Origin of the sequence: Nitrosomonas communis (assembly GCF_024102715.1) — a bacterium.
Classification (GTDB): domain Bacteria; phylum Pseudomonadota; class Gammaproteobacteria; order Burkholderiales; family Nitrosomonadaceae; genus Nitrosomonas; species Nitrosomonas communis_B.
Map to the genome: position 1 here is coordinate 1 of NZ_JAGFJM010000009.1, position 57671 is coordinate 57671.

54 protein-coding genes (1 of these 54 running past the window's edge) are annotated in these 57671 nt (G+C 45.7%); 25 read left to right on the plus strand and 29 right to left on the minus strand.

Annotated features, from left to right (window positions below; genetic code table 11):
• Positions 1–110: 110 nt before the first annotated feature.
• A complete protein-coding gene (locus J5I83_RS01310) occupies positions 111–281 on the minus strand; it encodes a hypothetical protein (protein ID WP_304052666.1) in 171 nt (56 codons plus the stop codon).
• Positions 282–324: 43 nt separating this feature from the next.
• Positions 325–1140, minus strand: coding sequence for an inositol monophosphatase family protein (locus tag J5I83_RS01315; protein WP_304052667.1), 816 nt, complete (start codon positions 1138–1140; stop codon positions 325–327).
• Positions 1141–1192: 52 nt separating this feature from the next.
• On the opposite strand from J5I83_RS01315, the gene J5I83_RS01320 reads away from it, so the two are divergent.
• The 3 genes from J5I83_RS01320 to J5I83_RS01330 all read left to right on the plus strand — a co-directional run bounded on the left by J5I83_RS01320 (position 1193) and on the right by J5I83_RS01330 (position 3076).
• Positions 1193–1918 carry an RNA methyltransferase gene (locus J5I83_RS01320; protein ID WP_304052669.1) on the plus strand — a complete coding sequence of 242 codons (726 nt, stop codon included), beginning with the start codon at positions 1193–1195 and terminating at the stop codon, positions 1916–1918.
• A gap of 101 nt (positions 1919–2019) precedes the next feature.
• On the plus strand, positions 2020–2145 hold the full coding sequence (locus J5I83_RS01325) for a hypothetical protein (protein WP_304052671.1): 126 nt from the start codon (positions 2020–2022) through the stop codon (positions 2143–2145).
• 187 nt (positions 2146–2332) lie between these two features.
• A complete protein-coding gene (locus J5I83_RS01330; protein ID WP_304052673.1) occupies positions 2333–3076 on the plus strand; it encodes a CADD family putative folate metabolism protein in 744 nt (247 codons plus the stop codon).
• Between the two features lie 67 nt (positions 3077–3143).
• Here J5I83_RS01330 and J5I83_RS01335 read toward each other — a convergent pair whose 3' ends face one another.
• On the minus strand, positions 3144–4058 hold the full coding sequence (locus J5I83_RS01335) for a LysR family transcriptional regulator (protein ID WP_304052675.1): 915 nt from the start codon (positions 4056–4058) through the stop codon (positions 3144–3146).
• Positions 4059–4161: 103 nt separating this feature from the next.
• Here J5I83_RS01335 and metE point away from each other — a divergent pair, with 103 nt between their 5' ends.
• Both metE and J5I83_RS01345 read left to right on the plus strand, forming a co-directional pair.
• Positions 4162–6435 (plus strand): 5-methyltetrahydropteroyltriglutamate--homocysteine S-methyltransferase, encoded by a 2274-nt coding sequence (gene metE / locus J5I83_RS01340; protein ID WP_304052770.1) that lies wholly within the window; start codon positions 4162–4164, stop codon positions 6433–6435.
• 341 nt (positions 6436–6776) lie between these two features.
• Positions 6777–7196: a YqaA family protein gene (locus tag J5I83_RS01345; RefSeq protein WP_304052677.1), complete on the plus strand. Its 420-nt coding sequence runs from the start codon at positions 6777–6779 to the stop codon at positions 7194–7196.
• A 44-nt stretch (positions 7197–7240) separates the two neighbouring features.
• Here J5I83_RS01345 and grxD read toward each other — a convergent pair whose 3' ends face one another.
• The 5 genes from grxD to J5I83_RS01370 form a co-directional block, all read right to left on the minus strand.
• Complete coding sequence (gene grxD, locus J5I83_RS01350; RefSeq protein ID WP_304052679.1) at positions 7241–7549, minus strand: Grx4 family monothiol glutaredoxin; 309 nt, start codon at positions 7547–7549, stop codon at positions 7241–7243.
• A gap of 177 nt (positions 7550–7726) precedes the next feature.
• Positions 7727–8572, minus strand: coding sequence for a peptide chain release factor N(5)-glutamine methyltransferase (gene prmC / locus J5I83_RS01355; RefSeq protein ID WP_304052681.1), 846 nt, complete (start codon positions 8570–8572; stop codon positions 7727–7729).
• 40 nt (positions 8573–8612) lie between these two features.
• A complete protein-coding gene (gene prfA, locus J5I83_RS01360; RefSeq protein WP_304052683.1) occupies positions 8613–9692 on the minus strand; it encodes a peptide chain release factor 1 in 1080 nt (359 codons plus the stop codon).
• Entirely contained in the window at positions 9689–10942 is a 1254-nt protein-coding gene (gene hemA / locus J5I83_RS01365) for a glutamyl-tRNA reductase (RefSeq protein WP_304052685.1), read from the minus strand. The genes prfA and hemA overlap by 4 nt, the downstream gene beginning before the upstream one ends.
• A gap of 126 nt (positions 10943–11068) precedes the next feature.
• Positions 11069–11560, minus strand: coding sequence for a CreA family protein (locus J5I83_RS01370; RefSeq protein WP_304052687.1), 492 nt, complete (start codon positions 11558–11560; stop codon positions 11069–11071).
• Between the two features lie 899 nt (positions 11561–12459).
• Here J5I83_RS01370 and J5I83_RS01375 point away from each other — a divergent pair.
• From J5I83_RS01375 to mgtE, 5 genes are all read left to right on the plus strand, one after another.
• Positions 12460–14316 (plus strand): ribonuclease catalytic domain-containing protein, encoded by a 1857-nt coding sequence (locus J5I83_RS01375; protein ID WP_304052689.1) that lies wholly within the window; start codon positions 12460–12462, stop codon positions 14314–14316.
• A 206-nt stretch (positions 14317–14522) separates the two neighbouring features.
• Entirely contained in the window at positions 14523–15434 is a 912-nt protein-coding gene (locus J5I83_RS01380) for a TonB family protein (protein WP_304052771.1), read from the plus strand.
• Between the two features lie 81 nt (positions 15435–15515).
• Entirely contained in the window at positions 15516–16331 is an 816-nt protein-coding gene (aroE, locus tag J5I83_RS01385; RefSeq protein ID WP_304052690.1) for a shikimate dehydrogenase, read from the plus strand.
• A 93-nt stretch (positions 16332–16424) separates the two neighbouring features.
• On the plus strand, positions 16425–17123 hold the full coding sequence (gene mtgA, locus J5I83_RS01390; RefSeq protein ID WP_304052691.1) for a monofunctional biosynthetic peptidoglycan transglycosylase: 699 nt from the start codon (positions 16425–16427) through the stop codon (positions 17121–17123).
• Positions 17124–17436: 313 nt separating this feature from the next.
• On the plus strand, positions 17437–18879 hold the full coding sequence (gene mgtE, locus J5I83_RS01395; protein ID WP_304052692.1) for a magnesium transporter: 1443 nt from the start codon (positions 17437–17439) through the stop codon (positions 18877–18879).
• A 294-nt stretch (positions 18880–19173) separates the two neighbouring features.
• Here mgtE and J5I83_RS01400 read toward each other — a convergent pair whose 3' ends face one another.
• The 5 genes from J5I83_RS01400 to J5I83_RS01420 all read right to left on the minus strand — a co-directional run bounded on the left by J5I83_RS01400 (position 19174) and on the right by J5I83_RS01420 (position 26548).
• On the minus strand, positions 19174–22356 hold the full coding sequence (locus J5I83_RS01400) for a CusA/CzcA family heavy metal efflux RND transporter (RefSeq protein ID WP_304052694.1): 3183 nt from the start codon (positions 22354–22356) through the stop codon (positions 19174–19176).
• A gap of 32 nt (positions 22357–22388) precedes the next feature.
• Positions 22389–23921 carry an efflux RND transporter periplasmic adaptor subunit gene (locus J5I83_RS01405; protein ID WP_304052696.1) on the minus strand — a complete coding sequence of 511 codons (1533 nt, stop codon included), beginning with the start codon at positions 23919–23921 and terminating at the stop codon, positions 22389–22391.
• 3 nt (positions 23922–23924) lie between these two features.
• Positions 23925–25178, minus strand: a complete 1254-nt coding sequence (locus tag J5I83_RS01410; protein WP_304052697.1) for a TolC family protein — start codon at positions 25176–25178, stop codon at positions 23925–23927.
• 304 nt (positions 25179–25482) lie between these two features.
• Positions 25483–25815 carry a hypothetical protein gene (locus J5I83_RS01415; RefSeq protein WP_304052698.1) on the minus strand — a complete coding sequence of 111 codons (333 nt, stop codon included), beginning with the start codon at positions 25813–25815 and terminating at the stop codon, positions 25483–25485.
• A 136-nt stretch (positions 25816–25951) separates the two neighbouring features.
• Complete coding sequence (locus J5I83_RS01420) at positions 25952–26548, minus strand: Maf family nucleotide pyrophosphatase (protein WP_304052699.1); 597 nt, start codon at positions 26546–26548, stop codon at positions 25952–25954.
• 63 nt (positions 26549–26611) lie between these two features.
• Between J5I83_RS01420 and J5I83_RS01425 the strand changes: the two genes are divergently transcribed.
• The 10 genes from J5I83_RS01425 to J5I83_RS01470 all read left to right on the plus strand — a co-directional run bounded on the left by J5I83_RS01425 (position 26612) and on the right by J5I83_RS01470 (position 36532).
• On the plus strand, positions 26612–27121 hold the full coding sequence (locus J5I83_RS01425; RefSeq protein ID WP_304052701.1) for a DUF177 domain-containing protein: 510 nt from the start codon (positions 26612–26614) through the stop codon (positions 27119–27121).
• Between the two features lie 33 nt (positions 27122–27154).
• Entirely contained in the window at positions 27155–27337 is a 183-nt protein-coding gene (gene rpmF, locus J5I83_RS01430; RefSeq protein ID WP_090542364.1) for a 50S ribosomal protein L32, read from the plus strand.
• A gap of 81 nt (positions 27338–27418) precedes the next feature.
• Positions 27419–28465 (plus strand): phosphate acyltransferase PlsX, encoded by a 1047-nt coding sequence (gene plsX / locus J5I83_RS01435; RefSeq protein WP_304052704.1) that lies wholly within the window; start codon positions 27419–27421, stop codon positions 28463–28465.
• 3 nt (positions 28466–28468) lie between these two features.
• Positions 28469–29425: a beta-ketoacyl-ACP synthase III gene (locus J5I83_RS01440; protein WP_304052705.1), complete on the plus strand. Its 957-nt coding sequence runs from the start codon at positions 28469–28471 to the stop codon at positions 29423–29425.
• Between the two features lie 3 nt (positions 29426–29428).
• Positions 29429–30367: an ACP S-malonyltransferase gene (gene fabD, locus J5I83_RS01445; protein WP_304052707.1), complete on the plus strand. Its 939-nt coding sequence runs from the start codon at positions 29429–29431 to the stop codon at positions 30365–30367.
• Positions 30368–30400: 33 nt separating this feature from the next.
• Positions 30401–31141, plus strand: coding sequence for a 3-oxoacyl-ACP reductase FabG (gene fabG, locus J5I83_RS01450; protein ID WP_304052708.1), 741 nt, complete (start codon positions 30401–30403; stop codon positions 31139–31141).
• A gap of 187 nt (positions 31142–31328) precedes the next feature.
• Entirely contained in the window at positions 31329–31574 is a 246-nt protein-coding gene (gene acpP / locus J5I83_RS01455; RefSeq protein WP_046849580.1) for an acyl carrier protein, read from the plus strand.
• Between the two features lie 24 nt (positions 31575–31598).
• A complete protein-coding gene (gene fabF, locus J5I83_RS01460; protein ID WP_304052712.1) occupies positions 31599–32840 on the plus strand; it encodes a beta-ketoacyl-ACP synthase II in 1242 nt (413 codons plus the stop codon).
• A 15-nt stretch (positions 32841–32855) separates the two neighbouring features.
• On the plus strand, positions 32856–33866 hold the full coding sequence (gene mltG / locus J5I83_RS01465; RefSeq protein WP_304052714.1) for an endolytic transglycosylase MltG: 1011 nt from the start codon (positions 32856–32858) through the stop codon (positions 33864–33866).
• Between the two features lie 50 nt (positions 33867–33916).
• Positions 33917–36532 (plus strand): glycosyltransferase family 39 protein, encoded by a 2616-nt coding sequence (locus tag J5I83_RS01470; protein ID WP_304052716.1) that lies wholly within the window; start codon positions 33917–33919, stop codon positions 36530–36532.
• A 56-nt stretch (positions 36533–36588) separates the two neighbouring features.
• Here the strand turns inward: J5I83_RS01470 and J5I83_RS01475 are convergent, their stop codons facing one another.
• The 6 genes from J5I83_RS01475 to J5I83_RS01500 form a co-directional block, all read right to left on the minus strand.
• Complete coding sequence (locus J5I83_RS01475) at positions 36589–37383, minus strand: ZIP family metal transporter (protein ID WP_304052717.1); 795 nt, start codon at positions 37381–37383, stop codon at positions 36589–36591.
• 242 nt (positions 37384–37625) lie between these two features.
• Positions 37626–38372 carry a peptidoglycan editing factor PgeF gene (pgeF, locus tag J5I83_RS01480; RefSeq protein ID WP_304052718.1) on the minus strand — a complete coding sequence of 249 codons (747 nt, stop codon included), beginning with the start codon at positions 38370–38372 and terminating at the stop codon, positions 37626–37628.
• An 85-nt stretch (positions 38373–38457) separates the two neighbouring features.
• Positions 38458–39645: an aminotransferase class I/II-fold pyridoxal phosphate-dependent enzyme gene (locus J5I83_RS01485; protein ID WP_304052720.1), complete on the minus strand. Its 1188-nt coding sequence runs from the start codon at positions 39643–39645 to the stop codon at positions 38458–38460.
• Entirely contained in the window at positions 39642–39899 is a 258-nt protein-coding gene (locus J5I83_RS01490) for an acyl carrier protein (protein ID WP_304052721.1), read from the minus strand. Before J5I83_RS01490 ends, J5I83_RS01485 begins: the two co-directional genes overlap by 4 nt.
• A 15-nt stretch (positions 39900–39914) precedes the next feature.
• The gene (locus J5I83_RS01495) at positions 39915–40835 is read right to left on the minus strand and encodes an NAD(P)-dependent oxidoreductase (protein ID WP_304052722.1); all 921 of its coding nucleotides are present in this window, start codon (positions 40833–40835) and stop codon (positions 39915–39917) included.
• 6 nt (positions 40836–40841) lie between these two features.
• Positions 40842–42635 (minus strand): fatty acyl-AMP ligase, encoded by a 1794-nt coding sequence (locus J5I83_RS01500; RefSeq protein WP_304052724.1) that lies wholly within the window; start codon positions 42633–42635, stop codon positions 40842–40844.
• 663 nt (positions 42636–43298) lie between these two features.
• Between J5I83_RS01500 and J5I83_RS01505 the strand changes: the two genes are divergently transcribed.
• The gene (locus J5I83_RS01505) at positions 43299–43751 is read left to right on the plus strand and encodes a hydrogenase maturation protease (RefSeq protein ID WP_304052727.1); all 453 of its coding nucleotides are present in this window, start codon (positions 43299–43301) and stop codon (positions 43749–43751) included.
• A gap of 338 nt (positions 43752–44089) precedes the next feature.
• On the opposite strand, the gene J5I83_RS01510 is transcribed toward J5I83_RS01505, so the two are convergent.
• The 4 genes from J5I83_RS01510 to J5I83_RS01525 all read right to left on the minus strand — a co-directional run bounded on the left by J5I83_RS01510 (position 44090) and on the right by J5I83_RS01525 (position 46588).
• A complete protein-coding gene (locus J5I83_RS01510) occupies positions 44090–44752 on the minus strand; it encodes an HAD family hydrolase (protein ID WP_304052729.1) in 663 nt (220 codons plus the stop codon).
• Positions 44749–45429 (minus strand): DnaA regulatory inactivator Hda, encoded by a 681-nt coding sequence (hda, locus tag J5I83_RS01515; RefSeq protein WP_304052731.1) that lies wholly within the window; start codon positions 45427–45429, stop codon positions 44749–44751. Before hda ends, J5I83_RS01510 begins: the two co-directional genes overlap by 4 nt.
• Positions 45430–45502: 73 nt before the next feature.
• On the minus strand, positions 45503–46009 hold the full coding sequence (locus J5I83_RS01520; protein WP_304052733.1) for an Hsp20/alpha crystallin family protein: 507 nt from the start codon (positions 46007–46009) through the stop codon (positions 45503–45505).
• Between the two features lie 63 nt (positions 46010–46072).
• Positions 46073–46588 (minus strand): BCAM0308 family protein, encoded by a 516-nt coding sequence (locus J5I83_RS01525; protein ID WP_304052735.1) that lies wholly within the window; start codon positions 46586–46588, stop codon positions 46073–46075.
• A 239-nt stretch (positions 46589–46827) separates the two neighbouring features.
• Between J5I83_RS01525 and J5I83_RS01530 the strand changes: the two genes are divergently transcribed.
• Positions 46828–47454, plus strand: a complete 627-nt coding sequence (locus tag J5I83_RS01530; RefSeq protein WP_304052737.1) for a phosphoribosyltransferase — start codon at positions 46828–46830, stop codon at positions 47452–47454.
• Here the strand turns inward: J5I83_RS01530 and J5I83_RS01535 are convergent, their stop codons facing one another.
• The 5 genes from J5I83_RS01535 to J5I83_RS01555 form a co-directional block, all read right to left on the minus strand.
• Positions 47455–48093 carry a dienelactone hydrolase family protein gene (locus J5I83_RS01535; RefSeq protein ID WP_304052738.1) on the minus strand — a complete coding sequence of 213 codons (639 nt, stop codon included), beginning with the start codon at positions 48091–48093 and terminating at the stop codon, positions 47455–47457.
• The gene (gene amrS / locus J5I83_RS01540) at positions 48090–49187 is read right to left on the minus strand and encodes an AmmeMemoRadiSam system radical SAM enzyme (protein WP_304052741.1); all 1098 of its coding nucleotides are present in this window, start codon (positions 49185–49187) and stop codon (positions 48090–48092) included. The genes J5I83_RS01535 and amrS overlap by 4 nt, the downstream gene beginning before the upstream one ends.
• Positions 49171–49758, minus strand: a complete 588-nt coding sequence (gene amrA / locus J5I83_RS01545; RefSeq protein WP_304052742.1) for an AmmeMemoRadiSam system protein A — start codon at positions 49756–49758, stop codon at positions 49171–49173. Before amrA ends, amrS begins: the two co-directional genes overlap by 17 nt.
• Positions 49748–50569, minus strand: a complete 822-nt coding sequence (amrB, locus tag J5I83_RS01550) for an AmmeMemoRadiSam system protein B (protein WP_304052744.1) — start codon at positions 50567–50569, stop codon at positions 49748–49750. Before amrB ends, amrA begins: the two co-directional genes overlap by 11 nt.
• A 170-nt stretch (positions 50570–50739) precedes the next feature.
• The gene (locus tag J5I83_RS01555) at positions 50740–51798 is read right to left on the minus strand and encodes an AI-2E family transporter (RefSeq protein WP_304052745.1); all 1059 of its coding nucleotides are present in this window, start codon (positions 51796–51798) and stop codon (positions 50740–50742) included.
• A 62-nt stretch (positions 51799–51860) separates the two neighbouring features.
• Between J5I83_RS01555 and purM the strand changes: the two genes are divergently transcribed.
• The 3 genes from purM to J5I83_RS01570 all read left to right on the plus strand — a co-directional run bounded on the left by purM (position 51861) and on the right by J5I83_RS01570 (position 54970).
• Positions 51861–52919, plus strand: coding sequence for a phosphoribosylformylglycinamidine cyclo-ligase (gene purM / locus J5I83_RS01560; protein ID WP_304052746.1), 1059 nt, complete (start codon positions 51861–51863; stop codon positions 52917–52919).
• Between the two features lie 13 nt (positions 52920–52932).
• A complete protein-coding gene (gene purN, locus J5I83_RS01565) occupies positions 52933–53571 on the plus strand; it encodes a phosphoribosylglycinamide formyltransferase (protein ID WP_304052748.1) in 639 nt (212 codons plus the stop codon).
• 142 nt (positions 53572–53713) lie between these two features.
• Positions 53714–54970 (plus strand): RsmB/NOP family class I SAM-dependent RNA methyltransferase, encoded by a 1257-nt coding sequence (locus tag J5I83_RS01570; protein WP_304052749.1) that lies wholly within the window; start codon positions 53714–53716, stop codon positions 54968–54970.
• A 54-nt stretch (positions 54971–55024) separates the two neighbouring features.
• Here J5I83_RS01570 and J5I83_RS01575 read toward each other — a convergent pair whose 3' ends face one another.
• Positions 55025–57671, minus strand: partial view of an EAL domain-containing protein gene (locus tag J5I83_RS01575; protein ID WP_304052751.1) — the 3' portion only. 269 nt of this gene lie beyond the right edge of the window; 2647 of the gene's 2916 nt are visible here — the last part of the coding sequence; the start codon falls outside the window, past its right edge; it ends in the stop codon at positions 55025–55027.

A 57671-nucleotide genomic window follows, 5' to 3' on the forward strand; every position in this document is an offset into this window, starting at 1 on the left:
CCGGTTTGTTACGGGTCTGCTTGGGATTGGGATTCTTCACCCAGCGCGTCACGCTGGCAATTCCCACGCAAAAATGCGCTGCCGCCTGCGCAATGGTAAGTCCTTCCTTCTTACGAACAGACAAAACTTTGCAGCGGCAACCGACCATGCACGATGATGCGCCCCTTGGTCAGCAGAAATTCTTCCCGCACCTGGCTCGCGACATCCCATCCTGCCTGTTGCAAGGTAGGGGTGATGAATTTGGTGCAAATATTGCGTTCAGAGAGCTGCTTTTTGTTCATGGCTCAACTCTCTTGCTTCTTTTCACTGCTATGATGCAGTGGATTAGCGGTTAGCTGCGACCAGCTGAGGCGTTAAGTGCGGCGCGATAATTTGCAGCAGTTGCACGAAAATCTTGGGATTGCCTGCGACAATTTGCCCGCTCTTCAAGTAATTTTCGTTGCCTTCCAGATCGCTGACCATGCCGCCTGCTTCGAGAATAAGCAGGCAACCTGCGGCGATATCCCAGGGAGACAAACCGATCTCCCAGAAACCGTCATAGCGCCCGGCGGCGACATATGCCAGATCGAGTGCAGCAGAACCAGGACGGCGGATGCCAGCCGTTTTGGGGATGATATCTTTGAACATGGCCAGATAAGGTTCCAGGAAGGAAAGATCACGGAACGGAATACCTGTGCCGATCAGCGAATCAGCCAGCAGAGCGCGTTTGCTGACGCGGATGCGTTGATCGTTGAGATAGGCGCCACGGCCACGGCTGGCGGTAAACAATTCATTGCTGACCGGATCATACACCACTGCCTGCGACAGGATACCTCGATGCAATAACGCAATCGATACTGAATATTTAGGAAAACCATGCAGGAAATTGGTGGTGCCATCCAGTGGATCAATAATCCACTGGTATTCCGACTTTTTCGCGTCTCCGCGATCACCGCTTTCTTCTGCTAAAATCGAATGGGTAGGATAAGCATCCAGCAATACTTTGATGATGGCTTCTTCAGCCGCACCATCTACTTCACTGACGAAATCGCTGTGTGATTTGCGCGAAACTGTCAAAATATCGAGATTTCGTGAGGCCTGATTGATAATACTGCCAGCACGGCGCGCGGCTTTTACCGCGATGGTAAGCATTGGATGCATTTTATTTTTAAAACCAAGAAAGATAAAGAATTGAAAGAAGCGTAATTTTAATATGAATCGCCCCTCTCCGCTCGATAATGTCCGTATCGTACTAAGTCACACCAGCCACGCCGGCAATATCGGTGGTACTGCAAGAGCAATGAAAACGATGGGATTAAGCGCGCTGTACTTGGTCAATCCTAAATCCTTTCCGGACAATGAGGCGGATGTACGCGCCAGCAATGCGCGCGACATTCTCGAGCAGGCGTGTATAGTGACCAGCCTGGAAGAAGCGTTGCATGAGAGCGTGCTGGCGGTAGCGATGACCGCCCGCACGCGCGATCTCTCCCACCAGACGCTCGATGCCAGGCAAGCTGCCAGGGAACTCCTGGTGCATGCAGCACAGTCGCCAGTAGCGCTGGTTTTTGGCAGGGAAAGCTCTGGTCTGACCACAACTGAAATCAGCAAGTGTCAACTGACGGTGCATATTCCGGCCAATCCCGCTTATTCTTCGCTCAATCTGGCCGCTGCCGTACAAATCATGGCCTACGAGTTGCGCATGGCATTTACCGAAACAACTCCCCTGCCCTCACGGCAATCAGCATATCAGTTGGCCAGCTTCGATGAGATCGAGCTGTTTTACCGGCATCTGGAACAAGCTATGATTGCGAGTGAATTTCTTGATCCCAACCAGCCTAAGCGCCTGATGCAGCGCATACGCCGCATGTTTGCCCGCACTCAATTGGAAAAGGAAGAAGTCAACATATTACGCGGCATACTTAACGCCTTGCAAAAATAACAGGCACTGCAACATTTTCCAGGCGTTACTCTTGGCAAGAAACGCTTACACCGCTTATAAAATAACCATCATCGCTCTATTTCAGGAACAACGAATCCTCAGTGCATGATCTTAACGAAATCGCTATTATTCACGCCGTATTTTCCTCGCGCCGCAGCTTGTTGCAGTCAGTACGAACCCTGATTGACTATCTGGCACAGCGCTTTGCTGTACTGGTCGAAGACTAGCCTGGCAAGCAGATCGCACCAGATCAGTGCACTAACAGATCGTTTCACCGTTAGGGACATCAAGTTGAGATTGGCGCAGTACCACTGACAGCAAAAGTTTCGTTTGAATTGACTTAGCTCGGTTATTTAGCGATGATTGTGCCTGGTATTTCTTCATCCATCACTGATTAAAAGAAAAGGAACAACCATGACAGCGAATACAATTTTTAAACACAAAATCAATTCTATTATTAGCAACAAACACTTATTGAAACATCCCTTTTACATCGCGTGGACTGAAGGCAAACTGACCAAAGAGCAGTTGCGTCACTACGCAGAACAATATTTCTATAACGTACTGGCTGAGCCGACTTATCTGAGCGCCGTGCATTTCAACACACCGCACATTCATACCGAATCAAATAGTGGTGATATCAGTGTACGCCAGGAAGTACTCAAAAACCTGATCGACGAAGAACATGGCGACGGCAATCATCCAGCTTTATGGAAAGCGTTTGCATTTGCCTTGGGCGCAGACGACAAAAGCCTGGCCAATGCTCCTGCCCTGCCTGAAACAGAAAATCTGGTGTCGACATTCCGGGATATCTGCCTGAATCAACCTTTCTATGCCGGTCTCGCCGCGCTACACGCATTTGAGTCACAAGTCCCTGATATCGCTGCAGTCAAAATTGATGGACTGGCCAAATTCTATGGTATGAGCAATCCAAAAGATTACGAATTCTTCTCGGTGCACCAGAAAGCAGATATCTATCATTCACAAGCAGAATGGGCGATCATCGAACGATTTGCTGATACGCCAGAAAAACAGGCTCAAGTACTGGCAGCTACGGAGCGGGCCTGCGACGCATTGTGGAAATTCCTGGATGGCATTCATGAAACCTATTGCGCCAACCTGATCTGCGATCAAGAAGCCGCTGTCACTGTGCATTAATTAAATACAGAGGGATGGATAAATCATTTTATCCATCCACATCCGTCACCATCCATCCTTGTTGCCTTCATTTAAGCGGAACAATTCCATCTAACGTAGCAAAGCATTGATCCCGGCTCGTTGTCAGAAAATCCTGTAAATACGGGAGAGATGCAGTTTCTTTACGTGTCGACACGAACAAATCGCTCCACAAACCATTGGCACTGATGTGCCGGGCGATGACATAATCATGATCGACGTAACTCTTGATTCCCCAATTGGGCAACGCCGCGATGCCACGGCGGCTCGCCACCAACTGCAAAATGGCAACAGTCAGCTCGGCTGTCCGCCGTTGCCATACTATGCCCGCTGGCATCAGTACCTTGCTGATCAAATCGATACGCTCTTCGGGGACAGGGTAAGTGATCAGGGTCGCATTAGCAAAATCGGCTGCCTCCAGAAAGCGTTTTTTCGCGAACTCATGCCCGGGCGCGAGCACTGCCAGAATCTCGAAACGAAACAAAGGGTGATGCACGATATCCCGCTGCGGTTTGTTTTCTGATCCAATAACGATATCCGCTTCGCCCTGTTTGAGCAGGTTGATCGGATCAGCGTGAAATCCGGAAACCAGATCCAGCTCCACTTCCGGCCAATGTTCACGAAAAATGTCCATAATCGGCATCAGCCAGTCGAAACAGGTATGACATTCAAGGGCGATGCGCAAATTGCCTGCCATGCGTTGCGAGAATCGGGCGAGATCACGCTCAGCTGCCTGCACCTCCAGGATAACCTTTTCTGCTAGCAGGACAAGGCGTCTTCCCGCCTCAGTCAGTTGAATGGCATGCCCCTGCCGTTGTATCAACGGCAATTGATAATAATCCTGCAATGCTTTGATCTGATGGGAAAGCGCCGATTGGGTAAGGTGCACGCGCTTGGCGGCGAGCGATACGCTACCCGTTTCCTGGAGTGCGGTCAAAGTTCGGAGATGACGTAACTCAAGCATATATTAATTATTTTCATAATTATTGAAAAAACTTTCATTTGATTCATAGTTTAGCATGCCACACAATGATTGCTCTCTCAATACAATAAAACGAATAGCAATCATGGCTTTGACACATAATCTGGGGTTCCCGCGGATAGGCGCACGCCGGGAGCTAAAACAGGCACTGGAAGCATATTGGCGCCAAGACATCGATGTAAAACAGTTACAACATCAGGCAAAAGCCATTCGCGAACATCACTGGCTTGCGCAAAAGGAAATCGGCATTGATCTGATTCCCGTCGGCGATTTTGCACTGTACGATCATGTGCTCAACATGACCGCACTGCTTGGCGCAATACCCGAGCGTTTCCATTCAAATCAAAATGAAACCATACTCGATACGTATTTTGCCATGGCACGCGGTGCATCGCATCAGCCCGCAATGGAAATGACCAAGTGGTTTAATACCAACTACCACTACATTGTGCCGGAGTTCAACAAACGCAGCCAATTTCAGATAACTTCAGAGCAGTTGTTTGACGAAATCGCCGAAGCCCAGACACTGGGAATTACACCCAAGGTGGTGCTGATTGGACCATTGACCTACTTATTTCTGGGCAAGGAAACCGACGCAGATTTTAACCGCTTGGATTTACTACCCCGCTTGCTGCCTGTTTATCAAGAAATTCTGACTAGAGTCGCATCGCTTGGCGTGCAATGGGTACAAATGGATGAGCCATTTTTGGCATATGATCCGACGGAAATCTGGTTAGAGAAGTTGAGCGAGGCTTACACAACGCTGCAAGGAAGTGGCCCACGCGTGCTGCTGACAACCTATTTTGATGCCGTCGATAACCATGCGGCAAAGCTCAAAGCCTTGCCTGTTGCTGGCTTGCATCTCGATCTATGCCGCGCACCCGATCAGCTCAACGCCTTTCTGACCGATTACCCCGTTGATAAAGTGCTGTCACTCGGCATCATCGATGGACGCAACGTATGGCGCGCCGATCTCTCCCAGGCATTGGCAACCTTGACCCAAGCACAAGCTATTTTAGGAGAACGATTGTGGATCGCACCAAGCTGCTCGTTATTGCACTGCCCCGTCGATCTTGAGCTGGAAACCCGGTTGGATGATGAAATCAGAAACTGGCTAGCTTTCTCGGTACAAAAACTCAACGAAGTTGCATTGCTTGGGCGTGGCCTGAACCAGGGAGAAGCCTCCATCCAAGCAGCATTGGAAGAAGCTGCTCATGCCAGGCAGTCAAGGCAGCAGTCTAGCCGCATACATAATCCGGTCGTGCAAGAGCGATTGCGCAGACTAACCCAGCGCGATTGCCAGCGTAACCATCCGTTTGCGCAGCGGCAGTCTTTGCAACGGCAGCATTTTCAATTACCACTACTGCCAACCACCACCATTGGCTCGTTTCCGCAAACAACCGAGATTCGCAAAGCGCGAGCCGCTTTCAGAAAAGGACAGCTCAACCATTTGGACTATCTCAAAGCGATGCGTGCTGAAATTCAGAATGTCATCAAGCAACAGGAAGAAATCGGCCTCGACGTGCTGGTGCATGGCGAAGCCGAGCGCAACGATATGGTCGAGTATTTCGGAGAACAGCTATGGGGATACGTTTTTACCGAACATGGCTGGGTACAAAGCTACGGTTCACGTTGTGTCAAACCACCCATCCTCTATGGTGATATTTACCGCCCAGAAGCGATGACAGTCAACTGGATCGGTTATGCCCAAAGCCTGACCAGCAAACCGGTCAAAGGCATGCTGACCGGTCCCGTCACCATGCTGATGTGGTCATTCGTGCGCGATGACCAACCTTATGCAGAGACTGCATTGCAGCTAGCCCTTGCCATCCGCGATGAAGTAAAAGATTTGGAGCAGGCAGGAATTAGCATGATTCAGATCGATGAGCCTGCTTTCCGCGAGGGGCTTCCGCTGAAAAAATCAGCTTGGGCTGAATACCTGCAATGGGCGGTAAAGGCATTTCGCATTGCGAGTTCTGGCGTAAAAGATGAAACTCAGATTCATACTCATATGTGTTACTCGGAATTTAACGACATCTTGCCGGCAATTGCCGAAATGGACGCGGACGTCATTACCATTGAAACCTCGCGTTCACGCATGGAATTGCTGGATGCATTCGTACAGTTTGCTTATCCCAATGAAATCGGACCGGGTGTGTATGACATTCACTCTCCACGTGTCCCGGACACCAATGAGATGCTGGTATTGCTGGAAAAAGCGCTGCGCCACATCCAACCCCAGCAATTATGGATCAATCCAGACTGCGGCCTGAAAACACGAGGCTGGCCGGAAACACAAGCCGCATTGGAAAAAATGGTCAATGCCGCACGCATCCTGCGCGATAGGTTCGCTGTTTGATCTTCATCAGCGGCTGCCATATGCAGAGGGAAAAACATGCCGCAACTGACAACCCGCTGGGGCTTACACTCGACATGAATCAATAGCTGAAAACGAGTATTGATTGAACAAGCTTCTGAGTCGTTCTGCAGAAATAACAATGTTGCGACTCATTCCTCTTCAATCATCGAAATGAGCGAGCAGTCACTTTGCGTTAGGCATTATAATTTGCCTCTACTAGAATTAATGGTTTGGAAACCTACGAATCAATCTTCAAATAACTTTATTTATAAGCAACTTTATTATGCTCTCTGGTAAACTAGGGAGCATAAGCAAGTCATTATTCAATCTTCAGCATTATCATGGATGAACAATCAAGTCTGCTGGCGTTGTTTACCAGTAGTTTCCTGGCTGCTACTCTGCTTCCCGGCGGTTCGGAGGCGGTGCTTGTCGGTGTGCTCATGACTTATCCTGAGCTGTATGCAGCGGCCTTAGGCGTGGCAACAGTCGGCAACACGCTAGGAGGGTTGAGTTCTTATGTGATAGGTCGTCTTTTGCCAGATGAAAAAGCAATGCATAGCAAAATCGGCAGTAAATCCCGTGGACTGGAGTGGACGCGCCGTCATGGCGCGCCGATACTCTTTCTTTCTTGGTTACCCTTGATCGGTGATGTACTGTGTGTCGCTGCAGGCTGGCTACGCATCCATTGGCTTGGAGCTGTTATCTTCATTGCTGCAGGGAAATTTACACGCTACTGGGTCATTGCCAGCGCAATCAGTTAGCCCCCCTCTTAATCGCTGGGGGTAACTGACCATTATCTGCATTCTTATTTCTCTAATAATTTCTGCAGTTCTCCACTTTGATACATGTCAGTCATGATATCTGAGCCACCGATAAATTCACCGTTCACATAAAGCTGTGGAATAGTCGGCCAATTAGAATACTCTTTGATTCCCTGACGAATTTCCGGCTCAGCCAGCACATCAACCGTGAAAAAGTCTTGAACACCACATGCATTGAGTATCTTAACGGCATTGGCAGAAAACCCGCATTGCGGAAACTCGGGTGTACCTTTCATGTATAGCACTACCGAATGGGAATTGACTTGTTGCTCAATCAGTTCATTTACGTTCACGTCTTAATATCCTCCTTAAATGATTATCTTGAAAGTTAGTTCTGTTATTGGATAACGAAGCAACACTATGGTTCTCTTTCTTATCAGGAATTATTGCGGTATCTCACGATAGAGTCAGTGGTCTCGGAAAGACACTCCTTAGTCATATTCTAGCAGCTAGCTTGTTGCTAGCAGCAGTTAGCTTGTTGCTAGCGGACGATCATAATGTTGCCCACCGCTCACGCGTAATATTCCCGCCAAATCTAGGTGAGAAAAAATGTTAATGAAATTGGATTCTGCCAGCAATTGCTGGCAAATAGCGGCTTGATCGTAACCATGCTCCAGCAACAACTCACCTCCTGACACAAGAAATTGGGGAGCGTTTGCGATGATCTGGCGGATACATGCCAAGCCATCACCAACTGCTGTCAACGCCAGACGCGGCTCAAAGCGTAAATCACCCTGCTCCAGATGCGGATCTCCATCGGCCACATAAGGGGGATTGGAAACGATCAGATCGAATTTTTCCTGATCAAGTCCATCGAACCAGCTTCCTGCAAGCATCCGTACATTATCTACCTTCAGTTTTTCTGCATTCAACCGGGCGACTGCCAAGGCATCTGGTGAGAGATCGACTGCGGTAACATGCGCAAGCGGCCGGTGCTTCGCGATCGTGAGCGCGATTGCGCCACTTCCAGTACCCAAATCGAGAATGTTGCACGCTTGATTCACTGGAATGCGTGATAAGGCAAGCTCTACCAGTAATTCTGTTTCCGGTCGCGGAATCAGCACGGCAGGCGTGACTTTAAACGTCAAATCATAGAATTCGCGTTCACCGATAAGATAGGCGATCGGCTCCCCTGCAATCCGCCTTGCGACCAGTAACTGGAAAGAATCAGCTTGCTCGTGATTCAGTACAAAGTCTGAGTAAGCAGTAAGAAAGACGGTATTTATATTTAGCACATACTGCAGCAGCAAACGCGCCTCTATGTCATCTATCTGACAACGCGCGCCTTGCAGTGCACGTGCAATGGTAAGCTGCATATTGCACAACCACTATGAAGCGGTTATTCCCTTCTATTCGTCACTTTTCCATCAAGGATGCGAGTTGTTCTGCTTGATGTTCTGCCATTAGTGCCGAACAAAGCTCATCGATATCTCCATCCATGATTTGATCCATCTTGTACAGCGTGAGATTGATACGGTGATCTGTTACCCGTCCTTGTGGAAAGTTATAGGTGCGGATCCGCTCCGAGCGCTCTCCGGTTCCCACCAGTGATTTGCGTGTTGCCGCTTGTTCTGCCTGCTGCTCACGCATTTGCTTATCAAGAATCCGGGCAGCCAATACGCTCATTGCTTGTGCCTTGTTCTTATGTTGAGAACGGCCCTCCTGGCATTCGACCACGATGCCTGTTGGCAAATGGGTAATGCGTACAGCCGAATCCGTTTTATTGATATGCTGGCCACCTGCACCGGATGCTCGGAACGTATCGATTCTCAAATCAGCAGGATTCAGCTCAACCCCGGTAATTTCATCTGCCTCTGGAATAACTGCCACGGTACAGGTCGAAGTATGTACTCTTCCCTGGGTTTCTGTCACAGGCACCCGTTGCACGCGATGGCCACCCGATTCAAACTTGAGCCGGGAATAAGCACCATAGCCGATAATCCTGGCGATGATTTCCTTGTATCCACCTACATCAGACGGGCTTTGCGAAATGATCTCGACTTGCCAGCGCTGGCGCTCAGCGAAGCGCGTATACATACGAAACAGGTTCCCTGCAAACAAAGCAGATTCATCCCCTCCTGTGCCAGCACGGATCTCTAAAAAAATATTGCGCTCGTCACTAGGATCTTTGGGCAATAACTGCTTCAGTAGTTCGGTTTCAATTTTCTGAAGTTTTTCTTTCCCTGTCACAATTTCAGCATCAGCAAAATCACGCATTTGAGGATCTGCACTCATCTCGCGCGCGGTTTGAATATCCAGCTCGGTCTGATGATGGGCCTGATATAGCTCGACTACTGGTACAATCTCGGCACGCTCGCGCGTAAGTTTGCGATAATTATCCAGATCAGCCGTGATCTTCTCGCTACTTAATAGCTGATTCAATTCCTCCAGCCGCACACTCAAACGAGTGAGCCGGTCTGTAATACTTTTATTCATTGTGGGTAGTGTAGTTGATATAACCGATTGATCAGCTCGACCAGCTTATCCCGCTCATCATCGGCGGCATGATTCAGTATACTGGAAGGAAGGTGTAAAAATTTATTGGTCAGCCCATTACTGAGCAATTCGAGTATTTTCTCTGGATCTTCGCCTTTAGCCAACAGCTTCTGAGCACGCGCCAGCTCATGCCTGCGAAACCGGTCGGCCTGATCGCGTAATGCCCTGATGGTCGGAACCACTTCACGCGTTGCCAACCAACGCATAAAATCGATCACATTAGATTCAATAATGGTCTCAGCTTGCGCCACCGCACTGAGACGTGAATCCAGTCCCTCCTTAACGATATCCGCCAGATCATCCACATAATAAAGAAAAACATCGTCCAGCTCTGCAACTTCCAGCTCGACATCCCGGGGTACAGCCAGATCGACAATAAAAATAGGCCGATGTTTGCGGATCTTGATAGCGCGCTCCATCATTCCTTTACCCAGAATCGGCAGTGGGCTCGCGGTACAGGTAATCACAATATCGTGCAAGGCTAGTTGCTCGGGTAATTCACTGAGTGGAATAGGTCGCGCATTAAAGCGCCGCGATAAAACCTCGGCCCGTTCAACCGTGCGATTGGCAACCGTAATCCGTTTAGGACGCCTGGCAGCAAAGTGGCTGGCACAAAGCTCGATCATCTCTCCCGCACCAATAAACAGTACATTCTGTTCACTGATATCACCAAATATCCGTTCCGCCAGGCGAGCCGCCGCCGCCGCCATTGATACGGAGCATGCACCGATTTCAGTAGACGTCCGCACCTCCTTTGCTACAAAAAAAGTACGTTGAAACAGCTTATGCAGCAACAAACCTAGCGTACCTGCATTCTCCGCTGATTTGATCGCGTTTTTCATCTGACCGAGTATCTGTGGTTCGCCCAGCACCATGGAATCCAGTCCACTGGCAACCCGGAAAGCATGCTTAACTGCCTGCTCACGGGGTAATTGATAAAGAAAAGGATCTAACTCACGTGCAGGTAAGCGATGAAAATCTGTGAGCCAGTGAATAGCCGCATCAGGTTTTTCAGTGCTACAGTATATTTCGGTACGATTACAAGTTGAAACGATCGCTGCTTCTTTAACTGCATGATGTCCCACCAGATCATGCAAGGCATGTTCCATTGTATCTTCTGAAAATGTAACCTGCTCACGGATGCTGAGCGGCGCCGTATTATGATTGATACCAAAAGCAAATAGCTGCATGAGAGATGATCTTTAAATGGCTAAAAATCGGAAAAGCGTAATTATAGCGAAAGTTTAAGCACCATCAACGAAACGAATATACTTGTCATACATTACTCCTTCCTACCTAAGCTCGAAATAATCAGACTAACGCCACGACATAATCGGAATGGTTGAGATACTGTTTTTAGGCGATCCCTCAATGATTCTATCGCTATAGGCCAGATAAACCAGCACATTGCGTTTTGGGTCGTAAAAACGTACCACCTGCAATGTTTTAAAGAGTAATGAGGTACTTTTCTTGAATACCTCCTTGCCATCTCTCTGACCATTCTTTATATTTTCTGGCAGCTCTATCGGACCCACCTGACGACAGGCTATGGACGCATCAGCCGTGTCCTCAGCGACTCCTACCGTACCACTAATGCCACCTGTTTTTGCCCGGCTGAGATAGCAGGTAGCGCCAGCAATCTCCGGATCATCAAATGCTTCAATGACAATTTTATCATTAGCACCCAGTATCTTGAATTTGGTGGACACACTGCCGATCTGCTCAGCCGCTAAAGGCGAAGCAAACAGCAGTAGTAAAATAAATATAGAAAATCTGGTTTGTTTTAAAATAGTTAAGAGACAACTCATTGCACGACCCTCCATTTTCATCATGCTCTCATCACGACTCAGTTGAGCTTTTAATCCAACATCTACTTGCAGCATTAGATGACAGAAAGCAGTAAATGTTTAGTCATACCTATTGACAACCAATACAGCTGCATTGCTCACTCAAAGCATTGCCAAATTCACCTCTCCACTCCCGGGCAAGCTCAGACAAGAGTATCCATATGAATGGACAGGAATTTTAGCGCGCATCTCCTGACGATAAAAGTGTTTTGTGAAGTTAATCACTCTAATACGCAATATTATGAAAAATATCACTTTCTTATTCCACTGCAGAATTGATCCAGACTTGCGCTAGCTCAGCAATAAATCGAATAGCTCGAGCCAATTTGCTTATTTATTATAGATAAAGCAATAGAGCAGAAAAATAATCCGAACCTAAACTTTACAGCAAAGCATTTGTCTTGAGTAATGATAAAAAAAATATATCAATCTATGCTTATGTACGTGTACGCTCGTGCTGTAAGCAGAAAAACGAAGTGGCGCAAGGTAAGTAAACTATAATGAGCAAGGAATTGCCATTTAACACTACGGGATTGAATCTGAGCATATCATTCTAAAAACAAGGATTGCGTGTCATGCAGCACAACAAGGCAGGCGCAGTGCGTGCGTACTTTTTCTGATCTCTCAATCTTTATACTAGTCGCGCTGGATTTAGTCTTTTTTCTGTTTTGTATTGCTATTACAGCACGCAGAAACAAAGCGATTGCTCTGATATTTATAAAAAATTATATTTAATAATCATATTGTTAAACATGATAGCATGTATAATCAATTTAACTCGATTAATGAATGAAATTCTGGCGATCTTTGCGTCAAGGATTCTTGTCAAATTCCTCGATCTCGTCTGAAAGGATCATTCCGTGAACGTTTTTTATGAAGAATCTGGTATTTTTAAGGTTGGCGCTATTCTTGCTGACAATACGACTTCCTTGCAAGTAGAAGCATCGCACGGCAAGCGCTCTAAAATCAAGGCTTCATCGGTGCTATTACGGTTTGAAGCGCCGCCCTTGTACGAATTTATGCATCAGGCACAGCAAGTTGCCGCCAATCTGGATACTGATTTCCTCTGGGAATATTGCGCAAATAGCGAAGAATTCTCGAGCTATACTTTAGCCACCGATTACTTTGGGCACTCACCTAGCCCGGTCGAGGTGGCGGCAATCATGATCCTGCTGAACAGCGCCCCCATGTATTTCTACAGAAAAGGACAAGGGCGTTATAAAGCTGCTCCGGCTGAAGCATTACGAGCAGCACTTGCCAGTCAAGAAAAAAAACGGCTGGAAGCAGAGCAACAGGCTCGTTATAAGCAGCAGTTGAGCACCTACGTGCTACCTGAGGAATTCAGACCACGATTGGACGAGTTGCTATATAAACCAAACAAAAACACCATAGAATGGAAAGCGCTTGATTCCGTCTGCATTGCAACCAAGCTCAGCGTTCCCAAATTATTAGCAAAATGTGGCGCTATACCCTCTACACACGATTATCACTTTAATCAATTTCTGCGAGAGCATTTTCCTGAGGGAACCACCTTTAACCTACACGAGACGGATTGTGTATTTAACGATCCTGAAAATTTGCCGATAGCTAACGTGGCAGCATTTAGTATTGACGATGCCACCACTACTGAAATTGACGATGCTTTCTCAGTCACACCGCTTGCCCTGGGAAGCTTCCGTATTGGCATCCATATCGCTGTACCGGCCTTGGGTATTACGCCTGGCTCACTTTTAGATAAAGCTGCTGCAAAACGCCTTTCGACTGTCTATTTGCCTGGTAGAAAAATTACCATGCTTCCTGAGAAAACGATTCACTTCTATACTCTCAGCGAGACACGATTGTGTCCGGCAGTTTCACTCTATCTGGATGTAGCCGACGATTTTACTGTTACAACTTGCCAAAGCCGCTTAGAAAAAATCAAAATCGTCGCCAACTTGCGTCACGATACCTTGGAACAACAGTTCAATGAGGATACGCTGAGAAAAAATCTCACAAATTACTCTTTTGCCCATGAATTGTATTTACTGTGGAATTTTTCCCGCAAAATGGAAATACTGCGTGGCAAGGAAAATGACATCAACAATGAAAAAATTGATTATAACTTCGTCGTCGAGCAAGATCACATCACCATTCAGGAACGTCGGCGCGGTTCACCGATCGATAGAGTCGTCTCTGAATTAATGATTTATGCAAACACCGAATGGGGCAAGCAGCTTGCTGATGCTGGCGTTGCGGGAATTTATCGTAGCCAGAATGGGGGCAAAGTAAAAATGAGTCTTTCTCCAGCGCCCCATCAAGGCTTAGGTGTCGCGCAATATGCCTGGAGCACGTCGCCGATGCGCCGTTACGTAGACTTAATCAACCAGCGGCAGCTGATCGCATTACTGATGGATACAGCACCGCCTTATTCTAAAGACAGCGATGAATTGTTGATATCGATGCGGGATTTCGAACAGGTTTATAGCGTATATAGCGATTTCCAGCGCGCCATGGAACGCTATTGGTGTCTACGCTGGCTACTACAGGAAAACATTCAAATAACCAGCGCGCAAGTCATCAAAGAAAATTTGGTAAAGCTTGATCGCATCCCTTTGATCGTGCGCGTACCCTCATTACCAGATATTTTACCGGGCACACTTGTTAAGCTAGAAATATCCCAAATTGATTTAATTGAATGCACCTTGAACGCACGATTCCTTCATAAGGAACAAGCTTGAAAATATATTTTTCGATTATGAAATACACTTCATCAATCACCCATTGTTCCCCCTTCAGAATAAGTGAAAATGAAACTCCGCTAAAATTTGCAGCGAATATCTTAAATGTATCCAACTATCGGAATATTGCGCAGCAAGCGCTTATTTGATCTGGTTAAGTTTAGCTATCTGTTACTCGCGTTACGATGTTAAATTACAGCCTTACGATGCCACCTCCTTGGTCATCTTATCAGCCCAAACGTTTCTACATCGCAGTTCTGATCTCACTGCTCCTGCACGCCATCATCCTCTTGGGCGTCACTTTCAAGCTACCGGAACCTCCTTCCAAACATACCGCGAAATCACTGGAAGTTGTTCTGGTTAACAGCAAATCTGAGCAAAAACCCATCGATACCAATATATTGGCACAAACTAATCTGGAAGGAGGCGGTAACATTGATGATGACCGGCATGCTAAATCGCCGCTTCCGGTATTACCACAAACCAAACCATTAGTTGATCTTGCTCAAGCAACCCAAAAAACAAAACAACTGGAAGATGAAGTCAAGAAACTTATAACTGCCGCCAAAAGTAAACCACGCGTTGTCCAACCCGCTCCTCAACCAGAACAATCTGAAAACGGGCCCACATCGCCCAAACCTGCTGAGCCCGAACCTGCGTCTCCTTTAGATAGCACAGACTTATTACAACGCAGTCTTGAAATCGCTCGCTTGGAAGCTCAAATTGCCAAAGAATACGAAGAATATCAGAAGCGGCCCAAGCGCAGGTTTATCGGCGCACGCACAAAAGAATATCGTTTCGCTCGCTATGTGGAAGACTGGCGGCTCAAAGTCGAACGTATCGGCAATCTGAACTATCCGGAAGAAGCCAGAAAGCAGAAGCTTTATGGCAGTCTGCAGCTGACTGTTGGCATACGATCCGATGGTAGTCTTGAGTCCATCGGTATCGATCGTTCCTCAGGAACAAAGATTCTCGATGATGCAGCCATACGTATCGTCAGACTAGCGGCACAAAACGGTTTTGCGCCCTTTCCACCTGAGATAAGTCGTGACACGGATATTTTGCACATTACCCGTACCTGGGTATTTGCACGTTCAGAAAAATTGCTCAGCGAATAATCTCTAAATTACAGCAACTCATTGACTTGACCGCCATCCAGCGTTTTATTCTCCAACCTATTTTACAAACGAGCTTATCTTATGCCTGATTTTTATGCTGTGATTGGTAATCCGATACGCCATAGCAAATCGCCGATCATCCATATGGAATTTGCCCGGCAAACCCAGCAGGATATGCACTATGAGGCTATTCTAGCGCCACTGGATGGTTTCGAGGCGGCAGTTAGAACATTTCAGCAAAGTGGAGGCAAGGGAATGAATGTCACTCTCCCGTTCAAGCTGGATGCTTATGCAATTTCAACTCGCCTAACAGATCGGGCAACTGCCGCACAAGCAGTCAATACCCTTAAATTTGACGAAAACCATGGCATCCTTGGCGACAACACTGATGGCGCCGGATTGATTCGGGATATCGAGGTGAATCAAGGTGTTACCATTGTCGGTAAAAGTGTTCTATTAATGGGCGCAGGCGGCGCTGCCCGTGGTGCCATTTTACCGCTGCTGGAACGCAAACCATATCTGCTTGCCCTCGCCAACCGCACCAAAGAGAAAGCACAAGTGCTACAGAAGCAATTCTCTTCACACGGCAATATATTATCTGGTCATTATCAGGACATTGCTGGAAAGAACTTTGACATCGTTATCAATGCCACATCAGCGAGTCTTCATGGTGAACTGCCTTTTTTACCGACAGGTATTTTTAACAAAGCATCCCTTGCTTACGACATGATGTATGGCAAAGAACTGACGCCATTCTTAAAATTCGCCCGGCAACAGGGTGTGGATAATCTGATAGATGGCGTTGGCATGCTGGTCGAACAGGCTGCAGAATCTTTTTTCATATGGCGTGGCATCAGACCTGAAACGAGGAGAATCATTGAAATTTTGAAAAAATAGCCAATCACAAACCAAAAGTACTCCATCCATTAAGCTCAGAGTATCAGTCACTCAATTTATACTGCACACATGATCTAATTGCGCACGAGATACATGGCAAAATTACTCAAACGCTGGCCATGGCGGCTGTCGCTGCTCGCTAGCTGTGCTGCCCTGCTCTATCTAACATGGATACTTCTCCATATTGTTTACTGGAATACTTACAACCCACGTACCAGTGCGTTCATGCAGAGTCGTCTGGAAACTTTAAGGCAACTTCATGCTGACGCTACAGTACGCCATCAATGGGTAGCTTATGAGCATATCTCCCCCCATTTGAAACGGGCCATCATCGCTGCGGAAGACAGCCAGTTCATGAAGCATAATGGTTTCGATTTTCAAGCGATTCAACATGCGCTTGAGAAAAATATCAAGCAAGGCGAATGGGTTGCCGGTGGCTCAACCATCAGTCAGCAACTTGCAAAAAATTTGTTCCTGTCAGACCAGAAAACGGTTTGGCGTAAATTTGAAGAAATGATCATCACCATCATGCTCGAGCACATGATGCCCAAACGCCGGATACTGGAAATTTATCTTAACATGATCGAATGGGGCCATGATGTATTTGGTGCAGAAGCAGCAGCCCTTCATTACTTCGGCGTATCGGCCTCGGGCTTGTCTGCCAGGCAGGCAGCGTTTCTTGCCTCAATGATCCCTAACCCACGCTATTATGATCGAAACCGCAAGACACAGAAGTTACTGAAGAAAAGCAATATCATACTCAGCCGCATGCCTTTAGCCCAGATCCCATGAGATAGATCTCATCCAGCAGTCGATTTCCTGGAAGTTTATCGGACCTGGCACATCGCAACCTTGCCACTGCACTGTTAACGCTCTTCTATTCACATTCTTCTATTTCTGCTAGTTGGCTTAATAGGCCAGACTGGGTTAACATCCCCCCCTTTCTTTTGCTTTTGTTTCATGAATAACAAATCTGTAAAAACAGACGCTCATTCCTGTGATATAACAAAAAAGACAATATTTGAATCACTCTGTCTGGCAGCTGACAGGAGCTGATTTCCTGTTTGTTTATTATGACAACCCTTCTTCTACTGGATAATCTGCCATGAGTGAAGATAATAATCACCATGAAAATGAAGACTTGCAAAGTAAACTGGAGCGAATAATTTATTTGCTCCGCAAGTACAGGCTGGTAGAAGGATTGGTGCGTCTGCAAGATTCACCACGGCAAGAACTGGTCGAATCCGTTATCCAGAAACAAAATCTGGCGAGCATTCAGAATGTGCTCGAAAAGCTTCACCCAGCTGATATCGCACATATTCTGGAAACATTGCCACTGGAAGATCGCCTCTTCATATGGGGTCTGGTCAAGGCGGAAAATGATGGAGAGGTACTGCTTGAAGTATCCGATGCCGTGCGCGAAACGCTCATTGCTGATATGGGCAGCAGCGAATTGGTGGCAGCAGCCGAACAGCTTGATGCAGATGAAATTGCCGATCTGGCACCGGATTTACCCAGCGAAGTCATTGAGGACGTATTCCGGGCACTGCCTCTGGCAGAGCGAGAGCAGCTGCGCGCTGCCATGTCCTACCCAGAAGACTCCGTGGGTGCGCTCATGGATTTCGACGTCATTACGATACGAGAAAATGTCAGACTTGAGGTGGTATTGCGTTATTTACGGCGCTTGGGTGAATTACCAGACCATACCGATCAGCTGTTTGTCGTTGATCGCAATGAATATCTTAAGGGCGTGTTGCTGCTGAATCAGCTGTTAGTCACCGATCCTGAGGTCATGGTCAGCGATGCGATGACCAAAGAAATCGCTAAATTTCACCCTCATGACAAAGCACAACAAGTAACCCAGGCTTTTGAACGCTACGATCTTGTTTCTGCCTCAGTGGTTGATGTCGATGGCAAATTACTTGGACGAGTGACCGTTAACTCAGTCATAGATTTCATCCGGGAAAAAGCCGAAAGTGAAGCACTCAGCCAGGCTGGCTTGAGTGAAGAGGAGGATTTGTTTGCGCCAATCTGGAAAAGTGTCAGGAACCGATGGGCATGGCTTGCCATCAATCTGGTGACGGCTTTCATTGCCTCACGTGTCATTGGCTTGTTTGAGGATTCCATCGAAAAACTGGTTGCACTGGCTGCGCTCATGCCGATCGTAGCAGGAGTCGGCGGCAATTCTGGCAATCAAACGATCACCATGATTGTTCGCGCGATTGCACTCGGCCAGGTCAGTACCGACAGCACTCTCAAACTGATTGGCAAGGAAATTGGTGTCGGCCTGGTAAATGGCTTAGTATGGGGCAGCATCGTTGGCTTATTCACCTATCTCATTTATCAGAATATTTCGCTTGGCCTAGTCATGGCTTTGGCCATGGTGCTAAACCTGCTGCTGGCTGCGCTGGTGGGAGTGCTTATTCCATTGACACGTAAAAAATTGGGTCGCGACCCAGCCATTGGCTCCAGCGTCATGATCACTGCTGTCACCGATAGCGGTGGTTTCTTCATTTTTCTGGGGCTTGCCACGCTGTTTTTGTTATGAGCAATCCATAATCTTGTGCTTACATTTTCCGGGTTTCCACAAAGCTCCAATCGACTCTACGCCCTACGCCAGTTATTTTGTATTTTGGGAAAGTAAGAAATTACTTTATGAGATGCTCCAGTTCTTTGATTAAATTTAGGGTGCGCGTTGACTCGATATATTTTTTGAAACAGTTTATTACCCTTTCTTTCATATTTGTATGGATATCTAAATATTATCCATGTTATCTCCTTATACTTTAAGGTAATTGCTTAACTTAACTATCATTATATTAAACTCCTTTTGATCGACAAATCATAACTGTGTGGTAACTGGATCCATATCTGTCATTTTTGGCTGATAAATCCATTGATAAAGCACCGGCAGAACCAGTAACGTCAGCGCCGTGGAAGATAGAATACCGCCAATCACCACAGTGGCGAGTGGCCGTTGCACCTCTGCGCCGGTACCGGTGGCAAGTGCCATCGGCACAAAGCCAATTGCAGCCACCAGCGCGGTCATCAAGACGGGACGCAAGCGGGTAAGTGCGCCTTGCTGGACGGCATCGTTCAAGGCCAACCCCTGTTCACGTAAATTACGAATAAACGCCAGCATCACCAGACCATTCAATACTGCCACGCCGGACAGCGCAATAAAACCTACGCCCGCAGAAATGGACAACGGGATATCACGTAACCATAACGCCACCACACCTCCTGTCAATGCAAAGGGCACGCCCGTAAACATCAATAGTCCATCACGGAAATTGCCAAACATAGTATAGAGTAAGAGCAGAATCAAACCGAGTGCGACTGGAATCACGATTTGTAAGCGCTGCGCAGCGGAAATCATTTGCTCGAACTGTCCGCCCCATGTCAGCCAGTAACCACTGGGGATGCGTATTTTTTCAGCAATCAGCGTTTGCGCTTCGCTGACGAAAGAACCCAGATCACGTCCACGCACATTCGCGGTCACAACTACTCTCCGCTTGCCATTTTCACGGCTGACCTGATTGGGTCCCTGAGTAATTTGAAAATTAGCCACTTCACCCAGCGTGACATATGCAGGTGTAGCGGCCGTTTCAGGCATACTTTCCATCCCGACAATATTGACCACAGGCACACCAATCGGCAGACGCTTGAGTATTTCAATATCACCTCGTAAATGTTCAGGCAACCGCACTTGCAAATCAAAGCGGCGATCGCCTTCAAAAATAAGCCCAGCGCTGCGCCCGCCCATTGCAATCGCAACGACATCCTGCACGTCACTCACATTCAACCCAAACCGCGCCATCTTTGCCCGATCCATTTGGATGGAAAGCACGGGCAGGCCCGTGACTTGCTCAACCCTGACATCCGATGCGCCCGGCACAGTGCCTAGTAACGCTTCAATCTGCTCGCCCACCTCGAATAGCGTATCCATGTCATCACCGAATACTTTTACTGCAACATCCGCCCGCACGCCCGATATCAATTCGTTAAAACGCATTTGTATTGGCTGGGTAAATTCATAGTTGTTACCGGGTACTTTCAGAATCAATTCTTCCATTGCGGCAATTAATTCTGCTTTAGTGCGATAAGATCCGCTCCATTCTGCTTGCGGTTTAAGCATGATGAAAATATCTGCCACGCTTGGCGGCATGGGATCAGTGGCAATTTCGGCGGTTCCGATCTTGGAAAACACCTTGTCTACTTCAGGAAATGACTTGATGGTCTCTTCCAGTTCGTTTTGCATTTCAACTGCTGTCGTCAGGCTGGTACCAGGGATACGGATGGCATGCAGCGCAATATCCCCTTCATTCAGACTGGGGACAAATTCACTGCCTATGCGCGTTGTCAGCAAGCCTGAAAGGATCACAATAACCACAGCAATAGTGACCGTCAAGCCATGATTACGCATCGCTGCGATCAGCATGGGCTGATAAACACGCTTGGCCCAGATTACCATGGGACTCTCTTTTTCTGTCACTTTGCCGGAAAGGAAAAGTGCTACGGCCGCCGGCACAAAGGTGATGGAAAGAACCATTGCGCTAAGCAGCGCGGTCACGACGGTAAAAGCCATGGGATGAAACATTTTGCCTTCCACCCCCGTCAAGGCGAAAATAGGAAGATAAACAATGATGATAATTAGCTCACCATAAATCAGTACGCGGCGCGCTTCCTTGGTTGCATCAAACACCAGCTCAAGGCGTTCGGAAAGCGTTAGCGCCCGTCCCAGCCGGGCCTGCTCATGCGCTAAACGGCGAATACTATTCTCGACGATAACAATGGCCCCATCCACGATAATGCCAAAATCAAGCGCCCCCAAGCTCATTAGATTAGCACTGACATGATTGGTTACCATTCCACTAAAGGTAAACAGCATGGAAAGTGGAATAACCAGCGCAGCAATCAAGGCAGCACGCAGATTTCCCAGAAATAAAAGCAACACCACGATGACCAGTGCTGCACCTTCTAGCAGATTAGTAGCCACGGTGTGTATCGTTTTGTCTACCAAGGTAGTACGATCATAAACAGGCTTGGCTACAACGCCTTCTGGCAAGTTACGATTGATTTCAGTCAATTTCCTGGCGGCCGCCTCAGAAACGATGCGGCTATTCTCGCCAATCAGCATATGCACTGTACCTAGCACCACCTCCCGCCCGTTTTGGGTAGCAGCCCCTGTACGCAATTCCTTACCGATCAGAATATCCGCCACGTCCTTGACGCGTATCGGGATACCCTGGCGGGAGCCAAGCGTGATATTGCCAATTTCATCAAGATTGGCGACCTGCCCTGGTAAACGCACCAGATATTGCTCGCCGCTTTTTTCGATATAGCCGGCACCGACATTGAGATTATTACGCTCCAAAGCGGTGAGCACATCCTGAATCGTCAGGCCGTAAGCAATCAGCTTTTCGGGATAAGGCGTAACATGAAACTGCTTGACGTAGCCGCCAATTGAATTCACTTCGGTCACACCTTGCACCATGCGTAGCTGGGGCCGGATGATCCAGTCCTGGATTTCCCGCAAATCAGTGGCTGTATAGGCGGCGCCATCCGCTTTGCGGGCGCCTTTCTCGGCATCGACCGTCCACATGAAAATTTCCCCCAACCCAGTCGAAATAGGTCCCATCACGGGCTCTATTCCTGCCGGCAGCCTGCCTTTAGCTTCCTGAATACGCTGACTGACCAATTGGCGCGCAAAATAGATATCGGTTCCATCCTTGAAGATCACTGTCACTTGAGACAATCCGTAGCGGGACAGTGAGCGCGTATAATCAAGATGAGGCAGGCCGGCCATAATGGTTTCAACCGGAAAAGTGATGCGCTGCTCCACCTCAACCGGCGAATAACCCGCTGCTACCGTATTAATCTGCACCTGGACATTGGTAATATCGGGCACGGCATCAATCGGCAACTGCTGGTAGCTGTAAATACCTACCGTGGCCATCAGCAGCACTGCTGCCAGGACCAGGCCGCGATGATGAATGGAGAGATGTAAAATTCGTTCAAGCATGTTTAATCACTCCGCCTAGATGACTGCTCAAACTAGTGATCATGGGTTGCGCCAGCTTTACCCAGCTCAGCTTTGATGGCAAAACTGTTGCCGGTTGCATATTTTTCCCCGGCAGACAATCCCTTGAGCACTTCAACCATCGTGCCATCGCTGCGGCCAAGCTCCAGCGGACGCGCTTCGAAATAATTGCCATAGCGGCCAAATACAACTGACCAGTCACGAAATGTTTGAATTGCTTCTACCAACACAGCCACGGGCACTTGTATTTCTTCTGCCACCAGTTCGGCAGTCACAAACATGCCAGGCCGCCATCTCCCATCATGGTTATCCAGCTCGACACGCGCTGTCGCAGCACGCGTTGGCCCACCAATCAACGTCGTTACGTATGTGACGGTTCCCTCTCCTTCCACATCAAATGCAGTTGCTTTAATTGCTGCTTGCTGCCCTACTTTAACCACATTCAAATCTTTTGGATAAACCGTGATCGCTGCCCACACTGTCGACACATCGGCAATCGTAAAAATCGCTTTATCTTCTTTTACTGCTTCTCCTAGAACGATTGCTTTCGCAGTGATAATGCCTGGAATCGGCGCACGAATTTCATAACGGGAAAGATTTTTTCCCGAATGAGCAGACTCAGGACTTACCCCAAGCGCGAGCAACCGCTCGGATGCAAGCTCCAGCGCAATACTGGCTTCATCCCATTGCTGCTGTGCCGTTAGATATTCCTGCTTGGCAGTAATCTTTTCTTCCCATAATTGCTTTTCACGTTCATAGGTAGTTTGCGCCAGCGCTAATCGCTTGCGTGCAATGAGATATTGGCTGCGCAAATCTGCCAGCATGGGACTCTCGATAATCGCCAGGATCTCGCCTTTCTGCACATGCTGGCCATGATGGCGCTCAACCGCAATCACCATGCCTGGCATGCGCGGCACAACCTGCAAGATGGTGTGTTCATTAAAAATGATTTCACCAGGTAATCTGAGCGTTGGTTTAATGATTGCTGGGATAGCAGTAGCAATTTGAACCCCACTGCTTTTCAAGGTCTCGTCTGACATTTCTACGCGGGCCTCAACTTGGCTATAACCCCAGCGGAAAGTGCTGCCATTCCACTCCGCGACAATCGCCAGATCAAAAGAATGCGGTTCTTCTACTTCCTGATCGCCAATCAGATAATCGCTTTCGGGCGTAAAGCGGAATAACTGGGCGGGTGCGCCAAGCCGCGTCAATGTAATACCAACATTGGCTTCAGTGGGTGGAATCAATTTGCCTTTATGATAAAGATAAAGTCGAAATTGGGGCGCTACCCCTTTTTCAAAAATAGTCACCTCCACACTAAAATCATCTGCCGTAAAAAGCTTTCCTCCTCTTGGCCCTTGCGCCGGTTGATACCGATCACTCCCTCCTCGCTCCTGCAAAGCAGAATCAATGACAAATGGCGCCTCCTTATCACTTGCTACATCACGCACATCAGATGGACGATTTGCCGGCGTCAGGATGATTATGCCTACGATAATGCCGATGATAATGACAGTAATGATGGGCGCCCATCGTGTTTTCTCCATTGCCTACTCCTTATATTCCTGGTTGCCGTCAGATTGGCGTGTGCTGTTCATGCCAAGAAGACCATCGAGTGGCGCTGCAATTAAACGCTCGATTTCATTGATCAAGCGCTGATAATTAGCAAGCGCGCGCACGTACAAAACTCGGTTCTGAAACAAGGCGCGCTGCGCATCTAGCATTTCCAGGAAACTGAATCTGCCTAACTCATAACCTCTATTCGCCACTTCAAAAGCACTTCTAGCCCCCGGCAGCACCTCGTCATGCAATAACTTAATCTCATTCTGCGCTGCCAGTAATGACTGATAAGCACGCGTCAGCTCCGTTCTGAGCAGCAAATCTACTGTCATCTGCTCATCCTTAGCCTTGTTCAAACGCTGATAAGCTTCCTGCAGATTACCCTGATTTCGGTCGAATAATGGAATGGGTATGGATAAATTCACCACAGCAGTGGTATCTTCCGATATCAAGTAACGCCTTACCCCACCTCCCAGCGTCACATCAGGAATACGCCGCGACTTTTCAAGTTCGATCAATGCTGCACGATGCTCGACATTTTTTACTCCACGCTGCGCCAAGGGATTATTCAGAATGTGATGCTCAAGTACTTCAAATGCTGGTATCAAAACAGTTGCTTCAAGATCTCCCAGTACTTCGCCAAATTGTGGGATAGCACTGCCCCACAAAAGTGACAATTGCGTCCTGGCTGAAGCAAGATCCCGTCGTGCTTGTTCGAGTTCAATGGTTGCCGTTGAAAGCGCGACTCTGGAGCGCGTTTCTTCAATAGGTGGCGCTTTACCTGATTCAACTCGCTTATAAGCTGTATCCACCACTTTCCGGGTCAATTGTAAAGTTTCCTCTGCCACCCGCAACCGCTCTTGTCCTGCCAATACATCGATAAACGTATTGGCTGTTCTTGCAATCAGCTCTAGTCTTTTTACTTCATAACTTTTATCAGCCAGCTCCTGACCTAGTGAAGCAACATCCATGCGGGCACGACGCTTTCCGCCGAGCTCAATCAGCTGACTAATACGGAAAGTGGTAAAACGCTGCAGCGCCGGGTTAGAGGAATTAACATCTTCTGCCTCAACTGTAAAATCAGGATTTCTGAACTTGCTGGCCTGAAGTTTTGTTCCTTCAAAAGCGAGTATCTCCTTAGAAAAAGAAGCAAGTTCAGGATTGTTTTGCAACATAAGCGCCAACACATCGCGCAAGGTTAAATTGGCTTCCTTGCGAAGTAACAGCTGTGCTGACTGATTCATATTCAAATCTAGCGAATCAGAATTTGCCTCTGCCCGGAACGGGTAATAAAAAAATATCAGAAGCAGTATTAAGATTTGCATCTTATGCAGCAAACATGAACATAATAGCGCGCCCTGTGATTTAAATTTCATTGCATCCTCTGCAAAAGCATTAAATACTTATAGCTTGTGCTCATAATGATGAGCACATTACCAGCATTGTTGAATTAAGCTAAATCTACACCGCAAGAGATACTTACTTGCATAATGATGCGTATAACTACCGCCAAAAAAGTACTGCTACAAGTGTGACCTAACGATTCAACTATAAAGTGGCAGAAATGCTTCGAGGAGGACGAAATGGAGAATCTGGAATAGATTCAGGGATAATGTCAGAAACAAATACCATCAAAATTTCTGTTTCAGCAACCGAGGCCAATATCGACAACGATGCGTTCACAAAAAAAGGCTGATATTGCCCGGCTGCATGAAGACATAAATGCGTTGCCGCATCCAGCTCACCGCTATCACCCAGGGCATGATGCAAATCAAGATGCTTCTGTGGATCAGCAGTAAATAAGGCAGCATGATAGTGATGATCCAGTTCATGAGCGAAGACTTTGTCATTAAACGACCAACCTAATGTATTCGTGAGCATACTCACAAGAAAAATCAGAATGACAGAATTCGTAACTAATTGCTTATGCATACTTGCATTCCATCGCTGCTCATGACTTTTATTTGAGGTATAAATGATTAGGCTAATCGGTCTTCTGCTGACTGTAAAGAAAAAATTAAATAACTTCTACTCCTTCTGCCAGCAACATATCCACTAATGCGATAAGCGGCAATCCAATCAGAGCATTTGGATCATCACCCTTCATCTGTTCGATCAATGCAATTCCGAGTCCTTCAGATTTGGCACTTCCCGCACAATGATAAGGCTGCTCTTTGGACAAATAACGCTCGATTTGCTGATCGCTTATCTCGCGAAATTTAACAAAATAGGGAACAACACATTTTTGTAGCCGATGATTACGGCTATTTAATAAACATAGCGCTGTATGAAAAATAACCTCTTTACCTCGCATTAAACGTAATTGCTTGACTGCATTAGCATAATTCAGCGGTTTACCCAATTGAACACCTTCCAGCACAGCGACCTGATCTGCCGCGATGATGAGCGCATCGTTATAAATTGCGGCAATAGCACGTGCTTTTTCTTCCGCTAATCTAAGTGCGGTGGCTTCAGGTATTTCATCTTGCAAAGGCGCCTCATTAATAGCCGGATTTGCCGATTCAAAAGGAAGTTTTAGCCGCTGGAGAAGTTCGTGACGATATAACGAACTGGATCCCAAAATAAGTCTTGGGTGAACATACTGTGTTTTCAAAATGTTATAATGCTTATAATAGATTTTGACACTTAATTATAAAAAATATAGCATGTATCGGTTATGCGTAAACGTTTTATCATAAATTCTCTCAATTTTGTCCGCAATACCGGAGTACATCATGGTAAAATTCTGCCCGCTGAATTGGAACGTTTACGCGAATACTTGTCAGATCATGCTGGAGAGATCGCTTACTCGATAAGTGGTATTCTTGACGAAAAAGGTAGACCGGTACTTAAAATAATAATTACAGGAATGATCACGCTTTGCTGTCAACGTTGCCTTAGTAAGCTAGAACATACATTGGATGTGAAAACTCATTTGCTGATAGCAAGAACTCAAGACGAGTACTCATCTTATGATGAAGATAATTCAGTTGATGCCATTCTAGCATCTCCTGATATGGATGCACTAACACTTATTGAAGATGAGATCATTCTGAGCTTACCCATTTCTCCTCGTCATCTGGAAAATGAGTGCTCAATAAATAACATTACTATCAACACTTCAGAAGCAACAAAAGCAGTCGTTAAGAAACACCCCTTTGCTTCACTGAAGTCGTTGAAAAAATAAACATACTAAAGTTTAATTTGGAGTCAACATATTATGGCTGTTCAGCAAAATAAAAAATCCCCTTCCAAGCGTGGCATGCATCGTTCTCACGATTTTCTGACTAACCCACCTTTAGCCATAGAACCTACTACTGGAGAAGTACACTTACGTCACCATATTAGTCCGAATGGATACTATCGCGGCAAGAAAGTTATTAAAACTAAAAACGACGAATAGATTCTGTAGACATTTCTGATCTTGATTTTATCAAACACCACCCCCACAACTGTCATAGCGTCTTATTAAGAGTAATCCAAAGTGAACATCACTGTGGCGATTGATTGTATGGGCGGTGATCATGGCCCGCATGTTACAGTCCATTCAGCAGTGGAGTACTTGCTCCACGATCCGGAGGTAGACATTATTCTGGTTGGCATTCCTGATGCGATCGAGGCTGAGTTACGTGCCATTAACATGCCTCTTGGTCCACGAATAAGGCTATATGCTGCAAGTGAAGTCGTAGGTATGGATGAACCCCCGGCGCTAGCTTTGCGAAACAAAAAAGACTCATCCATGCGTGTCGCAATTAACCTGGTTAAAAGTGGTGAAGCGCAGGCGTGTATTAGCGCTGGCAATACAGGTGCATTATTAGCGACATCCCGATTTGTTCTAAAAACCATTCAGGGTATCGATAGACCAGCGCTTGCAGTTGTTTTGCCCACCATTACAGGACATACCTATATATTGGATTTAGGTGCAAACGTTAATTGTACTGCCGAACACTTGTTACAATTTGGTATGATGGGCGCCACGCTGGTTTCTTCTATTGAAAACAAGAAAGCTCCTAGCATTGGTTTACTAAATATAGGCGAAGAAGACATCAAAGGTAATGAAGTGGTCAAGCAAGCAGCAGAATTACTGCGAGACAGCGGGTTAAATTTCTACGGTAACATCGAAGGCGATGATATCTATAAAGGAACAACAGATGTCGTAGTTTGCGATGGCTTTGTTGGCAACGTTGCCTTAAAAACATCAGAAGGCGTGGCGCAAATGCTCGCTACTTTTTTACGCCAAGAATTTAAGCGCAATATATTTACAAGAGCCGCAGGGTTTGTAGCACTGCCTGTGATCAACGCTTTCAAACAGCGAGTTGATCATCGTCAGTATAATGGCGCCAGCCTGCTAGGGTTACGCGGCATTGTTATAAAAAGTCATGGATCTGCTGATAAGCATGCATTCTGCGCGGCCATCAAACGAGCTACTGAAGAGGTGCGTGGAGGGATGTTACGCCATATCAGTGAGCACATAGCAGAATTACAGCACAATATCAGAAAAAACAAATTAAATTCAGTCACTGCGGAATAAATAATGTATTCAAAAATCATTGGAACAGGCAGTTACTTGCCTGAGAAAATTCTGACTAATCATGATCTCGAGCGCATGGTGGATACCAGTGATGAATGGATACGTGCTCGTACTGGCATTATTCAACGTCATATTGCAGCTGAAGGGCAAATGGCTAGCGATCTCGCACTGGAAGCAAGCCGCAAGGCCATAGATGCAGCGGGTATTCAAGCGCAAGAAATTGATTTGATCGTTCTGGCTACGACAACGCCAGATATGATATTTCCGAGCACAGCTTGTATCTTGCAACATAAACTTGGCATCAGTGGTGGGCCGGCATTTGATGTACAAGCAGTATGCAGCGGCTTTATTTACGCCCTGGCTACGGCTGATATGTTTGTTAGTTCCGGCAAGTGCCGGAATGCGCTGGTTGTAGGAACCGAAGTATATTCACGCATCCTTGACTGGACCGACCGTAGCACCTGTGTTTTATTTGGTGACGGTGCTGGCGCAGTAGTGTTAACGCAAAGCAATCAGCCCGGAATACTCTCAAGTCATCTGCATGCCAATGGAAGTTATAACAATGTACTAGCAGCACCTGGCAATATCTGTGGTGGTAAGATACAAGGCTCACCCTTTATTACCATGGAAGGAAACACTGTATTCAAATTTGCAGTTAAAGTCTTAGAAGAAGCGGTATTCGAGGCTATCACAGCCAATCATTTACAAGCATCCGATATTGACTGGCTGATTCCTCATCAAGCTAACATCCGTATCATAAAATCTACCGCCAATAAAGTTGGCATTCCAATGGAAAAAGTGGTTGCGACTGTTGATCAGCATGGTAATACTTCTGCCGCCTCTGTGCCGTTAGCTTTGGACATCGCTGCACGCGATGGTCGGATTAAAACTGACCATTATGTTTTACTGGAAGGCGTAGGCGGTGGTTTTACTTGGGGGTCAGTGCTTCTGCGCTGGTGACATATGAAAACTGCATTTGTTTTTCCTGGACAGGGCTCACAATCCATCGGCATGATGAAGGGCTACGCAGATCTCCCATTGATGCGTGAAACATTTTCTGAAGCGGCTGATATCCTTAAACAAGATTTATGGACATTGGTCAATGAAGGTCCAGCAGAAGCTCTTAACTCAACCATCAATACGCAACCAATTATGTTGACAGCCGGGATTGCAGTTTACCGCGCATGGGAAAGTCTAGGAGGAAAAAAACCAGATTACTTGGCAGGCCACAGTCTAGGAGAATATACCGCGCTCGTGGCATCAGGAGCTTTAACTTTTTCGGATGCACTAAGGCTGGTGAGTTATCGCGCAAAAATCATGCAAGAGTGTGTTCCGGAAGGTGTGGGCGGTATGGCAGCGATTGTAGGATTAGATGATGATGAGATACGAGTAGTTTGCGCTGAGACCATGCGCAACTGTGAAGGAATGCTATTAGAGCCTGCCAATTTCAACTCACCCGGACAGGTAGTGATCGCCGGTCATAAAAATGCAATACAACAAGCAATGGAACTATCCAAAGCAAAAGGTGCGAAGTTAACAATATTGCTGCCAATGAGCATTCCGTCACATTGCTCGCTCATGAAGCCCGCAGCGGAGCAAATGCGTCAATTGCTTGAGAAAATATCATTTGCATCACCCACCATCCCCGTCTTGCATAATGTGGATGTTCAACAGCATCATGATGCTGCATCTCTTAGAGAAATATTGGCAAAGCAGCTATATAGCCCTGTACGATGGACTGAAACCGTTCGTACTTTTGCATCAACGGGAGTAGATCATGTCATCGAATGCGGACCTGGCAAAGTATTAGTCGGTTTGACAAAGCGTATCGATGGGAAATTAAAAAGTTTATCGCTAACAGACAGCAATGTTCTCAAACAGACAATCGATCTATTGAAATAAATTGCACCCAATATATTATCAAATGGAGAAATCATGTTAGGCACTCAAGTTGCTTTAGTTACAGGCGCCAGTCGAGGAATTGGACAAGCTATAGCCTCTGAACTGGGCAAACATGGCGCTATTGTAATTGGTACGTCAACAACGCTGAATGGCGCAGAAACTATCAATCAATACCTAAAAGAAGCCCAAATAAAAGGAATGGGCTTGGTAATGGATGTAAATAGCATAGAGCAGATTAATAACGCCATTGAAACTATCCGCAAAACATTTGGTGAAATTAGCATATTGGTCAATAATGCTGGAATCACGCGCGATAATCTATTGGCCAGGATGAAAGATGAAGAATGGGATGAAATCATCGACACTAACCTCAAATCGGTATTCTGGCTAAGTCGCGCAGTGCTGCGATCCATGATGAAAGCTCGTTCAGGACGCATTGTCAATATTTCGTCTGTTGTCGGGGTAACTGGTAATCCCGGACAAACAAATTATGCTGCAGCCAAAGCTGGTATGATCGGTTTCAGTAAATCATTAGCGCGTGAAGTAGGGAGTCGAAATATCACCATTAATTGCATTGCTCCTGGATTTATCGATACAGATATGACGCGATCTCTGACTGCTGAGCAGCAGCAAAATCTAATTCAGCATATTCCATTGGGAAGATTGGGGCGCCCGGCAGACATAGCGTCAGCGGTAGTCTTTCTGGCTTCTCCTGCAGCGAGTTATATTACAGGCACGACTTTGCACGTGAATGGTGGAATGTATATGGATTAATCGAATTTAATCATTTTTTGGAAAAAAAATTTCCAAAAAATGGTATTAATTCTTATGTCAAATGATTTTATTAATAAATGAGTTTTGTTAAAAATGACCTGAATGCAGTAAAGGTGTTAGTTTTGTTAGTTTAGGAAATTTGTTAAAATTGACTAGTTTTTCTCACGTAGAAAGGAAGGATGCATAGATGGAAAATACAGATATAGAGCAACGCATCAAAAAAATTGTAGCTGAACAATTAGGTGTAAATGAAGCAGATGTCAAAAATGAATCTTCTTTTGTTAATGATTTAGGTGCTGATTCGCTTGATACCGTAGAACTTGTCATGGCGCTGGAAGAGGAATTTGAATGCGAAATTCCTGACGAACAGGCCGAAAAAATTAATACTGTACAAGAAGCGATTGACTACGTTAATCAGCATACTTCTCACTAATTTCTTTATCTACTGGAGTTTTTTTTGTCCAAACGCAGGGTAGCTGTTACAGGGCTGGGCATAGTTTCACCTGTTGGAAACAATGTTTCTGATGCCTGGCAGAATATTGTTGCGGGGAAATCCGGCATTACTAAAATTACTCGCTTTGATGCTTCGCTTTTCTCTTCACAAATTGCAGGCGAAGTTAGAGACTTCGAAATAACGCAGTACATATCAGCCAAGGATGCACGACGAATGGATATTTTTATTCATTATGGTATGGCAGCGGGAATCCAAGCAATAAAAGATGCCGGAATTGAAGATCTAGCAGGGCTTGATCCAGAACGAATAGGCGTTAATATTGGTTCTGGTATCGGTGGCTTGCCCATGATTGAAGATACTGACACAGCTTATCATGCTGGCGGTCCGCGTAAAATCTCTCCGTTTTTTATACCCAGCACCATCATCAACATGATATCCGGTAATCTATCTATCATGTTCGGGTATAAAGGTCCTAATTTAGCGATTGTTACTGCATGCACCACTTCCACTCATACTATTGGCAGCTCTGCGCGCATGATCGAATATGGTGATGCAGATATTATGGTGTGCGGTGGTGCTGAATCATGCGTAACGCCGCTTGCAATTGGAGGGTTTTCTTCAGCTCGCGCCCTGTCAGTCAGGAATGATGATCCAGCTTCAGCCAGTCGCCCTTGGGATAAAGGGAGAGATGGATTTGTTTTAAGTGAAGGTGCGGGCATTCTAGTTTTAGAAGAAATGGAGCACGCCAAGCGACGTGGCGCAAAAATATATACGGAACTTGCCGGGTTCGGTATGAGCGCAGATGCCTATCACATGACTGCTCCGTGTGAAGATGGCGAAGGAGCTGCCCGCTGTATGTCAAATGCTCTTAAGGTTGCAAATGTCAACACTGATGAAGTCGACTATATCAATGCTCATGGTACATCAACTCCCTTAGGTGATATAGCGGAAACAATTGCAGTCAAACGATGCTTTGGTGATCATGCAAAAAAACTTGTTATCAATTCTACCAAATCAATGACAGGACATTTATTGGGTGCTGCTGGTGGAGTAGAAGCAATATTTTCAGTATTGTCTCTCTATCATCAAGTTGTACCACCTACTATCAATCTTTTCGAATCTGATCCAGAATGTGATTTGGATTATGTTCCTAATACCGCCAGGGATATGAAAATAAATTTAGCAATATCAAATTCCTTTGGATTTGGGGGAACAAACGGTACGTTGGTATTCCGTAAGATTTAGCGATATATTTGGCGTATGTGGGTACTAAAGTGCCTATCCCAGAAACTGAAGTTACTTTTTGCACTCACTTTCATAGGAATCGCTTTATTTCTTGGCTGGTTTTATTATCTTGTTAATACTGCAACCAAGTTACCATTTATCCCGCATGAATTTTCGATTGAATCCGGGAGCAACTTAAAGAATATTTCTAATCAATTAACTACTGATCATTTGCTCCCCAATGCATGGTCTTTCATCTTGCTAGCAAAAGTGCTTAATTATGAATCATCGATAAAAGCGGGTGAATATGTGCTGGTTGAGGATACTTCCCCATTACAATTACTGGAATATCTGGTTAAGGGTGACGCAAAACAAAATGAAATCCAGTTCATTGAAGGATGGACATTTTCTCAGCTCAGAAAGGCGTTAGATGAACACCCTGCAATTCGGCACGATACACTTAATCTTAGTGAGCAAGAGATCCTGCAACTAATCGGCGCCAGTGAATCAAAAGCAGAAGGTTTATTTTTTCCGGATACTTATTTTTTTGTAAAAAATAACAGCGATGTCAGCATACTAAAGCGTGCTTATCGCGCAATGCAACAACATCTAAAAGCAGCTTGGTCTTGTCGCAAAGAATCGCTTCCATTGAAATCAGAATATGAAGGTTTGATTCTAGCTTCGATCATTGAAAAAGAAACTGGTAATGAAAGTGACCGCGCTATTATTGCGGGTGTATTAATTAATCGGCTACGTTTGGATATGAAACTACAAGTTGATCCAACTGTTATCTATGGAATCGGTGACAAATTTGATGGAAATTTACGCAAACAAGATTTGCTTACTGACCAGGAATACAATACTTATACACGCCCAGGTCTTCCTCCCTCCCCTATTGCCATGCCAGGACTAGCTTCAATTCAGGCAGCTTTTAATCCTGCAGAAACTGATGCACTTTATTTTGTTGCAAAAGGTAATGGCGAATCGCATTTTTCAGTCGATCTGAAAGAGCACAACCGTGCCGTGCATCAATACCAGAAACGGTAGCAATTACTATGCCTGACATATTTGAAACTCATGCTCTTTTACAAAGTTAAATGATGCAGTTTTCCGTCGTTGTCCCCACTCTTAACGAATCAGAAAATGTGGATTTGCTGTTAACGCGCTTGCTTGCGCTTGATTTGTTACCAGGAAGTTTCGAAGTTATTTTTGTTGATGATGGCTCAAAGGATGGCACGCCAGAAAAAATACGTAGATGGGAAGCAAAGCATAAAAACATTCATCTTGTCGAGCGGCAGGAAAAGCCTGATCTGACGGCATCAATTCTAGCAGGCGCCTCTATCGCCAAGAGCGACATTATCGTTGTAATGGATGCAGATCTAAGTCATTTGCCTGAGCAGTTACCTGCTGTCGTTGCACCAGTACTCAATGGTAATTATGATGTTGCTGTAGGTAGTCGTTACATCTCAGGAGGAAGCACAAAAGGGTGGCCTCTGCATCGACAGTGGCTGTCGCGTATGGGCGGCCTGCTTGCACGCCCTATTTGTGATGTGAATGATGCTACTTCAGGTTTTTTTGCATTTCGTCGGGAGCTTATCAGCAATATCCCTGAAAAAGCCCGCGGATACAAAATTCTGCTTGAGTTGCTAATGTCAGGTCAAGAGAAGCTTAGAGTCATAGAAGTACCCATTTCCTTTCACGACCGAACATATGGCACCTCGAAATTATCTCTTTCCCATCACTTGATTTATCTGCAACGACTGATCACTCTGGCTGGCGGCACAGTATCTATCGGCACAGCCAGTCGTTTTGCTCTTGTCGGTTTTGCAGGTATTTTTGTCGATGCCTTGGTATTCCAATGGATGCTAAGCTGGAGCTCTGGGCTCGCATTAGCTCATATTACGAGTTTTTTAGCAGCCGTTATTGTAAATTATACCCTTAACTCTAAATGGTCATTCCGACCATACAGTGGAGGCAATCTAACTTGGCAACAGTTTAGCCGGTTTCTGATAGTTGGATTATTTGCGTTGCTTCTGCGCGGCGGCGTACTGGCGTTACTTGTCTATACTTGGCACTTACCGGCTGAACTGGCAATATTTCCCGCAATTGCTGCAACAGCAGTAGTTAATTATCTAGGCTCGGCATTTTATGTATTCCCGGAAAATAAAAACCGCCCATCGCTGGAAATACGCTGGCGAATAGCTGCACTTGGAGTTGTTCTTTTTATCATCTTGCTGCGCCTCGTTTATCTTGGTCTGGCCCAACTCATTCCTGACGAGGCCTATTATTGGCAATACACTCAACACATGGATTTGAGTTTCTTCGATCATCCCCCAATGGTAGCTTGGCTAATCTGGCTAGGTACCACAATTGCAGGTCAAAATGAATTTGGTGTCAGAATCGGCGCCTTTATCTGCGGTTTGATAACAATGAGCTACCTCTACGCATTTGCACGCAATCTACATGATAAATCAACAGGTATGCGCGCAATCATGCTGCTATCTGTGCTGCCTTTTGGCTTTGCTTCTGGATTAATCATGACTCCTGATGCACCATTGATTGCTTGCTGGGCTGCTACTTTATACTATATGGAACGTGCGCTTGTGGTTGGACGAAGCATAGCGTGGCTTGGTATGGGGATTGCTTTTGGTCTAGGCTTATTATCAAAATATACACTTGGCTTATTGGGCATTGCGGCTTTAGTCTTTGTTATCCTGGATCCAACTGCACGCCGCTGGTTGCGTCGGCCTCACCCCTATTTTTCAGCGCTTCTGGCCCTCTTACTGTTCTCACCCGTGATCATCTGGAATTCTGAGAATAACTGGGTTTCTTTCTTATTTCAAACTGAAAGACTGGGAGGAGGCGGGCATGTATTCTCCGTTCATTATCTGATCCTTTATATGGCTATCATTCTGACACCGGTAGGTTTATACGCCGCCATGCAGGCGTTAAGACATGTTTGCACTAAGGGTAATCATTATGATGAATGCGAGTGTAGGCGCCGCTTGTTTGTATGTATATTTACCGGTGTTCCATTAATAATTTTTATGGGTATCAGTACCTTTGATACACCACGATTTCACTGGACCAGCCCTCTCTGGCTAGCAATTCTGCCAACTATCGCCTGGATGATGGGACAAAGCGGTACCTTACATGCTATCTCCAGCCGCCTGCGAGCAATATGGCAACCAACCATTATTATTTCGTTACTTGCGTATGCCTTCCTACTCCATTATGTGGTACTGGGTATCCCTGGAATACCATATCAGTTTCTCACTGAACATTATTTCTGGAAAGAGGCAACCAGTGAGGTTGAAAAAATAGCCGAAGAACTCGGATCTCAGACAGGACAAGCACCCATTGTAGTAGGAATGAGTAAGTGGTCAATTGCAAGCGCATTATCTTTTTACAATAAGGGCAGCAACAAAATAGATATCCGCTCGCGAAACATGTTTGGCGACAATAGTGCTATGTACGATTTCTGGTATCCATCGCACCCACCTACTGACCGCCCGATTATTTTAGTGGGAATGAAACGTCATATGCTTGAACGTAATCGGACTGGAAGCGAAATTGATCACATGCTTGACCAGCCAGGCACCGTGCAGTTCAAAACAATAACACGAAACGGTACGCCTTTGCGTCGTTTATACTACCGGACTGCACAAGGATACCATGGCAACGCGATCTCAAATCTCACCAGAATCCAATAAGATACAGCCAGCACAACAAACACTCCTCCTACACTACTTGTGTCCAGCCACCTTTTCTAGTGGCTATGCTTGAGCATAGTCTCAACCAGCCAAATAGAGCCAATTCCGGAGCTAATTAACACTACTTGTTGCACTGTGGCAGCAATCTCAGGTCGCTTATGCAAACCTGGAATCAAATCTGCCATTGCGACATATATCATGCACGCTGTTGCAATGGCAAGCATTGGCAAAACGAGATGATTAAGTTGATGCAGCATAAAGTAAGCAAGTATCCCCCCCACTAAAGTTGCAGCACTCGATAGTAAATTAAGTAGCAGCGCATGCGCGCGGCTATAGCCTGAATTGAGCAGAATGATAAAATCACCAGCTTCCTGGGGAATTTCATGGGCAATAATTGCGATAGCGGTCACAATGCCAAGCTGAATATCAACCATAAAGGCTGCTGCAATCAGGACACCATCTACAAAATTATGAAATGTATCGCCTAACGTGATCATCATACCGCTACGACCATAATCGCCTGGAACCTGGCAAATCGAATGACCATGCTCGGGATCGTGCGCCTCACACTCATCCATATGGCAATGTCGCCACAATACCAGTTTCTCCAGGATAAAGAAAACGAGTATACCTAGCAGCACTATGATCGTTATTTGTTTGGGATCCTCAGAAAGTTCAAGAGCCTCGGGGAGAGTATTTAAGAATGCTGCCCCTAGCAGCGCCCCGATCGCGTATGAAACCAACATAGATACCCATGAGCTACGGGTGTTCAAAGTCAATATAGCTGCAAACAGTATACTCAGCAAACCACCAAATAGGCCTGCCAGAATGATCCAGGTGAGGGTCGACATAAAATTTATTTTTGCAGGAAACTATGAAAAAACTGGTAGCACTATACTATAGTGCTACCAGCTCAAATGATTAAACAGCCCTTCTTTCTTAAAAATAAGTAGTTAATATAGTTTATTATTTGATTGTCACGGCACCCAATCACAACCTCTTCACTTACATGATAGATTCAGTTAGGCACTACCCAATATATTCACGTAACTAACTCGCCTTGCTCTTGTGCATCTACATGACTTTGCTTTATTCAGATCGTATCCGTTAACCAAATCAGTGCTGCCATTCTTCCTGTTTTTCCATCCCGACGGTAAGAATAGAATCTTAATGGGTTGCTAAAAGTACATTCATTACCACCGTAAACTTTGGTGACCCCAGCTTCTGCCAATCGCAGCCGCGCCAAGGTAAATAAATCAGCAAACCATTTGTTACCATCATGACTGAGAGTAAAGGCAGAACTGGATTTGCTATCTTGTTTCAGGAACACTTCTCGCACTTCTTCACCTACCTCAAAATGCTTGGGGCCAATTGCCGGTCCAAGCCAGGCAATAATTTCGTCTCCCTTACTAGACATTTCTGCAATAGAATTCTCGATGACTCCAGCAGCCAATCCTCGCCAGCCAGCATGAACAACGCCGACAACACTACCTGCAGTATCACATAGAAATACCGGTAAACAGTCTGCCATCAATATCGCACACACTTTTTCACTGCAGCAGCTCAACGCTGCGTCACCTTGCGGTGTTACTTCATTCTTGTCCACCCAGATGGGTTTTGCTCCATGAACCTGTTTCAACCAGTAGGGATCATTCGGTAAATATTTGCGCAGCAATGCACGATTCTGTTGCACCAATAATAAATCATCACCTACATGATCACCTAAATTCAGTTCTGCGTACGCACCGTTTTGGTTTCTACTCACACCACCCTTCCGAGTAGTGAGGATTGCTTTAACACTTGGTGGCGCTGGCCAGTCCGGAATAATCCAATCGTGCATAAAGAGAGAATGATTCAATTTATAGCTAATCGGAAAATAGCATAATGTATATTGTCAGTATTCTAATGCGCTCTAGAAAAATTTTTCACCGAGCAAGTGACGAATGCAACATGGTAAAAGTTCTACAAACGTGTTCGATTTGCTCAAAAGTGTGCGCTGCATTTACGCTGCAGCGCACCAATGATTTACCCTCAGGTGCAGCAGGAGGAAGAATCAAATTAACGTATATGCCATTCTCAAGCAAGCCATTCCATAAAGCCAATGCCTGCTGGGGATTATCTAATATAACTGCTACGACAGGCCCAGGCTCTGGACCAACCTGATATCCGAGCATCTTAAGATGCGAATAGAGCTGTCGTGCATTTCTCCAAAGCTGCTCACGTAATTTACTACCGTTTCGTAACAACCTCAAAGCCGCACGTGTTGCTGCAATGGTGGCCGGCGAAGGCGAAGCGGTAAAAATATAAGGATGACTAACATAACGCAACTGATCAAGCTGCGGATGATTACTGACACAATAGCCACCTACCCCACATAAACTTTTACTAAAGGTACCCGTAATAAAATCAACTTCATTGATGAGCCCAGTTTTTTCAACGAGGCCTTGTCCGGTTTCACCCAGAACACCGAGCGAATGAGCTTCATCCAGCAGTAACGTGCTGTTATAAGCATTTTTCAGGTTCACAATTTCCGCCAAAGACGCTTGATCACCCAACATACTATAAATACCTTCAACGATAATGAGCGTATTTCTGCTACGATCACCTAGTCGACGAAGACGTTTTTCTAAATCCACCATATCATTGTGCCGAAAGCGAATGATATCTGCTCCGCTTAGAATACATCCATCATAAATACTTGCATGGGAATCGCCATCAATAAGCGCTACGTCACCCGCACCTATTAGGCCTGAGATCGTGCCAAGATTAGCTTGATAACCTGTGGTAAAAACGATACAGGAGCGGCATTGGTAAAAATCGGCAAACTCTATCTCTAATGCGCGATGCCCTGAATAATTTCCATTTGCCATTCGAGAGCCTGTGGTACCCGTTCCTTCCTTATCGATTGCTTCATGCGCCGCTTCCCGACATTCCGGTGCAAAACTAAGTCCCAAGTAATTATTAGTACCAAGAAGCAAAATATGACGATCACCAATCCTTGCTTCTGTTGGAGAATAGATTTCTTCTATGGGTATTCCAAAAGCACTTAACCCAGTTGGCAATTGCGCCTTCCTGGCGGCAGCGGCTGCATCAAGCTTCTCTAGTAAATTCATTTTGGAACCGCCTTGATTCTGTAAATCAAATTAGCAAGATCACGAACAGTAAGTACATCTGCAAGTGCGTTTAATGGTATAGAAATATCAAAGTTGTCCTCTAGCTCCATGATAAGATTCAATAATTTTATGGAATCAATCGCTAGTTGAGTAATGAGATTTGTTTCTGGTGTAATTTCAAGCTCTGCATTCGCAAAACTCGCCAGACGTTCACATAATAAATGCAGAATATCTTCTTGCTTAATTTCTACCATTCGTTAATTAAAAAATCAGAGTTTTATCAATTGTGGCAATGTATCACAGAGGCGAAAATTAGGATACCAGCATACTAGATCTCGCCTCAAAGGCGTAATATCGCACACCCAGTCAGGGTATTGTAATTCGCGTACTTTTCCTGGAGTTAACATTGGTGAATAGTTTAATAATCGAGATGCCCACAAATTAATACTGGCAATTAATTGAAGCATGAATGCGGGCACTCTAATACATCTAACCGGCTTGCCTAAAATATCTTGTGCAATAGCTGCCACTAATTGATAGGTATAACCACCCGCTCTACCATCATCAAGTTCGAAGGTCCCTATAATGGGTTTATCAATTTGCAACCAGCAATGAATTGCTGCTACCAAATCATTAACGTGCAGCAATCCAAAACGATTAGTCAAACGACCTACTGATGGTAGTACACCATAACAAGTTGCCTTAAAAAGTGGCTGCAGCTCTTTATCACCTGGGCCATACACAGCCGCTGGACGGAAAATAGTGCATGACATCTTGTGCGAGCAATCATTAATCAGTTGCTCAGCTTTGAATTTACTCGTTGCATACCATGAAAGTTCAGGGTTTCTTGCAGCGAGCGAAGATATAAAAAGGAAACGTGGTTTAGAGTTCTGTTCAAAGGCTGCCTGCAGCAGATTACCTGTACCTGTTACGTTATTATGCAAAAAACTTCCCAGAGAGCTACCTCTTACCGCACCCGCACAGTGTATAACTGCGTATACTCCCCCAACAAGCTTTTGTAGCGCTGCATGATTATCTAAATCCCCATATATCCACTCTAGGTTTTCTCGCTTCGCAGTCGAGAACTGCCGAGTTAATGCGCGTACTTTCCAGCCATTTTCCAGCAGCGCATCAAGCAATGCTCGACCGATAAACCCAGTGGCGCCTGTTATTGCCACCACTCGTGACATTTAAGATTATCTGTCTCCAGACTGAACTGCAGATATCTGATCAGTTATGTTTGCACGTTGAAGAAACCCTTGGCGTGCGGCAAAGCGCGACAGCTTACCCGATGATGTTCTCGGCAACGTATGAGGCGGCACCAGCTCAACCAGACAATTAACACCAAAAGCCATATAAACCATCTGCTGCAGCCGACTCATCAGAGACTGTCTCTCCTCCACAGAAGCTAAACGGCACTCAACAACCAATACGACAATAGTCGTATCATCAGATCCATTAATCCCAAAAGCCGATGCTTCACGCGATCTGACTTCCGGCTGTTGCTCTGCAAGCTCTTCTATATCTTGAGCGCGAATATTTCGACCATTAACAATAATCACATCAGTACGGCGCCCTGTAATATACAAATCGCCACCGAGAATAAACCCAATATCGCCTGTATCAAGCCACCCTCCCGGCTTTAATGCTTTATTAGTTTCTTCCTGATTATTAAAGTATCCGGTCATAATACTCTTTCCTTGGACCAGAACACTACCAATCATCATCTGAGGCAACTCCTCTCCATTATCATCAACAATCTTAACTGTATGATCAGGAAGTGGGCGGCCGCAATTGACAAACTCATTAAATTTCCTACCTGCTGCTTGTACCCGTACCGCCATTTTCTTTTCAACCAGCGTTTTAGTATCAACTTGCAAACTCGTTGCACCCTGGTTAATTTTCGAAAAAGAAACTGCAAGCGTAGATTCTGCTAAACCATAGCATGGTAAAAAAGCACGTTCATCAAAGCCTGCTGCAGAAAATTTATCTGCAAAATTTCTTAAAATATCTGGCCGGATCATTTCGGCTCCAATTCCCGCTGCACGCCAACAGCTCAGATCAAGCTCCTTCAGATCTGACTCACGTACTCTTAATGCGCAAAGCTTAAGTCCAAACGGTTGACTAAAAGCAACGGTACAACGGTTGCGGCTAATTAATCTTAGCCACTGCAGAGGTCTAATAGCAAAATCTCGGGTTGCCAAATAATCCACTGAGAGCTGGGCAGCCATTGGCGACAGTACAAGACCTACCAAACCCATATCATGATAAAACGGAAGCCAAGAAGCGCAACGATCGTTAGCGTGCACTTCTAATCCATTGCGCACTATCCCCTGAAGATTACACATCAAAGCTCGTTCTGTTATAACGACACCGCGGGGCATTCGTGTACTACCTGAAGTAAATTGTAAATAGGCGGTCTCTTCCGGAGAATTGGGCTGTAAAGCCACCTCAGCTTCTGGAAGCATATCAAGCTGACTTGGTGTACCCACCCATTGTAAGCAATTGGTGCTTAAACCTTCTACTGCTTCTTCAAGAAATCCAACAAAATCGAGATTAGCTATTGCAATACTTGCCTGACTACTTTCAAGCATACCTCGCAGCTGCCGAACATATATTGCGTGACTGCCAAGATTAACGGGTATTGGCATTGCAAAAGGTACTAGTCCTGCATAGCGACATGCAAAAAATAACACAATAAACTCAGGTGTTGTATCAGCAATTAACGCCACCCGATCGCCGCGCACGAGCCCCAAGCTAGATAAACGGCGAGCAATCACACGCGCATTCTGCTTAAGTAAATTATAGGAAAGTACCGATCGCAACTCTCCCTTTGCATCGTAAAAATTATATCCTGTCGCCCCGTCTGCCGCATACTCCAGTGCGTCAGTCAGCGTATCAAAATCTGCTAACCGCTGAGTTAGCGTATTAGCAGTAGGTGTCGCTGCCATTGACAATTTGCTTGAAGGCTGAGTATCAGATTCTTGCATTAGCGGATCCCCCAGCGTAATTATTGTCGAACTCAAGATCTTCCCCTCGAAGTAATGGTGCTGGTCATCTTATTCTAAAACCATTTTAACGCAATAATCCCCAAAGACACTTTTTATCAATGCGTTAGATAATCATCCATACGCTTCTATTTTTCGTTGCTTATTAAACACAACTGTCTCATATTCGTTGACGAAGGAGCTTATAGTAAGGGTGATTTCTCTGTCAAGGTTATATTGATCATCTGTTGTTTTATAACAACAGTCATGTTATTGATTCGATCACACCAACCTTGCTTGAAACCATATTGCTCCTAATGGCAACCAGATAAAACACATTTATCTCAACTGACCACCCAGTAGCGCTATCAGCAAAGCGGCTCTAGTACCCCAGAAATCTCTAAAGTTAAAACTCTCTCACCAATTCTTTGATCCCCTTCTCAGAAGAAATAATGCCTTGCCCCGACAGGAGTCAACTCAACAATTCTTCACATAGCTCTGTTAACAGATCAGATTAATGCTTTATATTCAGTTTGGCTGATAAAATCACTGCAATAAACCATGACATGGTATATCCCATGCTAACAACGAATAACAATAAGAAATCAATCAATCTCGTGATCTTTCTTTTCGGTACATTTTAAAACATTTACCTTGACATCGCCCATGTCCAAACTGCTGCTATTTGGTTACGGTAATCCAAGCCGTGGTGATGACGCGCTTGGTGTCAATCTTATCGATCGCATAACATTATTACGCTTTAATCGCGTTGAATGCCAAAGTGATATGCAGCTTCAAATTGAGCATGTGACAGATTTGATTAATTGCGATCAGGTATTGTTTATCGATGCAGATCTGTCTTGCGCGGAACCTTATGTTTATTCTAAAGTGGTGGCGGCAAAAGACGGCAGCTATACGACACATGCCATGACACCATCCGCTCTGTTACACGTGTATCAAGAAGTGTATGGATGCGCTGCACCACCATCTTTTCTACTAAGGATTCGCGGCTACCATTTTGGACTCGACACTGCACTAAGTATCAAAGCAACGGTCAATCTTGAAGTAGCGGTAGCGCTGACCAGCAGATTATGTAAAATTGGTAATCTCGAAATCTGATGAAAGACCTATATTATTCATGACGCTCGCCGATGAATAGATAAAAAACTTTGCTTTAATCTGTTCCACGCTTGCTTGTACGCTTTAACGTATTGCAAGACTTGATTGATATATCAGCAGAAACAGATCCATCGGTCAGAAACACCCTGGCTCCCAGAAGCATATCTACTGCCAGCTAATTCTGCGGCAATTAAAATTGTTATTAATTCAATATTATGCTTAACAATAAAATTGCCTAACCACTCAAATGATAAACAATCATTTAGAAATTATTGAAAATAAAAATGAATCAATCTTATATCATGACAGCAAGACTGTCATTTGTTTGCAATTGATAGTTACCGCAGACTAATAATTGGCCAGCCATTCCTTTGCGCATGCCCTTCAAGCGTGGCATCAGGATCAACGGCAACGGGGTGCGTCACTTTCTTCAAAAGTGGCAAATCATTCAGTGAGTCACTATAAAACCAGCTTTCTAGAAAAGAAAGCCAAGTCAAATTATGCTCATCTAGCCATTTTTCCAATCGTGCGATTTTCCCTTCTCTGAAGCAAGGTATTCCTGATACTCGACCGGTGAATTGACCATCTTTCTGTTCTGGTTCGGTGGCAATCAGATGATCAATACCCAATATCCGCGCAATCGGTGCAGTAACGAAGCTGTTTGTTGCCGTTATGATGATGCATAAATTTCGCTCAAGTTTATGCTTTGCAAGCAGATCACGTGCGCCTCGTGCAATCAAGGGCCTGATTTTTTTCTGGATGAATTCACTGCGCCACGCATCAAGCTGCTCCCGTGGGTGCCTGGCAAGTGGCTTTAACTGGAAATCAAGAAACTCATGAATATCGAGCGTCCCTGCTTTGTATTGTTCATAGAATTCAATATTCCGCGCTTCATATACCTCTCGATCAAGCACTTTCTGTTCGATTAGAAATTGTGCCCATTGAAAATCACTATCCCCAGCGAGAAGCGTATTATCAAGATCAAATAAAGCTAACTTCATGATGCAACCTGTAATAATTCACGTAATAAAGGAAGAGTTATTTGTCGCTGCTTAGCAAGCGAATAACGATCCAATGCATCAATCACTCTGATCAGAGTAGGCAAATCGCGCTGTTCGTGCCGTAGCAGGTAATCGCAAATCTCCTGAGGCAACTCAAACCCACAGCTGATTGCATGACTTTTCATAGCTTCTCTTTTCTCCTCATCATTTAATTCATGTATCTGATAAACTAATCCCCAGCCAAGACGCGTAACTAGATCCTGGCGTAAAGCCAGTTGTGCCGGAGATACTTCGCCACTTATCAATAATAATGCATCTCCTTCCTCTCGTAGCTGGTTATAAAAATTAAACAATCTGATTTGAGCCGCTGAGCCCAATCGCTCTACATTATCGATCGCTACGCAGTCGATAAAATCCACCCCAAACGCAAATTCACTATTCATTTCACATGAAACATAAATTGCCCTGAGCTGCTTCCGGATAAATGCCTCAGTCACTGCCTGCAGCAAATGACTTTTACCACATCCGGCCCTCCCCCACACGTACATAAAACGCTCCGAATTCTGACTCGTTAAAATAGCTCGGAGTGTTTGCAGTAATTCAAGATTACGTCCCGGGATAAAATTTTCCAGAGTGGGAGGCCGTGGTGGCACAATATCGAGCAACAGCTGCTTCATAGACGCATACGGGGATTATTTCAGAAAAATAACTCCGCTTTATTCCTTAATAGCACAGATATCAGCACCTGTTTCAAGATAAACGTATCGTTCTGGACTCATTGTCTCCAATTTTCGGCAGACAAACAGTCAGCACACCGTTTTTGTAATTAGCCTCCGCTCTTTCGGTATCCACATTGCGTGGCAACGGAATCGATCGCTGGAATGTTCCATAGGCACGCTCCATAATATGGTAGGTACTATCATGCGTGACCCGCTCGAAGCGTTTTTCTCCACTTAGATAGAGCATGCTGCCATCAATGGTAATATGCCAATCTTCTTTTTCAATACCAGGCACTTCCACGCGCACAATGATCTCTTTATCTGTCTCCTCCACCTCCCCCGCTAAGAGGCTCCACCGTGGAAGTACGGGTAGCTGACTATCGCTTTCCGTCGCCGTTTCATCTTTACTATGTGAAAAATGAGTTAATGCTTCTCCGCTGCGACTAAGCAGTTCACGCCAGCCTTCAGAAAGATTTTCCCAGGCACGACCCAGTTCTCGGCCGATAGTTTTTCCTGCCTCTTTTAATGATTCCAACATGGTTATTCTCCTCTTTCATCATTAAAAAGTATATTGATGGCGGTTTTATATTCACTGATAACATCAACGCGACCAGTTCACTCGCAGCAAGTTTTCTTCTGGATTGTAGTGAAACTCGAGCTCACCCTGATAGGAATGATGAATCGACTCACCCATCCCGCGAGCAAGATGAATATCCGTCGTAGTAATCAATGTGGAATCAGCTTTTTCTTCAACCTCCATGATCCGCTTGAGGGGGTGTTCTGCACGCTGATGTTTTTCCTCATTATGCACAAGATGCATGATCTCATCGCGATGCGCTAAAAAGAATGCTCCCTCCAGAGTCAAAAAACCAGCAGGAAAATGATCATGGATGCGATGGCAGGCGGGACAGACTTCTTGATGCGCGTTAGCCGGTGTAGCCAGCCACTGCCAGCGTCCCTGATGATAAACCGCATTACACTGCGGACATACGGTCGGTTCAGGTAACTTACTTTTGGCTTTATAAGCATCATGCACTTTTTCCTGAAAAATACCATCATGGCGAGTAATCGTATGATAGCCCGCAGGAATTTTGGAATACCCTTTAGAATGACTCATAGCACATATCTCCTTTAATAAACATGAAATATAAGCATCATGACTTGATTTAAGAAGGCTCAAAATTCAATGTAGCACATGACTGCTTACTGAGTAATCAAAACTACGAATCCTGCTTTCTCAAGTTTCATATCCTACCTGTCTTTTAAATGATTAACCAGATTACCATTACAAAATCAATCACCAGTTAGTTATTTAAGCGTATGATTTGAGTAGCCGACAGAAAGAAGGAGAAGGAAATGTTTCGTGATCGTAAAGAAGCAGCTATGTTATTGGCAAAGCAACTGCATCCGTATCATGGTCAACACCCACTTGTGCTGGCGATTCCACGTGGCGCAGTGCCCATGGCAAAAATTATTGCCAATGCGCTAGCTGGCGACATGGATGTGGTGCTCGTACGTAAATTACGTGCACCCGACAACCCCGAATTCGCAATTGGTTCAATAGATGAAACAGGATGGACATATCTCGCCGAATATGCCCATCAAGTGGTAGACGATCCAAGTTATATTGAAAATGAGAAAACTACCCAGCTTGAGATTATGCGTGAAAGACGTAATAGTTACACACCCATTCGCCCACCTCTTGATCCACAAAAACGGATTGTCATCATCGTCGATGATGGCTTGGCAACCGGTTCTACCATGATTGCGGCACTGCATGCTGTACGCGCCAAGCATCCTCAAAAATTGATATGCGCAGTACCCGTTGCACCCGCTGAAACTTTGGCTAAGGTTGCGCCTTATGCAGATGAAATAGTATGCCTTGACACCCCACAACTGTTTTATTCAGTAGGACAATTCTATCAGTCATTTCCCCAGGTTAGTGATGAAGAAGTGATTGAACTTTTGAAAAAAGATCAGTAATTATTTTAGCATACTGAAATGTTGAGCAAACCAGTCTGCCGCATGACTCGCAACCTGTTCTAGTGTGCCAGGCTCCTCAAATAAATGAGTCGCCTCCGCTATCAAGGTAAGCTGCTTTTTGCAGTTCAATAAAGCATAGGCCTGTTGATTCAATTCAATCACGCCAAAATCAGCACCACCAACCAACAGCAAAGTGGGTGCAGTTACTTGCCTTAAAGCTTGCTCTCCAGCAAGATCAGGGCGTCCGCCGCGTGATACGACAGCAGCAATTTTATTGCCTAATTCTGCCGCAGCCTGCAGTGCTGCAGCTGCCCCTGTGCTGGCACCAAAATACCCCACTTGTAGTGATTGCATCTTCGACTCACCTTGCAACCATGACGTTGCTGCAAGCAAACGCCGTGTGAGTAATTCGATATCAAAGCGTGTGGCATAATCCCGATCTTCCTCCTGTGTCAGTAGGTCAAACAGCAGCGTGCCTATACCACGATCCCTTAACACGTCAGCGACATAGGTATTACGCGGACTAAAGCGGCTACTGCCGCTACCATGAGCGAATAATACGATACCTGTTGCTGAAGCAGGCAACATCAATTCACCGCCTAGGCGGGCAGCACCATCCTGAATAAATATCGCACTCATATTAAATCTCCTATAGCTACTGGAATACGCCACCTGCCAAATATTTCGGCATGTTCACCAAAGCGCCCGGCAATGACGGCATCACAATCGGGACAATGACTGTTGGTCGTCAGACGATATTGTGCAATCTCATACCAGTCACGCTCAATCACGGTTGCACCGCATGATGGACAAAAAGTGGTATCACCTTCACGGTTATGCACGTTTCCTGTATAAACGTATTTGAGTCCTGCCGTTTGGGCAATTTTCCGCGCCCGAATCAGGGTACTCGCTGGAGTAGCCGGTATGTCAATCATCTTGTAGTCGGGATGAAATGCTGAAAAGTGTATCGGCACTTCCACACCAAGTTCCCTCGCTACCCATTCGCTCAGCGCCTCTAGTTCTTCGGTAGAATCATTGCACCCAGGAATTAATAATGTTGTTATTTCAAACCATACCTGTGTTTCATGTTTGAGATATTTCAATGTCTCAAGCACCGGCTGTAAGTGCGCGCCGGTTTGCTTGACATAAAACTCTTCAGTAAATGCTTTTAGATCGACATTGGCCGCATCCATCTTGGCAAAGAAATCGCGTCGGGGCTCAGCATGGATATAGCCTGCTGTGACTGCCACGGTCTTGATATTCCGTGCATGGCACGCATCAGCCACATCCATGGCGTATTCTGCAAAAATAACTGGGTCGTTATAGGTAAACGCGACACTTTTGCAACCCAAACGTTCAGCGGTACGTGCAATAGCATCTGGACTTGCCTGCTCAGCCAGCTTGTCGAAACTGCGTGATTTGGAAATATCCCAGTTCTGGCAGAATTTGCAAGCAAGATTGCAACCCGCTGTGCCAAAAGACAAAATACTGCTGCCCGGATAAAAGTGGTTCAATGGCTTTTTCTCGATCGGATCCACACAGAAACCGGAAGAACGACCATAGGTCGTCAGCACCATTTCATCACCTGCCCGGCCCCGTACAAAGCACGCACCGCGCTGCCCTTCATGCAATTTGCAATCGCGTGGACACAAGTCACACTGGATACGCCCATCACTCAGCCAATGCCAGTATCTGGCCGGATTTCGTTCTGCATTGCTAATTGGTTGATCCATTTGGATACTCCTCTACAACATCAATTTCATGCCATTTGGTAACGGTATAGCGCGACAGTTTGATTCCTTCTGCCCAGAAATCTGCAGGCAATCCAGCCTTTCGCTTCAATAAGGCCAGAAACAGTCGAGGTTGCGAAAGCTCCTGCCATACTTGCGGCAAAAAGGTGCTGCGATAATAGCCATATTCAAGCACGATGCCATCTATACCTGGCCGCAACTGCGCAAGCGCATCTGTTTCATCCCGCACATCCATTGCCCACACCGGCGATAGCACTGAAATTTCGATTTCAATATCATCAAACTCAGCAGTGCGCAAAGGTGCAAAACGCGGATCATGTAAAGCAGCAGAAACCGCATTGCATTTGACATCCATTAGCAATGATTGTTGCGCCTGAAGTGAGCCGATGCAACCACGCAACTGTCCCTCCTGCATGAGCGTGACAAAACACGCGCCCAATTCTTGCAACCATGGCACGCGCTCATCAGCATCCGATTGATAAGCGACATTTAAAGCAGAGGCAATCGCCGCCCGCCCAATCGACAATAACTCCTTTCCTTGATCAACCCGCATATCCAGCGCTCTTTGAGGACAAATTAGACAATGTAAAAGCAAACGCGCCATAACCTACTACCTGATCGCGTGAACCCGCTGTATCACCTGAGTTGCGCAAATCCAGCAGATGTGGCGTCAACTGATGCTTGCGCACCGTCGCAATCAGACCATTAATAGGCGTTGCCCCACAAGCCTGCTTGTGATCAATGAATTGGCGTAATTGAAGAATGGATAGAGCAGTCTCATTATCTTCGCGTTGCGCGAGACCATAGGGTAAATAGTGGGAAAGATCGGAACTGATGATAATCAATGTTTCCTCCCCTCCCCATAAGCAGTCCAATACCGCGGCAACCTCTTCAGCGGAGGCCATTCCCACGACCAATGGCAAGATCGAAAAATCCGTTAAGATACTTTGCAAGAAAGGTAACTGCACCTCCAGTGAATGCTCCAGCACATGGGCTCGCGCATTGATTGCCAGTTGTGGCAGGTGTGCAACTTTACCGATGCTAACGGTATCCACCGTCACCGTGCCCAAGGGGGTAGCAAAAGCATCTACACCTGGCAATGCCAGACCACGCACTGCAACCCTGTGTGCAGGACCCAGCAAGATGACATGCCGGATACGCTGAGCAAAAGGATAAAGTGTGGCATATGCGGATGCTGCAACCGCACCCGAATAGATATAGCCCGCATGCGGCACAATTAATGCTTTGGGTATTGATTTATGCGCCTGTGCAACGCGCAACAATTGCTTGATACTTTCAGTCAGTTGCTGAGCATCAGCTGAATAAAATAGCCCCGCTACCGCAGGATGACGGACAGTAACCATGGGTAAATTTCCATAAATCGGATGGCGCTAACATAAGGGCGATCTCTGGCAAATCAAGGAAATATCAATTAAAAAAATTACATTCTTCCGTAATTTATCGGTGTGCAATCATCCAAATTAAGCAGTGAAAGTTAAGTTACAAGAAGTAAATGATCGCCGCCAAGAACCAATCAAGATTGCATTGTATCCAAATACTGCTTATGCAGATGCCTGAGCCATACCAGCAAGATAGCACTGATCGGCAGCGCTAATAAAATACCAATAAATCCAAATAACTGACCAAAGGCTAGTAATGCAAAAATAACCATGACTGGATGCAGGCCAATGCGCTCGCCTACCAGCCAGGGCGTGATCAGCATGCTTTCGAGTAACTGGCCTATAGCGAACACGCCCCAGACTGTCATCACGCCGCTCCATTCCTGAAACTGCATGACTGCGGCAAATGTCGCAAGTGCTAAACCCACAATTGCACCCAGATAGGGTACAAATACCAGCATGCCCGCCAGAAGACCGATCGGTAAGGCAAATTCTAGCCCAACCATCCATAAGCCTGTCACATAAAAGCCGCTCATCAGAATAATGACAGCAATCTGTCCGCGCAGGAATTCTGCCAAGACCCGGTCAGTTTCATGCACTAGCGGGTATAGCTGCTTTCGCCAAACTGGTGGTATCCATCCATTGATCTGGGAAATCAAAGCATTCCAATCTCGCAGCAGGTAAAACAGCACAACCGGCACAAGCAGCAAATTCATTAAAAAATCCAATATCACCATACCACCGCTCGTCAGTGAGGGCAGCATCTTGGCCGCAACACCCCCAGCGCTCTTCCAGTGTTCTGCCACAGCTTGCCTGAGCATGGCCACGTCCAGTTGCAAATCGATCCCCAGCGTTGTTTTCAGCCATGGAATCCACTGATTCTTAACGGTCTCAAGATAATCTGGAGCACGCTCCAGCAGCCGCATTATCTCACTCTCAAACAGTGGCATCATGACTAAAATCAAGGTAGTGAATGCTCCTAGTGATAACAGCATGACCAGCACCGTTGCCAAGGTGCGGGAAATTTTTCTGGTCGACAGCCATGAAACGAGCGGATTACCCATATAGGCAATCACTGCAGCCAGTAAAAATGGCGTCAATATTGGACTTAGAAGATATATCAACGCCCCCAGCACACCGATCAAGATGATCCACCAAAGATAATGTTGATCCTCAGAGTGTTTAGAGTTCATTTGCGGTAAAATTACGATTTCAGGAAAATGGCACTCTATCTGTAACCTAGCGAGAACTCAACTTGACTTCATCCAATTCCCAACATCCGAAACCAGACCAGCTATCCTATCGCGATGCCGGTGTCAACATTGATGCAGGCAATCTTCTGGTTGAGAAAATTAAACCTTTTGCCCAACGCACATGGCGCCCGGAAATACTTGCCGGCATTGGAGGCTTCGGCGCGCTGTTTGAAATTCCCCGAAAATACCGCAATCCGGTATTGGTAGCAGGAACAGATGGTGTAGGCACCAAATTAAAACTTGCCTTCCAGTTTAACCAGCACAACAACATTGGCATTGATCTGGTTGCCATGAGTGTCAATGATATTCTCGTGCAGGGTGCAGAACCATTATTCTTTCTGGATTACTTTGCCTGCGGTAGCTTGCATGTGGATACAGCTGCCCGGGTTGTTCAAAGTATTGCGGCAGGTTGCGAACAGGCTGGATGCGCCTTGATTGGCGGAGAAACAGCCGAGATGCCCGGCATGTATCCGGCAGGTGAATACGATCTGGCTGGCTTTGCTGTCGGCATCGTAGAAAAAGATAACATCATTAATGGCTCTTCCATTGCGAAGAACGATATCATTCTAGGCATCGCCTCCAATGGTGCACATTCCAATGGTTTCTCGCTGATACGCAAAATTATCGAAAAACGTGCTGTTGATTTAAACAGCACGTTTGGAGACAGCACTCTGCTAGAAGCCATCATGGCACCTACTCGTATCTACGCGAAACCTGTATTGGAGTTAATCAGACAATTGCCGGTAAAAGGTCTTGCCCATATCACCGGCGGCGGACTATTAGAAAATATTCCCCGTATTCTGCCTGTCGGCACAATGGCTACTGTTCAGAAGGATTCCTGGAAAATTCCTTCCTTATTTTATTGGCTGCAACAGCAAGGCAACATTGCTGAGGAAGAAATGTTCCGGGTTTTCAATTGCGGCATAGGGATGGTTTTGGTGGTTGCACCTGAACATGCTGATCAAGCGATGGCCATTTTGCATGCCTGTGGAGAAACTGTCTGGCGGATCGGCCATATCAAACAATGTCTTGCCCACGAACCCACGATTTCGATTATTTAACCAGTAACAACGCATGAAATCCCTGGTTATTCTTATTTCTGGTCGAGGCAGTAATATGCAGCAGCTGCTTGATGCAAAACTGCCAGCAAGCGCCATCACTGTAATCAGTAATAACCCAGCTGCAGCAGGACTAGAAGCTGCTCGATTGCGTCAGATTCAGACAGTTGTCGTCGATCATCGCGCCTACCCAGATCGTGCAACATTCGATGCTGCACTGGCAGAAAAAATTGATGCCTGCCAACCCGACTTGGTTGCACTCGCTGGATTCATGCGCATTCTTGGAGACAGTTTTGTAAATCGTTACCAGCACCGACTAATTAATATCCATCCTTCCTTGTTACCCGCCTTTTCCGGTTTGAACACACACGCACGCGCATTACAGGAAGGCGTAAAGATCCATGGCTGTACGGTACACTTTGTTACCTCGCAGCTAGATCATGGCCCCATTATTATTCAAGCTGCGGTTCCTGTGTTGCCTGAAGATACCACTGAAACTTTGGCTGCGCGCGTTCTCCAGCAGGAACACCTAATTTACCCGCAAGCTGTCCGCTGGTTTCTGGAAGATCGCGTTATGCTCTCTGATGGCTGCGTAAACATTCGGGCAGCTGCCATAGAAAACCATGTTTTATATTCGCCTCGTTTAGATCAATGAAAATTTGTTTGAAATATACTGATGATCCTGTAACAAATTCTTACGAGCCGTTAATTAGTCCGTTATGTCTGCTGCTGAGAAAAACTAAACCTCTCATGAATCAGTTTGAGGCACGTTCAAATTACTACCCGTTCCTTTAATCATGCGCCCAACGCTTACTCAATTCGATATGGCCACAATCGCCATACGCACCATCTTACCGCTGAAATCCCCCGCCGATGTCCTGCTGCGTCAGTTTTTCCGGGATCATCCGGCAGCAGGTCAGAATGATCGAGCTGTCATTGCAGAGATTGTCTTCGGTATTTTACGCCACAGATTTTTTCTGGAATGCTTGACCGAAAAAACCACGCCTCGCGCCTTGCTTCTGGCTTACCTAGTCAAATTTGAAGGTATGAATCTGCGCGAACTGACCACCTTCATCAATGAAAGCGAGGCTAAATGGCTCGCGCACATCAAGGCAGTCACATTGGCATCACAGCCGCTTGCCATTCAGGCAGAATTTCCTCAATGGTTCATGGAAAAGTTGCAAAAATTCTTATCCGATGCTGAGATTCTCAGACTGGGCCAGGCGTTACAGCAGCCAGCCCCTTTAGACCTACGCGTCAATACCCTCCTTGCAAAACGTGACGAGATACTTACACTATTAAATCAGAAAAGTATCGATGCCCATGCTACACCCTACTCACCTATCGGCATTCGCCTAACTGGCAAACCCGCCATTAATAAAGATCCGCTCTTTCTTTCCGGAAAAATAGAAGTACAGGATGAAGGCAGTCAGATTCTGGGCTATCTGCTCGCACCACGGCGCAGCGAAATGGTGGTTGATTTTTGTGCAGGTGCTGGTGGCAAAGCATTGATGCTGGGAGCGCTCATGCATTCCCAAGGACGTATTTATGCTTTCGATATCTCTGAAAAGCGACTCAATAATCTGAAACCGCGTCTCAAGCGCTCTGGCTTGTCCAATTTACATCCTCATCGCATCAACAATGAAAATGATGCCAGGATAAAGCGTCTGTACGGAAAAATAGATCGGGTACTGGTTGACGTCCCCTGTAGTGGATTAGGCACATTACGCCGTAACCCGGATCTGAAATGGCGGCAAACACCGCAAAGTATCGAAGAATTAAAACACAAACAAGCAGACATCCTTTCTTCTGCAGCCAATCTTGTTAAACCAGGTGGCAGGCTCGTTTACGCTACCTGTAGCCTACTACCCGAAGAAAATCAGGAGATCATCGAATGCTTCCTCTCTGGCAACACTCTTTTCACACGGTTAAATTGCGCAAATCTGCTGGCACAACAAAAAATACCACTTGATACCGGAGAATACTTACAATTATCGCCGGCACTTCATCAGACTGATGGCTTCTTTGCCGCGGCTTTAGAGCGAAAAAAATAACTTGATCTATTTTTTCCATCAGCGCAGTAGAATGTTTAATTTTAGCAATTGTAATCAAGTCTCAGATGAGTGAAAGATCTCGTCACCAGCAGATGGTTTGCCAATATAGTAACCTTGGGCAAAATCCACTTCCATTTTCTCCAGTAGTATAAGCACCTCCTCATTCTCAACAAATTCAGCGGTAATTTTCTTACCAAAACCTTTTGCTACGCTGCATAAGGCTTTAACCAGTATTTGATCAGCAGGATTGCTTGCCAGATTGCGTACAAATGAACCATCTATTTTCACCGCGTCAACAGGTAATTCTCTCAAATAGTAGAAAGATGAAAAACCAACCCCAAAATCATCCAGCACAAAACCGCAACCTAATTCCTTAATTTCTCGAAGCAGGTTTCGTGTTCCGGGTAAATTATCCAGAGCGGCAGTTTCTGTTATTTCAAACATTAAAAGCGTAGGATCAACACCACTAAGCATCAGCTCCTGCCTAATCACTGGCAACAATTCCGGATCGTTGAACGCGTGTGCGGATAAGTTGATGGATAAGCGAATCCGGCTACCCGATTTATTGATCTTGGCTGCTTGTGCAATTGCTTTACGCAATACCATATGATCAATCTCATGAATCAGCCCGGTATGTTCCGCAGCAGCAATAAAAACCGCAGGCGAATGAATGGTACCGTCCTGATCGCGCATACGCAGCAACACTTCATAATGAGCGATCGTTCTATCACGTAGCGCCATAATTGGTTGGAAATAAAGCAGATACTTATCATATAAATTGGCATATTCGATTTTTTCTTTCCAATGTACAAGCGTGTGCATTCGTTCTCTCGTTTGATCATCATCGGAGAATAGATGCCAGGTTCCCCGTCCGATTTCCTTGGCCTGATACATAGCAAGGTCAGCTGCGGCCAATAAATCGTGTACATTGTTACCATGCTCGGGAAAAAGGGCAATACCGATACTGGCTGCAATTTTGTATGTTCTTCCATTTACGGTTAGCTGTGTTTCACTTAATCTGAACAGAATTTTCTTTGCAACTTCAATGGCTCCACTCGCTGTAATTTCTGGCAAAATAACCGCAAACTCATCTCCGCCCAAACGCCCCGTCACATCCGCAGCACGAATGGTATGAGACAGCATGTCCGCAACTATCTTAAGTAAAGCATCGCCAGCTTGGTGTCCACTGGTATCATTAATATACTTAAATCGATCGAGATCAAAAAATAACAATGCGCCGGGATGCTGATATCGCTCCGCCCAGCTGATCATCTGCTCGAGTTCTTCACTGAAACGGCGACGATTGTATAGATTTGTCAATGGATCATGGTCAGCCAACCATGCTAAATGACCTTCCACTCGCTTGTATTCTGTGATATCTAAGCCTACCGAAAGTACTGATGGCTCCCCCTCTGATTGCCACGACAAACGGGAATGCAACCAAACAATATGTTTTTTTGAGCCATCATTACATAAAGTAATGGTCTCATGCCTCAGTTGCTCACGTCGGCCATGACGCATCTCCTCTAAATATTGACCAAGATTGTACTGCTCACTGTCAGGTGACAGGATTTCAAAAAAAGGCTTACCGCGAATCTCTTCTTCGGAATAACGCATCAGCATTTCGCCATAAGCGTTCAACATTATTATGTTACCTTTAACATCCTGGGTCAGCACGATGACTTGCGCTGTATCAAGCAAGTGCGCAATAAAATCTTTCTCTTTGCTTAATTCATCCCGTTGCTGTACCAGTAGCTTGGTACGATAAACAACTTTATCCTCCAGCATCTCAAGCTTATGAGACAACGTTACGGTTGCTTCATAAAGAAGATCAATCTCATCCTTTAGCCATTGTTTCCTGTTAATGGAAGAAAGGGTTGCGCGGAAAATTCCAAAGCTACTCCCTGCCAATAGCGGCAAGTTAAATACAATATGCTTAAGTTGTGAGAGTGGCTTAGAGAGGATGGCAAATAACAGTATTTCTGAAAATACTAATCCAATCAGGCCGATGATGATAATACGCCAGATAGAATCACGAATCGCCTCGATGGTCGCTGTGATATCAGTAATGACAACCAAGTGTGCCTGATTAGCCACCCCAATCCCTTGTAATGGGAGCAATTTTATGCGCTGATAGCGATTATCCCAGTTGGTTTGAATGCCTTGCTTGAGGCTCACAAGATTTGGATACTCTTGCTCCGTTTGATAAAGAATGTGAAGATTATTTTCTTTGTTGGTCAATGCAGCCAGATGTATCCCCCAATCAGGAAACCATACATCATTATGCTTGAGTGTCTGTTTTTTTTCTTTTAGAAATAATCCAATGTCAGAGCCAAATGCTCGCTTAAAACCTAAAAAAACATCCGTCAGAGAAGCGCCGATAACAATTGTTCCTGTACGCACGCCCTCCACCAGAAGCGGCTCTATCGTAAACTGTATGCAGCTTTCCACGCATATCAATGGATTAGCGGGCTGCTCATGCAAATTGACTTCGCGGACATGCTTCAATATAAGCGACTCTCGATAGGCATCCGCCTCGAAACTGTCCCAGCCTTTCAGAAGCTGATTAGATTGGTCGTAAAACCTTACGGCTTCAATTCCATTTTGAAGCTGCAATAATGGCCAGTGATGCTCAAATGCGCTTGCAATTTGCTTATCATTTTGTGCAGACAAGGCTGTATCCATTCCTTTCAGGAACGGA

What these genes read in the sequence shown, in the direction of transcription:
- J5I83_RS01310 (WP_304052666.1), bottom strand. Translation starts at nt 281, where the DNA reads ATGAACAAAAAGCAGCTCTCTGAACGCAATATTTGCACCAAATTCATC.
- J5I83_RS01315 (WP_304052667.1), bottom strand. Translation starts at nt 1,140, where the DNA reads ATGCATCCAATGCTTACCATCGCGGTAAAAGCCGCGCGCCGTGCTGGC.
- J5I83_RS01320 (WP_304052669.1), top strand. Translation starts at nt 1,193, where the DNA reads ATGAATCGCCCCTCTCCGCTCGATAATGTCCGTATCGTACTAAGTCAC.
- J5I83_RS01330 (WP_304052673.1), top strand. Translation starts at nt 2,333, where the DNA reads ATGACAGCGAATACAATTTTTAAACACAAAATCAATTCTATTATTAGC.
- J5I83_RS01335 (WP_304052675.1), bottom strand. Translation starts at nt 4,058, where the DNA reads ATGCTTGAGTTACGTCATCTCCGAACTTTGACCGCACTCCAGGAAACG.
- metE (WP_304052770.1), top strand. Translation starts at nt 4,162, where the DNA reads ATGGCTTTGACACATAATCTGGGGTTCCCGCGGATAGGCGCACGCCGG.
- J5I83_RS01345 (WP_304052677.1), top strand. Translation starts at nt 6,777, where the DNA reads ATGGATGAACAATCAAGTCTGCTGGCGTTGTTTACCAGTAGTTTCCTG.
- prmC (WP_304052681.1), bottom strand. Translation starts at nt 8,572, where the DNA reads ATGCAGCTTACCATTGCACGTGCACTGCAAGGCGCGCGTTGTCAGATA.
- prfA (WP_304052683.1), bottom strand. Translation starts at nt 9,692, where the DNA reads ATGAATAAAAGTATTACAGACCGGCTCACTCGTTTGAGTGTGCGGCTG.
- hemA (WP_304052685.1), bottom strand. Translation starts at nt 10,942, where the DNA reads ATGCAGCTATTTGCTTTTGGTATCAATCATAATACGGCGCCGCTCAGC.
- J5I83_RS01370 (WP_304052687.1), bottom strand. Translation starts at nt 11,560, where the DNA reads ATGAGTTGTCTCTTAACTATTTTAAAACAAACCAGATTTTCTATATTT.
- J5I83_RS01380 (WP_304052771.1), top strand. Translation starts at nt 14,523, where the DNA reads ATGCCACCTCCTTGGTCATCTTATCAGCCCAAACGTTTCTACATCGCA.
- aroE (WP_304052690.1), top strand. Translation starts at nt 15,516, where the DNA reads ATGCCTGATTTTTATGCTGTGATTGGTAATCCGATACGCCATAGCAAA.
- mtgA (WP_304052691.1), top strand. Translation starts at nt 16,425, where the DNA reads ATGGCAAAATTACTCAAACGCTGGCCATGGCGGCTGTCGCTGCTCGCT.
- mgtE (WP_304052692.1), top strand. Translation starts at nt 17,437, where the DNA reads ATGAGTGAAGATAATAATCACCATGAAAATGAAGACTTGCAAAGTAAA.
- J5I83_RS01400 (WP_304052694.1), bottom strand. Translation starts at nt 22,356, where the DNA reads ATGCTTGAACGAATTTTACATCTCTCCATTCATCATCGCGGCCTGGTC.
- J5I83_RS01405 (WP_304052696.1), bottom strand. Translation starts at nt 23,921, where the DNA reads ATGGAGAAAACACGATGGGCGCCCATCATTACTGTCATTATCATCGGC.
- J5I83_RS01410 (WP_304052697.1), bottom strand. Translation starts at nt 25,178, where the DNA reads ATGAATCAGTCAGCACAGCTGTTACTTCGCAAGGAAGCCAATTTAACC.
- J5I83_RS01415 (WP_304052698.1), bottom strand. Translation starts at nt 25,815, where the DNA reads ATGCTCACGAATACATTAGGTTGGTCGTTTAATGACAAAGTCTTCGCT.
- J5I83_RS01425 (WP_304052701.1), top strand. Translation starts at nt 26,612, where the DNA reads ATGCGTAAACGTTTTATCATAAATTCTCTCAATTTTGTCCGCAATACC.
- rpmF (WP_090542364.1), top strand. Translation starts at nt 27,155, where the DNA reads ATGGCTGTTCAGCAAAATAAAAAATCCCCTTCCAAGCGTGGCATGCAT.
- J5I83_RS01440 (WP_304052705.1), top strand. Translation starts at nt 28,469, where the DNA reads ATGTATTCAAAAATCATTGGAACAGGCAGTTACTTGCCTGAGAAAATT.
- fabD (WP_304052707.1), top strand. Translation starts at nt 29,429, where the DNA reads ATGAAAACTGCATTTGTTTTTCCTGGACAGGGCTCACAATCCATCGGC.
- fabG (WP_304052708.1), top strand. Translation starts at nt 30,401, where the DNA reads ATGTTAGGCACTCAAGTTGCTTTAGTTACAGGCGCCAGTCGAGGAATT.
- acpP (WP_046849580.1), top strand. Translation starts at nt 31,329, where the DNA reads ATGGAAAATACAGATATAGAGCAACGCATCAAAAAAATTGTAGCTGAA.
- mltG (WP_304052714.1), top strand. Translation starts at nt 32,856, where the DNA reads ATGTGGGTACTAAAGTGCCTATCCCAGAAACTGAAGTTACTTTTTGCA.
- J5I83_RS01470 (WP_304052716.1), top strand. Translation starts at nt 33,917, where the DNA reads ATGATGCAGTTTTCCGTCGTTGTCCCCACTCTTAACGAATCAGAAAAT.
- J5I83_RS01475 (WP_304052717.1), bottom strand. Translation starts at nt 37,383, where the DNA reads ATGTCGACCCTCACCTGGATCATTCTGGCAGGCCTATTTGGTGGTTTG.
- pgeF (WP_304052718.1), bottom strand. Translation starts at nt 38,372, where the DNA reads ATGCACGATTGGATTATTCCGGACTGGCCAGCGCCACCAAGTGTTAAA.
- J5I83_RS01485 (WP_304052720.1), bottom strand. Translation starts at nt 39,645, where the DNA reads ATGAATTTACTAGAGAAGCTTGATGCAGCCGCTGCCGCCAGGAAGGCG.
- J5I83_RS01490 (WP_304052721.1), bottom strand. Translation starts at nt 39,899, where the DNA reads ATGGTAGAAATTAAGCAAGAAGATATTCTGCATTTATTATGTGAACGT.
- J5I83_RS01495 (WP_304052722.1), bottom strand. Translation starts at nt 40,835, where the DNA reads ATGTCACGAGTGGTGGCAATAACAGGCGCCACTGGGTTTATCGGTCGA.
- J5I83_RS01500 (WP_304052724.1), bottom strand. Translation starts at nt 42,635, where the DNA reads ATGCAAGAATCTGATACTCAGCCTTCAAGCAAATTGTCAATGGCAGCG.
- J5I83_RS01505 (WP_304052727.1), top strand. Translation starts at nt 43,299, where the DNA reads ATGTCCAAACTGCTGCTATTTGGTTACGGTAATCCAAGCCGTGGTGAT.
- J5I83_RS01510 (WP_304052729.1), bottom strand. Translation starts at nt 44,752, where the DNA reads ATGAAGTTAGCTTTATTTGATCTTGATAATACGCTTCTCGCTGGGGAT.
- hda (WP_304052731.1), bottom strand. Translation starts at nt 45,429, where the DNA reads ATGAAGCAGCTGTTGCTCGATATTGTGCCACCACGGCCTCCCACTCTG.
- J5I83_RS01520 (WP_304052733.1), bottom strand. Translation starts at nt 46,009, where the DNA reads ATGTTGGAATCATTAAAAGAGGCAGGAAAAACTATCGGCCGAGAACTG.
- J5I83_RS01525 (WP_304052735.1), bottom strand. Translation starts at nt 46,588, where the DNA reads ATGAGTCATTCTAAAGGGTATTCCAAAATTCCTGCGGGCTATCATACG.
- J5I83_RS01530 (WP_304052737.1), top strand. Translation starts at nt 46,828, where the DNA reads ATGTTTCGTGATCGTAAAGAAGCAGCTATGTTATTGGCAAAGCAACTG.
- J5I83_RS01535 (WP_304052738.1), bottom strand. Translation starts at nt 48,093, where the DNA reads ATGAGTGCGATATTTATTCAGGATGGTGCTGCCCGCCTAGGCGGTGAA.
- amrS (WP_304052741.1), bottom strand. Translation starts at nt 49,187, where the DNA reads ATGGATCAACCAATTAGCAATGCAGAACGAAATCCGGCCAGATACTGG.
- amrA (WP_304052742.1), bottom strand. Translation starts at nt 49,758, where the DNA reads ATGCGGGTTGATCAAGGAAAGGAGTTATTGTCGATTGGGCGGGCGGCG.
- amrB (WP_304052744.1), bottom strand. Translation starts at nt 50,569, where the DNA reads ATGGTTACTGTCCGTCATCCTGCGGTAGCGGGGCTATTTTATTCAGCT.
- J5I83_RS01555 (WP_304052745.1), bottom strand. Translation starts at nt 51,798, where the DNA reads ATGAACTCTAAACACTCTGAGGATCAACATTATCTTTGGTGGATCATC.
- purN (WP_304052748.1), top strand. Translation starts at nt 52,933, where the DNA reads ATGAAATCCCTGGTTATTCTTATTTCTGGTCGAGGCAGTAATATGCAG.
- J5I83_RS01570 (WP_304052749.1), top strand. Translation starts at nt 53,714, where the DNA reads ATGCGCCCAACGCTTACTCAATTCGATATGGCCACAATCGCCATACGC.